This window comes from Thioalkalivibrio halophilus, assembly GCF_001995255.1.
Classification (GTDB): Bacteria; Pseudomonadota; Gammaproteobacteria; order Ectothiorhodospirales; family Ectothiorhodospiraceae; genus Thioalkalivibrio; species Thioalkalivibrio halophilus.
The window spans coordinates 186-49,936 of sequence record NZ_MUZR01000009.1; the positions used below are offsets into that span (position 1 = coordinate 186).

The 49,751-nt window shown below is 68.6% G+C and carries 36 protein-coding genes and 1 pseudogene; 19 read left to right on the forward strand and 18 right to left on the reverse strand.

The window, feature by feature from the left end; all coding sequences use genetic code 11:
- On the forward strand, window positions 1–993 hold a 993-nt coding region (locus B1A74_RS03760; protein ID WP_244269163.1), incomplete at its 5' end, for a CobW family GTP-binding protein.
- A 48-nt stretch (window positions 994–1,041) separates the two neighbouring features.
- Here the strand turns inward: B1A74_RS03760 and B1A74_RS03765 are convergent.
- Window positions 1,042–2,028 carry a M14 family metallopeptidase gene (locus B1A74_RS03765; RefSeq protein ID WP_018945849.1) on the reverse strand — a complete coding sequence of 329 codons (987 nt, stop codon included), beginning with the start codon at window positions 2,026–2,028 and terminating at the stop codon, window positions 1,042–1,044.
- A gap of 34 nt (window positions 2,029–2,062) precedes the next feature.
- Complete coding sequence (locus tag B1A74_RS03770) at window positions 2,063–3,985, reverse strand: thioredoxin domain-containing protein (RefSeq protein ID WP_077243806.1); 1,923 nt, start codon at window positions 3,983–3,985, stop codon at window positions 2,063–2,065.
- A gap of 131 nt (window positions 3,986–4,116) precedes the next feature.
- Between B1A74_RS03770 and B1A74_RS03775 the strand changes: the two genes are divergently transcribed.
- From B1A74_RS03775 to B1A74_RS03785, 3 genes are all read left to right on the forward strand, one after another.
- On the forward strand, window positions 4,117–5,112 hold the full coding sequence (locus tag B1A74_RS03775; protein ID WP_077243807.1) for a MerR family transcriptional regulator: 996 nt from the start codon (window positions 4,117–4,119) through the stop codon (window positions 5,110–5,112).
- A gap of 125 nt (window positions 5,113–5,237) precedes the next feature.
- The gene (locus tag B1A74_RS03780; protein ID WP_077243808.1) at window positions 5,238–6,647 is read left to right on the forward strand and encodes a cryptochrome/photolyase family protein; all 1,410 of its coding nucleotides are present in this window, start codon (window positions 5,238–5,240) and stop codon (window positions 6,645–6,647) included.
- 40 nt (window positions 6,648–6,687) lie between these two features.
- Window positions 6,688–6,954 (forward strand): hypothetical protein, encoded by a 267-nt coding sequence (locus B1A74_RS03785; RefSeq protein WP_018945845.1) that lies wholly within the window; start codon window positions 6,688–6,690, stop codon window positions 6,952–6,954.
- 38 nt (window positions 6,955–6,992) lie between these two features.
- Here B1A74_RS03785 and B1A74_RS03790 read toward each other — a convergent pair whose 3' ends face one another.
- The 8 genes from B1A74_RS03790 to B1A74_RS03825 all read right to left on the reverse strand — a co-directional run bounded on the left by B1A74_RS03790 (window position 6,993) and on the right by B1A74_RS03825 (window position 15,296).
- Complete coding sequence (locus B1A74_RS03790) at window positions 6,993–8,318, reverse strand: MFS transporter (RefSeq protein WP_077243809.1); 1,326 nt, start codon at window positions 8,316–8,318, stop codon at window positions 6,993–6,995.
- 7 nt (window positions 8,319–8,325) lie between these two features.
- Window positions 8,326–8,847: a hypothetical protein gene (locus B1A74_RS03795; protein ID WP_018945843.1), complete on the reverse strand. Its 522-nt coding sequence runs from the start codon at window positions 8,845–8,847 to the stop codon at window positions 8,326–8,328.
- Window positions 8,844–9,143: a nucleotidyltransferase domain-containing protein gene (locus B1A74_RS03800; protein ID WP_018945842.1), complete on the reverse strand. Its 300-nt coding sequence runs from the start codon at window positions 9,141–9,143 to the stop codon at window positions 8,844–8,846. Before B1A74_RS03800 ends, B1A74_RS03795 begins: the two co-directional genes overlap by 4 nt.
- 85 nt (window positions 9,144–9,228) lie before the next feature.
- Entirely contained in the window at window positions 9,229–10,785 is a 1,557-nt protein-coding gene (locus tag B1A74_RS03805) for a ribonuclease H-like domain-containing protein (protein WP_077243810.1), read from the reverse strand.
- Complete coding sequence (locus B1A74_RS03810) at window positions 10,782–13,199, reverse strand: DEAD/DEAH box helicase (RefSeq protein ID WP_077243811.1); 2,418 nt, start codon at window positions 13,197–13,199, stop codon at window positions 10,782–10,784. Before B1A74_RS03810 ends, B1A74_RS03805 begins: the two co-directional genes overlap by 4 nt.
- 103 nt (window positions 13,200–13,302) lie before the next feature.
- Window positions 13,303–13,794: a hypothetical protein gene (locus B1A74_RS03815; RefSeq protein ID WP_077243812.1), complete on the reverse strand. Its 492-nt coding sequence runs from the start codon at window positions 13,792–13,794 to the stop codon at window positions 13,303–13,305.
- Window positions 13,791–14,048, reverse strand: a complete 258-nt coding sequence (locus B1A74_RS03820; protein WP_051073614.1) for a nucleotidyltransferase domain-containing protein — start codon at window positions 14,046–14,048, stop codon at window positions 13,791–13,793. The genes B1A74_RS03815 and B1A74_RS03820 overlap by 4 nt, the downstream gene beginning before the upstream one ends.
- Before the next feature lie 153 nt (window positions 14,049–14,201).
- Window positions 14,202–15,296, reverse strand: coding sequence for a hypothetical protein (locus B1A74_RS03825; protein ID WP_077243831.1), 1,095 nt, complete (start codon window positions 15,294–15,296; stop codon window positions 14,202–14,204).
- Window positions 15,297–15,458: 162 nt separating this feature from the next.
- On the opposite strand from B1A74_RS03825, the gene B1A74_RS03830 reads away from it, so the two are divergent.
- The 3 genes from B1A74_RS03830 (at window position 15,459) to B1A74_RS03840 (ending at window position 20,979) form a co-directional block, all read left to right on the forward strand.
- Window positions 15,459–16,790, forward strand: coding sequence for a metallophosphoesterase family protein (locus B1A74_RS03830; RefSeq protein WP_077243813.1), 1,332 nt, complete (start codon window positions 15,459–15,461; stop codon window positions 16,788–16,790).
- Entirely contained in the window at window positions 16,787–20,329 is a 3,543-nt protein-coding gene (locus B1A74_RS03835) for an AAA family ATPase (RefSeq protein ID WP_077243814.1), read from the forward strand. The genes B1A74_RS03830 and B1A74_RS03835 overlap by 4 nt, the downstream gene beginning before the upstream one ends.
- A gap of 140 nt (window positions 20,330–20,469) precedes the next feature.
- On the forward strand, window positions 20,470–20,979 hold the full coding sequence (locus B1A74_RS03840; RefSeq protein ID WP_024328424.1) for a CZB domain-containing protein: 510 nt from the start codon (window positions 20,470–20,472) through the stop codon (window positions 20,977–20,979).
- 35 nt (window positions 20,980–21,014) lie between these two features.
- On the opposite strand, the gene B1A74_RS03845 is transcribed toward B1A74_RS03840, so the two are convergent.
- Entirely contained in the window at window positions 21,015–22,904 is a 1,890-nt protein-coding gene (locus B1A74_RS03845) for a DEAD/DEAH box helicase (protein ID WP_077243815.1), read from the reverse strand.
- A 398-nt stretch (window positions 22,905–23,302) separates the two neighbouring features.
- Here B1A74_RS03845 and B1A74_RS03850 point away from each other — a divergent pair, with 398 nt between their 5' ends.
- From B1A74_RS03850 to B1A74_RS03860, 3 genes are all read left to right on the forward strand, one after another.
- Entirely contained in the window at window positions 23,303–24,937 is a 1,635-nt protein-coding gene (locus tag B1A74_RS03850) for a methyl-accepting chemotaxis protein (RefSeq protein ID WP_077243816.1), read from the forward strand.
- Between the two features lie 61 nt (window positions 24,938–24,998).
- Window positions 24,999–27,254: an ATP-binding protein gene (locus B1A74_RS03855; protein ID WP_077243817.1), complete on the forward strand. Its 2,256-nt coding sequence runs from the start codon at window positions 24,999–25,001 to the stop codon at window positions 27,252–27,254.
- Window positions 27,251–28,705 (forward strand): HD domain-containing phosphohydrolase, encoded by a 1,455-nt coding sequence (locus B1A74_RS03860; RefSeq protein WP_077243818.1) that lies wholly within the window; start codon window positions 27,251–27,253, stop codon window positions 28,703–28,705. The genes B1A74_RS03855 and B1A74_RS03860 overlap by 4 nt, the downstream gene beginning before the upstream one ends.
- An 11-nt stretch (window positions 28,706–28,716) precedes the next feature.
- On the opposite strand, the gene B1A74_RS03865 is transcribed toward B1A74_RS03860, so the two are convergent.
- The gene (locus B1A74_RS03865) at window positions 28,717–31,242 is read right to left on the reverse strand and encodes a vWA domain-containing protein (protein WP_077243819.1); all 2,526 of its coding nucleotides are present in this window, start codon (window positions 31,240–31,242) and stop codon (window positions 28,717–28,719) included.
- A gap of 128 nt (window positions 31,243–31,370) precedes the next feature.
- Window positions 31,371–34,016, reverse strand: a complete 2,646-nt coding sequence (locus B1A74_RS03870; RefSeq protein WP_077243820.1) for an AMP-binding protein — start codon at window positions 34,014–34,016, stop codon at window positions 31,371–31,373.
- Between the two features lie 127 nt (window positions 34,017–34,143).
- Here B1A74_RS03870 and B1A74_RS03875 point away from each other — a divergent pair, with 127 nt between their 5' ends.
- The 6 genes from B1A74_RS03875 to B1A74_RS03900 all read left to right on the forward strand — a co-directional run bounded on the left by B1A74_RS03875 (window position 34,144) and on the right by B1A74_RS03900 (window position 42,416).
- On the forward strand, window positions 34,144–35,946 hold the full coding sequence (locus B1A74_RS03875) for a glycoside hydrolase family 15 protein (RefSeq protein ID WP_077243821.1): 1,803 nt from the start codon (window positions 34,144–34,146) through the stop codon (window positions 35,944–35,946).
- 58 nt (window positions 35,947–36,004) lie between these two features.
- Window positions 36,005–38,665 carry a malto-oligosyltrehalose synthase gene (gene treY, locus B1A74_RS03880; RefSeq protein WP_077243822.1) on the forward strand — a complete coding sequence of 887 codons (2,661 nt, stop codon included), beginning with the start codon at window positions 36,005–36,007 and terminating at the stop codon, window positions 38,663–38,665.
- The gene (gene treZ / locus B1A74_RS03885; RefSeq protein WP_077243823.1) at window positions 38,662–40,416 is read left to right on the forward strand and encodes a malto-oligosyltrehalose trehalohydrolase; all 1,755 of its coding nucleotides are present in this window, start codon (window positions 38,662–38,664) and stop codon (window positions 40,414–40,416) included. Before treY ends, treZ begins: the two co-directional genes overlap by 4 nt.
- Before the next feature lie 105 nt (window positions 40,417–40,521).
- Window positions 40,522–41,262, forward strand: coding sequence for a class I SAM-dependent methyltransferase (locus B1A74_RS03890; protein WP_077243824.1), 741 nt, complete (start codon window positions 40,522–40,524; stop codon window positions 41,260–41,262).
- Window positions 41,263–41,354: 92 nt separating this feature from the next.
- On the forward strand, window positions 41,355–41,564 hold the full coding sequence (locus tag B1A74_RS03895; protein ID WP_018945821.1) for a hypothetical protein: 210 nt from the start codon (window positions 41,355–41,357) through the stop codon (window positions 41,562–41,564).
- Window positions 41,565–41,900: 336 nt separating this feature from the next.
- The gene (locus B1A74_RS03900; protein WP_077243825.1) at window positions 41,901–42,416 is read left to right on the forward strand and encodes an MOSC domain-containing protein; all 516 of its coding nucleotides are present in this window, start codon (window positions 41,901–41,903) and stop codon (window positions 42,414–42,416) included.
- Window positions 42,417–42,559: 143 nt separating this feature from the next.
- Here the strand turns inward: B1A74_RS03900 and B1A74_RS14530 are convergent, their stop codons facing one another.
- A complete protein-coding gene (locus tag B1A74_RS14530; RefSeq protein ID WP_255349524.1) occupies window positions 42,560–42,685 on the reverse strand; it encodes a hypothetical protein in 126 nt (41 codons plus the stop codon).
- A 434-nt stretch (window positions 42,686–43,119) separates the two neighbouring features.
- Between B1A74_RS14530 and B1A74_RS03905 the strand changes: the two genes are divergently transcribed.
- Both B1A74_RS03905 and B1A74_RS03910 read left to right on the forward strand, forming a co-directional pair.
- Entirely contained in the window at window positions 43,120–43,728 is a 609-nt protein-coding gene (locus tag B1A74_RS03905) for a PAS domain-containing protein (protein ID WP_077243826.1), read from the forward strand.
- 25 nt (window positions 43,729–43,753) lie between these two features.
- Complete coding sequence (locus B1A74_RS03910) at window positions 43,754–46,273, forward strand: chemotaxis protein CheB (protein ID WP_077243827.1); 2,520 nt, start codon at window positions 43,754–43,756, stop codon at window positions 46,271–46,273.
- Between the two features lie 13 nt (window positions 46,274–46,286).
- Here B1A74_RS03910 and B1A74_RS03915 read toward each other — a convergent pair whose 3' ends face one another.
- A complete protein-coding gene (locus B1A74_RS03915) occupies window positions 46,287–46,544 on the reverse strand; it encodes a BON domain-containing protein (protein ID WP_051130311.1) in 258 nt (85 codons plus the stop codon).
- Window positions 46,545–46,681: 137 nt separating this feature from the next.
- Window positions 46,682–46,840, reverse strand: coding sequence for a DUF3309 family protein (locus B1A74_RS03920; protein WP_077243828.1), 159 nt, complete (start codon window positions 46,838–46,840; stop codon window positions 46,682–46,684).
- A gap of 201 nt (window positions 46,841–47,041) precedes the next feature.
- Here B1A74_RS03920 and B1A74_RS03925 point away from each other — a divergent pair.
- Window positions 47,042–47,185, forward strand: a pseudogene (locus tag B1A74_RS03925) (fatty acid desaturase); the annotation flags it as partial.
- A 44-nt stretch (window positions 47,186–47,229) separates the two neighbouring features.
- Here B1A74_RS03925 and B1A74_RS03930 read toward each other — a convergent pair.
- Window positions 47,230–47,964 (reverse strand): Crp/Fnr family transcriptional regulator, encoded by a 735-nt coding sequence (locus tag B1A74_RS03930; protein ID WP_208855976.1) that lies wholly within the window; start codon window positions 47,962–47,964, stop codon window positions 47,230–47,232.
- A gap of 198 nt (window positions 47,965–48,162) precedes the next feature.
- On the reverse strand, window positions 48,163–49,488 hold the full coding sequence (locus B1A74_RS03935; RefSeq protein WP_099049986.1) for a GGDEF domain-containing response regulator: 1,326 nt from the start codon (window positions 49,486–49,488) through the stop codon (window positions 48,163–48,165).
- Window positions 49,489–49,751: the final 263 nt, after the last annotated feature.

The window sequence follows — 49,751 nt, forward strand, 5'->3', positions numbered from 1 at the left end:
CCGCAGGACGAGCGCTGGGCGGTACTGGTCAACGAGTTCGGCGAGATCGGCGTGGACGGCGGCCTGCTGGCCGACACCGGCGTGCGCACCGAGGAGATCCCCGGCGGCTGCCTGTGCTGCGTCTCCGCGCAGATGTTCACCGTGGGCCTCAACCGCCTGATCCGCCAGCAGCAGCCCGATCGCATCCTGATCGAGCCCACCGGCCTCGGGCATCCGGCCGAGATCATCCGTACCCTGACCGCCCCGCCCTACGACACCGCGCTGGATCTGCGCGCGACCGTCACGGTGATGGACGCGCGCCACCTGGCCTCGCCGCGCCATCGCGAGCACCCCAACTGGAACGACCAGATCGCGGTGGCCGACGTGCTGATCGCGAACAAGGCCGACGCCTGGAGCGAGGCCGACCGCGAGGCCCTGCATGCGTTCGTGGCCGGCCTGCCAGCTCCGCGCCCGCGGGTGATCGAGACCCGCGAGGGGCACATCGATGCGGCGCTGCTGGACGCCGCGCGCCTGGAGCACGGCGGCGCCCTGTTCCCGGAGGCCCGGGCATACCTGTCCGCGAACGCGGACGATGGCCATGACCACGGCCACGATCACGACCATGGGCATGAACACGAACATGACCATGCGCCCGCATCCGACACGGGCGACTGGGTCGTGATCGACAATCGCGGCGACGGGTTCGTCGGCCGTTCATGGCGCTTCCCGACGTCCACCGTGTTCGATCACGCGGCGCTGGAGGCCCTGATCCGGGAACAGGACGCGGACCGCCTCAAGGGCGTGCTGCAGACCGAACGCGGCTGGCAGCAGATCAACCGGGTGGAGCGCGATGGCGGCCTGGAAGCGCTGGCGGCGCCCCCGGACACCACCCCGCCCCGCCTGGAGCTGATCCATGCCGAAAGCGGCGACCGCGGCGGCCGCGAGGAGCTCGAGGCGCTCAACGCCGTGGACCGCGCCCTGCGGCGCGCCGCCAGACTGCCCGCGGACGACTGAGCCGCACTCTGTCTGCCGCGGCCCCCGGGCCCGCTGTGCCCCCGGGGCCTACTGCGGACCCGGGGGCACCTCGCGGTCGCTGAACTCCGCGCGGTAGAACCACTCGTTCCCCGGCAGGCTGTTGGGGTTGGGGAACACGATGAAACCGTCCTCCGGCGCGCGCACCTCGGTCCCGTCGGCGCGCACGCCGATCAGATCACCCCGGGTCAACGGATCGAAACTCTTCCACTCGCGGGCGAAGGCATCATCCGGGTGGTCGCGATCGATCACCTCTACCAGGCGCAGCACTTCCGGGTCAGCCTGCCCGGGCGTGGCACGCCGTGGCAGCATCGCCAGCTGCGCCAGCGCGTTGATGATGGCGTTGTACGCCACTTCCGGCGCCTGCGGGTCGTCGTGCTGGCCGCATTCCAAGGTCACCCCGTAGCCGCCCTGGCTGCGCATGTACTCGGTGGTGCCGATGCCGTAGCTTGGATCGGTGGACAGGATCTGCGCCCGGTGGCTCGCGTTGGGGTTCTTCATGCGCTTCTCCACCCCGCGCGCATAGGTGTCCAGCCAGCCCTCCACCATGCGCCGCGGTCCCAGGCAGGCCGCCAGCGCCTGTTCCTCGGCCGCCTGCGCAAACGGCTCCAGCTCGCCATCGTTGTCACGCGGGCCGAGCATGATGAACGGCTGCCCGCCGGTGTGGAACGAGTGGAGGTCCAGCAGCACGTCGTGCGCCGCCAGCAGCGGACACAGCCGGTTGGCGATACGATCCTCGAAATCCTGCGGATCCTCGGTCACCCGCAGGTTGCGATTGAGATTGCGCTCGCCCATGCGCTGGTTGCGCTGCACCGCCAGCGGGTTGGTGCGCGGCACCAGCGTGAGCGTGCCGCGCAGCAGCTCGCGTTCGCCGGATTCCAGTTCCGCCTGCAGCCGCTCGGTCGCCTCGGTGCCGCACAGCTCGTTGCCATGCACCGCACCCAGCACGATCAGGCGCGGCCCGGGCTCCAGGCCGTGGAAGGTGACGGATTTCAGCGCCGTGGGCTGACCGGACATGCGCACACTCCTGCTTGCGTGGAAAAGGCGCAGTCTAGCCTTCGTCCCCGCGTTCCTCCAGCCACAGGATCAGGCCCGCGTGGTGCAGGGGATTGCTCTCGATGCCCTGCCCCGGCTCCAGCGGATAGTCGGCCAGCGCGGACTCCAGATCCGCATCCGCGGCGGCGTGTTCGGCCGTCAGCTGCAGGATGGCGGTGGCCCCCGACGGGCGGTGCACGGCCGGATGGAAACGCTCGGCGATCATGCCCGGCAGCGGCGGGTCCTCGGTGGTGCGGAACCCGTCCTCGCCGGAGAAACGCGTCCAGGCGGTACGCAGCAGGGCGCGCACCCGCTCGCCGTCGCCGCTGTCGGTGGCGGCGTCCCAGTCGTGAAGGCCGCGGGCCACGTACGCGTAGTCCGGCAGCGTGGCCGGGCCGACCTCCTTGGCCGGCAGACCCAGCAGCGCCGGCAGGTCCTCCGGCTCGTCGGCGCGTGACGCCAGCCAGTCGCGCACGTCCCGGCCCATGGTCTCGTACTCCTCGCCCAGGTCCTGACGCACCGCCTCGGCCAGCGCCGACAGCAGCATGCCGTGGGCGCCGGTCAGCACCTTCTCGTCACGCGGCAGGCCGCGCTCCTGACGCGCCTCGATCAGCGCCTCGCGGCCCCGGTCGACGTACTCGCGCACCCGGTCCTCGTCGAGGTCGAAGCGCTCGGCCAGTGCCGCGGTATCCATACCATCGGCCGGCAGGTGGCCGTCGCTGAACGACGGCGAGCCGTCCATGCCGAAACGTGCCCGCACCAGCTCCGGCTCGGGGTGATCCTCCAGCGCGGCCTCCAGCGCCGAGCCCGGCCACAGGTAGGCACCGCCCTCGCGGCCCTCGTCGTCCAGCGCCGACAGGCTGGAGGCAAAGCCCCGGAAATCGCTCTCCGGTGCAACCGCCGCGCCGGGGTCGGAATCGCGCAGGGCCATCTCGCGGCCCACGAAATCGAGGGTCTCCAGGCCAATCCGCGTCCAGTCCTCGCGCCCGAAGAGCTCGCCAGCACGCAGGTAGACACGCGCCAGCTGCGCCTGATCCTCCAGCATGATCTCGAAGTGCGGGGTACCCCAGTCCGGGGTTTCCGAATAACGGAAGAAACCGCCGCCCAGCACGTCGCGCAGCCCGGATCCGGCCATCTCTTCCAGAGTGATGCTCAGGAATTCCCCGACCCAGTCCGGCGCGCGGGTGTCTTCCTGTGCGGTCAGCAGTGCATCCAGATAGGGGGAATGCGGGAACCTGGTCTCCTGCCCGAAGCCCCCGCCCAGATCATCCGCTTCGCGTTCCATGCGGCTCCAGAGGACATCCGGCAGGCGTGCCGCACGCTCCGCCGACAGGGGCTTCTCCCCGTCGCGCAGACGCTGTTCCAGCTCGCGCGAGCCGGCGGCGGCCAGTTCGGCCAGGCGCTCCTCATCCGCCGTCAGCCGCTCCACCACGCCGTCGAGGAAGTCGGCAAAGCCATCCCGCGGGGCATAGACCACCCCGGTCAGCGCATGGCCCTCGGGCATCACCACCACGTTCAGCGGCCAGCCGGCGCTGCCCCCGGTCGCGCGCTGGAACTCCAGCAGGTAGGTGTCCAGCGCGGTATGCACCTCTCGGTCCAGCTTGACCGGGATGAAATGCTCATTGAGCCGCTCGGCGATGCCCTGGTCGAGAAAGCTTTCCTCGTGCATCACGTGACAGTAATGGCAGGAGAAATAACCGCTGGAGATCAGCAGCGGCCGGCCGCTTTCGCGGGCCTCGTCCAGCAGGTCCCGATCCCAGGCCCGCCACTGCACCGGGTCCTCCGCGTGCAGACGCAGATACGGGGAAATGCTGTCGGCCATCTCCGGATTCGCCGGCTCGGCCGCCAGCGGATGGGCTCCGGCCAGGACCAGCGCCAGACCTGCCGCCAGAACCGCAAGCGTGCGGCGCATTTCGGACACGGGATTCATGAAACTCATGGCCTACCTCAATCCGGACGTGTAATGTCTGTGAGACCGCTCAAGTTGATCAAGCATTCCCTCGCGGAATTCCCGAGCCGGCATCCACCTTTTTCGTACATGGTCTGTACAGATCCTGTATAGTTCGGAGCATGGCCATCGCAACCGACAACGACTCGAACGAGCAGGCGGGGCTGTACCCGATCCGGCACGTCTGTGCGGAGACCGGCATCAATGATGTCACCCTCCGCGCGTGGGAGCGTCGGTACGGGCTCATCCGCCCGATGCGCACCCCCAAGGGACACCGCCTCTACAGCGAGGAGGACATCCGGCGGGTCCGTCGGATCATGGAACTGCTGGACCAGGGCATCCCGGTCTCGCAGGTCCATCGCGTGCTGCAGCGCGACGAAGACGCCGCGGCGCAGGATCCCGCCGAACCCGAGGGGGACGACGGACCCACCTCGCCGGCACCCGGCCGACGGCCCGCGATCAGTGGCCCCGGGATTGCCCCGCATACCGCCGACCCCATTGCCGACGCGCTGTACCACGCGGTGGACCCGCTGGACGTGGAGCAGCTGGACCGCGCCTACGCGCGGCTGGTGATGCGTCACGGATGGGACGGGGTGCACGAACGCGCCTTCCTCGAGGTCTATCGTCAGTTGCGCGAGGAGTCCCGCCATTCGCCCGAGGGCGAGGTGCGCCTGGCGGTATTCTCCGCCTGGGCCACCGCCGCCCTGGCCGACCAGCTGCGCAATGCCCTGCGGGCCTGCGAAGGGCCTGTGGTGCCCTGCCTGGTGCTGGGCGGCGGTCACCAGCAGGTCGGCGGCATGCTGCTCCAGGTCAGCTGTGCCCGACGCGGTCTCGCAACCCTGTCGTTGTTCGACGCGACCAGTGCGGCCGCGCTGGAGTCGCTGGTCGGCACCCTGGGTGCGCGCGGGATTGTCCTGCACGGCTCGTCGCGCCTGCTGCGCAGCCCGGACCTCAATCAGGTGGAGGGAATCCTGGCGGCACCCGGAGCGCCGGTCTACCTGGCCGGCTCCGCCGCCCTCGAGCTGTCAAAGCTCGACAGCCAGCGCCCGGTGGAAATCCTGCCCGGCGCGCCCCTGGAAGCCGCCGACCGGCTCTGGCAGTACCTGGGCCGCGGCTGAACCCCTGGATGGGCCCGAGGCGATGGCGACGCCCCTGCGCACGCTGCTGATCGTCCTCGGCGGCGCGCGGGAACACGACCTCGCGCGGGTGAGCTGCGCCGGCGCCTGCGCAAAGGAGACCGCCTGTGAGTACCCCGCCCCCCGCCCTCGTCTGGCTGCGCCGCGACCTGCGCCTGGCCGACCAGCCCGCGCTGCACGCCGCTCTCAGCCGCGGCGGCCCGGTGATCCCGGTGTACATCCACGCCCCGCACGAAGAAGCGCCCTGGGCCCCCGGCGCGGCGTCGCTCTGGTGGCTGCATCACAGCCTGCAGGCGCTGGCGGGCGAGCTCGAGGCCCTCGGGGCCACGCTGACCCTGCGCCGGGGTTCGAGCCTCGAACAGCTCCGCGCGCTGGTACGCGAAACCGGCGCCGGCGCGGTGTACTGGAACCGCCTGTACGAACCGGCGATCACCGCGCGCGACGCCACCATCAAGGCCGCGCTGCGCGAGGACGGCCTGGAGGTGCACAGCTTCGCCGCTGCCCTGCTGCACGAACCCCGGGAGCTGGCCACCGGTCAGGGCACGCCCTACCGGGTCTTCACCCCGTACTGGCGCGCCGCCTGCAAACGCGGGCTGGAACGCGACCCGCTGCCGGCCCCGAGCCGCATCCCCGCGCCGCCGTCGCCCCCGGCCTCGGAACCGCTGGAAACCCTGGATCTGCTGCCGCGCATCCGCTGGGACAGCGGGCTGGCCGCCGCCTGGAACCCGGGCGAGCGCACCGCGCTGGAACGTCTGCAGAGCTTCATCGATGACGGCGTGGGCGCCTACGCCGAATGCCGCGAGCGCCCTGACACCGACGGCACCTCGCGGCTGTCACCGCATCTGCATTTCGGCGAGATCAGCCCGACGCAGATCCTGCGCGCCCTGCGCCAGGCCGGGTACGAGCCGACCGACGGCCCGGCCGAGCCCTTCGTGCGCGAACTCGGCTGGCGCGACTTCGCCCACCACGTGCTGTACCACTTCCCCCACACCCCGGAGCAGCCTCTCAATCAGCGCTTCGAGGCCTTCCCCTGGCGCGAGTCGGCGGAAGACCTGGAGCGCTGGCAGCAGGGCCGCACCGGCATCCCGGTGATCGACGCCGCCATGCGCCAGCTGTGGGAGACCGGCTGGATGCACAACCGCATGCGCATGGCCGTCGGCTCCTTCCTCACCAGGAACCTGCGCCTGAACTGGCACGCCGGGGCGCGCTGGTTCTGGGACACCCTGGTCGACGCCGACCTCGCCGCCAACACCCTCGGCTGGCAATGGGCCGGCGGCTGCGGCGCCGATGCCGCGCCCTACTTCCGCGTCTTCAACCCGCAGCGCCAGGGCGAACGCTTCGACCCCGACGCCGCCTATATTCGGCGCTTCGTCCCCGAACTCGCCCGCGCCCCCGCCCGCAACATCCACCAGTTGCGCCCCGGCCTCGCCGCCGACTACCCCGCCCCCATGGTCGACCTGAAACAGAGCCGCAAGGCCGCCCTCGATGCCTTCGCCACCATCAAGCAGAGCGGGTAGAATATGCCGCGACCATGAACCCAACAGCGAGAATCCGGAGATGAGCACCTTTTCGGAAGGCAACCTGCAGTACCCGCGCAACGTCTCCTACAATTTCAGCCGCTACGAGGACACCACTCCGGTGCGCGTGGAGGCCGAGGGCAAGCGCTACGTGGGCCAGCTGCTCAACCACGAGCCGCCCTACCGCGTGCGCGTGACCGAAGAGATCGTGACCCCGGGCAGCGCCCGCTTCATCCCGGTGCGCGAGATCCATCTGCAAAGCCTCGACGGCGTGGAATACCTGCACAAGGGCCACCACGCGCACTGAGCCACAAACCGCGAGCCGGCCCCGGCCGGCTCAACGGTTCACACGCCCGCGATGTGGTCGGGCGTGCGCACCGGGGCAGACGCGATCAGGGCGATCACGAACAGCACCAGACAGAACAGGATGGCGTTGGCCAGCCCCAGCCAGGCCTGCAGCAGGCCCAGTCCCAGCAGGCCGAAGATCGCTGCGGCCTTGGCCGCCAGGCCCCAGAATCCGAACCAGCGCCCGGCCTCGCGCGGCGGGGACATGATCGCCACCAGCGCGCGGCCGGCCGACTGCGCCGCCCCCAGGCTCAGCCCGGCGACCGCACCCACCGCCAGAAACACCTCCTGCGCCTCCACCGGACGGCCCAGCAGCGCGGCCAGGGCGTCCGCCAGCGTGGGCGTGGCGTAGATCGCCAGCACCGCCAGACACCACATGATCAGCGTCAGGCGGTAGATCCGCACCGGCCCCGCGCGATCCTGCAGCCAGCCGAACCCGATCGCCCCGACGATCGCCGTGATCTGGGTGATGACGAACATCGTCACCCGCGTGGACTCATCCCACTCGATCACCTGCGAGCCATAGATGAAGGTGAAGGCGATGATGATGTAGATCCCCGCCATCAGGAAGAAGATCGACACGAACAGGCTGCGCAGCGCGCGATCCTCGCGCAGGCGCTGCAGCGCCTGCAGTACGCGCCGCCAGCCCAGCCCCAGCTGCACCCGGCGCGCAAGCTGGCGCCGCGTACCGCGCTCCTTCAGGAACAGGAAGGTCGGCAGCGCCGAGACCAGGAAAAACGCCGCCGCGAACGGCCCCACCCAGCGGATGCGGTCGAAGTTGTCCTCGGTCACCTCGCCCAGAAGCCCCAGCGCAAACGCCGTGGCCACCAGACCGCCCAGATACCCCAGCCCCCAGCCCAGCCCCGAGATCCAGCCCAGCCGCTCCGGCGGGCCCAGGTCCGGCAGGAAACTGGCGATGAACGACTCGCCGATGGCGTACCCGAAGTTGGAGGCAATGATCAGCGCCATGCCGAACCAGATCAGCCCCGGCTCGACGAAATACAGCAGTCCCGTGGTGACCACCGTCAGCAGCCATGAACCCAGCAGGAACCGCTTGCGCGTGGCCGTCGCATCCATGATCGACCCCGCCAGCGGCGCCAGAACCACCACCAGGCCGTAGCTCACCGCCAGCGCCACGCTCCACAGCAGGTTGCCCAGGCGGTAATCCGGCCCGTCCCCCACGATCACGCGGGTGAACAGATCGCCGAAGATCACGGTAATGATCAGCAGGGTGTAGGCCTGGTTGGCGAAGTCGAACATCGCCCAGCCGAAGATCTCCCGGCGGGGCGCCGGCGCCTTGGGCGGATAGCGCCGGATCAGCGACATGCCGGCACTATTTCGCTCCCACAAGCGATACGGGCACCGCCGTGGAATCCAGTCCCATGCGCTCCACCGCGAAACGCCGCACCCGCTCGTAGGTGTCCAGCAGCATATCCGTGTGCGCGCGGGTACGACAAAGGTCTTCGGCGAAGGTCTCCGGATCGCGCATGTACTCGTGCACCAGCCGGTTGCGCAGCCGCCGCACTTCAAGCCAGTCTTCCAGGTCCTCGATCACACCCAGACGTTCCGCCCGATTGAGGACCTCGATCTGACTGCCCGGTGTTTCCGCCAGCGCGAGAAGCCAGCGTGGCAGGAGCTTGTCGGCGATGGTGTCCTGCATGCGGCCGAAACGGGACACGAATGCTTCCATGCGCTCCGCTCGCTCCGGGGCGTCGTCCAGCGCTCGCACCCATTCAGCGTCGATCGATTCCGCTGCCAGCCGCCCGCGACTCCAGTCCAGATGTTCTCCCTCCCGGCGCACGATCTCCAGCGTCTGCAGAAAGCGATCGACTGGCAGCAAACTTTCCTCGTTCACAGCGGCACCCCCGTGCGACGGGCTTCGCGATGAATCGGCTCGCAGGTCGTATCGGGATCGATGGTGACCACATCGAATTCGCGATCCCCCAGGCGCCTCTGCAGGCGCGCCACCAGGGTCAGCTCCCGCGACCGCCGATCCGGCATCGACTGCGGCAGCTCCACCAGCAGGTCGATGTCCCCGCCGCGCGCGGCATCATCCGTGCGCGAACCGAACAGCAGCACGCGAGCCTCCTCGCCAAAGACCTCCCGCACCGTGGTGCGAATCGTCTCGCGGGTTTCGTTCGACAGGCGCATGGGCATGGACTCGACGTGGCGAGGGATTCCGGGATCGTAACAAATCCCCGGCACCGGAACGGACCGGTCGGGGCCCAGCCCGGCTTCAACCGGTGGGAGGCCAGCCCTCTGGCCGATCGGGCGCCGAGTCCGGGCTCGCGTCGGCGAGCAGGCCTGCATCCCGGCCGAGGCGCTGTACCAGCCGGGCACACCGTGCACGCGCGGCGGCAGAATCCGGCAGGCGACGCGCCCACTCCAGGGCGGTCGCGGGGTCACGGCGCTGATGCTCGTGGTATTTGGCCAGGGCCTCGATGGCTTCCGGGTGTCCCTGTTCGGCCAGAGACTGCCACAGAGCGACCGCGCGTTCCCAGACACCCGCGCGGCGCCATTCCCGGGCGAGCCACAACCGCCCGGCGGGGTTCAGCCGTTGTTCGCATTGCTGCAGCAGCCGGCGGGCTTCCACCGGCCCCCGAAGCCGGTGTAACAGACGCGCGGCGCCCTCGGGCGAAGCCAACTGCGCCGGCGGGTCGGCCAGCACCCCGGCGAGCGCGGGACCCAGAACGGCCAGACTGAAGATATCGTCGGCATTGTGCCGCACCACACGCTGCAGCAAATCCGCCTGACCGAAGCGCAGATACGCCTGCCACGCCCACGGCGCGTCAGAACCGGGGAGGTCATCGGGGCGCTGCAGGCCCAGAAGCCGTTCTTCCGCGGTGCGCAGGCGGCAGTCGGGCCAGGCATGGCCATACAGCGCGCGTACCGGATGGAGAAAGTCGGTGTGGGCGCTGTCCGCCGGATCGTTTCGACGCTGCATGCGCCGGCGGTCGCGCAGCAGCGGCAGGTCGAAGGTCTTGCCGTTGTAGCTGACCAGGCGCTCGCAGCCGGCCAGCGCGGCATCCACCGACTCCAGCATGGCGGCCTCGCCGGCGAACGCGGTCATCAGCCACTGGCGCAGGCGCAGGCCCTCGCCGGTCGGCGTCGCCAGGCCCACCAGAAACGCCACGGTCCCGGCACCGCCGGCCAGCCCCGTGGTCTCGGTGTCGATGAAGCCCACCCGTTCGCCGGCCTCCCAGAACGGCCACGCCGACTCCAGGGCCTCCCCCAGAGCCAGCCGGCCATGTTCGTGCCCCGGTGGCAGCTCGCGATCCAGCAGGATCACGTGTTCGCCAATGCGGCTGCCGCCGAGACGTTCGGCGAGTTCGTCAACGGATACGGCCGGGCCATGGGGGATCGCGGTCGGTGCCGTCGCCCCGTCTGACTTCCCATCTGCGGGGGATACGGCGGAGTGCCTGACATCCTGCGCGCTGGGCTGTTTCGGCGCAGCCCCCATACGCCGGACCCGTTCGCGCAGCTCGGCCAGGGCGCGGGCGCGCTGCGGGCTTTCGCCCTGCCCGGTCGCTGGCGCCCGGCCTTCGCGCACGGACCCTTCGTTTCCCGACGCACCCCCCGGATCTGCGGAGGCGTCCGTCATCGAACCGGTTTCTTGCCCGGATTCGATCCCGGGGGCCGTCCCGCCTGCGGCATCCGCAGGGCCGGCTTCCGAACCCCCGGGGGCCGAACCGGAGGGTCCGGCCCCGTCCCGGACAACCTCGTCCGCGGTGCGCCGTTCCGGGGTCACGCCGGCCTGCCGTCGCAGGGTGTTCAGCCGGTCGGACAGGCTCATGCCGCCGCCCCCTCGCCAAGGGCCTCCAGCACGGTCAGCGCCGCCTGTTTGGGCGAGAACCCGCGCACCTCGTCGCTGGCGAGAATCGGGCCGATGCAGGCGGGACAGCCATGGGCACAGCCGCAGTTGTGGATCAAGGCCAGGGCGTCGCGGACCACCCGCGCCCGCGCATCGAACAGCGGCGACGACAGCCCCACGCCCCCGGGATAGTTGTCGTACAGGAACACCGCCGGTCGGAAGCGCGCTTCCTGCTCGGGGTCGCGCTCGCCGCCGTCGAGGGTGCGCAGCTGTCCCCGCCCGCCGGCCCCCACGGTGGCAAACCAGCGGGCGTCGCCGTCACCCACCGCACGACCGAGATCCTGCGGTTCCGACATCACCACCAGCGCGGCGACGTGATGCATCGCGTAGGCCGCGCCGAGAAAGCCGTCCAGCGCCTCGTGGCGGGAGGCAAAATGCTCCTCCAGCGCCTCCGGCGCCATCTGCCACCACACCGAGGTGGTGTGCATCTCCTGATCCGGCAGATTGATATTGCCGTAGCCAATGTTCTCGTGGGTGTAGTAGCGGATCTTCTTGTAGCCCGGGATGCGGCGGACGATATGCACCTCGCCTCGCGCGGCCTCCCCCTGCCCGGCCGCGCTGCGCTCGAAGTCGTCGAGGATCTTCAGCCGGGTGTAGTCGATGGCGTCGGTGTAGTAATCGGCGCGGGTGCGGGTGACGAAGGCCTTGCGCCCGTCCCAGTCGAGGTGCTCGACCTGGTAGGGCACCGCCTGCACCAGGTAGATCGCCCCCTCGTACAGGGTCTCGGCGGCGCTGGAGAAGTCCACCTCCGCGATGATCTTCTGCTGCCCGTCGCTGGTATCCACCACCACGAAGTTGCCCTCGGCCACCGAGCGCAGGCTGACGCTCTGCGCCGGGTAGCTGTCCTCGGTCCAGTGCCAGGTGTCGGACTCGCGGTGCAGCACGCCCTCCTCTTCCAGGTAATTCAGCAGCGCCTCCAGATCTTCGCCGCCGAAGGTCTCGCCGCGCCGGAACGGCAGCTCGAAGGCGGCGCAGCGCACGTGGTCCAGCAGGATCAGCAGCTGGTCGGGGGCAATGCGCGCCTGCTCCGGCGACTGCCCGAGGAAGAACTCCGGGTTGCGGATGATGTACTGATCCAGCGGCTCGGAGCTGGCCACCAGCACGCCCAGCGAGGGCCGGTTGCGCCGTCCGGCGCGACCGAGCCGCTGCCAGGTGCTGGCGATGGTGCCGGGGTAGCCCGTCAGCAGGCACACGTCCAGGCTGCCGATATCCACGCCCAGCTCCAGCGCCGAGGTGGCGATCACGCAGTCCACGTTGCCGCCGCGCAGCGCCTTCTCGGTCTCGCGGCGCTCGTTCGGCAGATAGCCGCCACGGTACGCGGCCACCCGCGCCGCCTTGCGCGGGTCGTTGTCGAACACGTCCTTCATGTAGCGGGTGATGATCTCCACCATCAGCCGCGTGCGCGCGAAGATGATGGTGGACAGCTTCGCCCGCATGGCCGTGCGCGCGATACGCGTGACCTGCGAGCGCGCCGAGGCGCGGATGCCGAGATCGGCATTCACTACCGGCGGATTCCACAGCAGCAGGTGGCGTTCGCCGGCCGGCGCGCCGCTCTCGGTGATCGCCTCCACCGGTGCGCCCACCAGCCCTTCCGCCAGCTCCTGCGGGTTGGCGATGGTCGCGGAGCTCAGGATGAACACCGGATCCGCGCCGTAGAAGCGGCAGACCCGCCGCAGCCGGCGCATCACGTTCGCCACGTGCGAGCCGAACACCCCGCGGTAGCTGTGGGTCTCGTCGATGACCACATATTCCAGGCTCTCGAAGAACTGCGCCCACTTGGTGTGGTGCGGCAGCACGCCCTGATGCAGCATGTCCGGGTTGGTCACCACGATGTCGCCGCGCGTGCGCACCGCCTTGCGCGCATCGCCCGGGGTGTCGCCGTCGAAGGTATAGGCGCGCACGCCCAGATCACCGGCCTCGTTGAGCTCCATCAGCTCGGCCACCTGGTCCTGCGACAGGGCCTTGGTGGGGAACAAATACAGCGCGCGCGCCTTGCGCTCGCGCACCGCCTGCAGCACCGGCAGGTTGTAGCACAGGGTCTTGCCCGAAGCAGTGGGGGTCACCACCACCGTGTGATGCCCGGCGCGGACCTCGTCCCACGCCGCGCGCTGGTGGCTGTACAGCCGCTCGACGCCGCGCCCCCGCAGCGCGGTGGCGATCGCCGGATCAAGGTCGTCGGGGATAGGCGCGGTGCTGGCCGGCCGCGCCGGCATCACCAGCTCGCCGGTAATCCGCTTGCGGTAACGCGCCTTCAGCCGCTCGGCCAGCCGGCGCGCGCCCTCCACTTCGGAATCGGCTTCGGGGACATCGGATGGCGGACGGGCCGATTCGGGCACGGAATGCTTCTCACGGGAGCTGATCACTGGCGATCTTAGCCCGCAGAACCAGAAGCAGCCAATGACATGAGAGGGCCACCGTGATCTCTAAACGGGTCGTCTGTCATGTCTCCGCAATGGTCCAGCCACGGGCGCGCATGTCAGTCAGGAATGCCTGAACGACAGACTGCAACGTCGGCACGAATTCGTGCCCCGTTTGCAGGGCGTCGGCAAGGGTCACTGGGTCCTCGATATATTCGTGCACCATCTGGTTGCGCAGTTTCCGCATGGCCAGCCAGTCGTCACTCGAAGGCATCAGCCCCAGCTTTTCGGCTCGGTCAAGGTTGTCAATGGCGGCGCCAACATGTTCTCCCAGCGCTTCGAGGTAGAGCGGGAGCAGTTTGTCCCCCAGGGTATCCTGAAGGCGGCCAAATCGGCTGACAAAGGCTTCCACTCGTTCGGCCTCGTCTACTTTCTCGGCGAGGTCGCGCGCACGGGCCGGGGTGAATGGCTCGTTGAATACGCGCTGGTCGGTGGTCAGAAGATGCTGTTGCTCACGCTGTACGACACGCGCGAGAAACCGCAGACGTTCCAGTTGTTCGTGCCCGAGCTTCACAGAAGCTGCCCTTCTCTTTCGGCAATGTCATGAACCGGGCTCCGGGTGATGTTCGGGGCGGAGAGGACAACGTCCACTGCACGCCCCTGGAGCCGGCGACTGATCATGGCCGAGAGACGGGCGGAAAGCATGGCCGGGCGCTCGACCGGGTCATCCAGCTCAACCAGCACGTCGACATCGCCACCTCGCCCTGCATCGTCCAGACGCGAGCCAAACAGCCGAACACGGGCGCTCGCACCGCATTCGCGGCGCACGACCTCGCGGATTGCTTTTATATGCTCAGGACGAAGGCGCATTCCGTTGATTGTAGGCCAGCCGGTGCCCCCCTCCAAACGGAGGGTCGGCTGATCGGGGCACATCCGTGTGCCTCGGCGAAACTGCGTAAATCCGGGTCGATGAACCGGCGTTTACCTAACGCCCCGATCCGGGGCGTCCCGCCCACGATCTTCGGGATCCTGCTCGACAGGGCCTGTTGTCGGGGCATCACTGTCAGCCCCTTCACCACCACTGCTGGCGGCACCGGCCGTCGCCATATCGTCCGTCTCATCGGAACGCCCGGAGCCGCCCGTCCAGGCCGCGGCCTTCTGCCGCATCTCGCCGAACTTGCCGGTCAGTTTTTCCAGACGCCCTTCCCATTCCGGGTCGGGCTCCTGCCCCTCGGTCACGCGGTTGAACACCTGCATCAACGCGACCATGCCGACCGGCTCGATCACGGCCTGCTTCACGCCCCAGGCCAGCACCAGCGCGATGACGACCGTCAGCGGACCGGCCAGCGCCGGGATCAGCGCCACCAGGCCGGCGACGGGGGCAAGGATGACGAGAAACACGAGGAAGGTCATGCCCCAGATGAAGAAGGCAAGGAAGAACGCGTTCTTCAGGAACGCCTTGTAGTTCTGCGCATACAGGATCAGCGCGGTGCGGCTGGCTGCCCACGGGTTCTCGGCCCGGGTGCGGATGTTGTAGGCGAGGATCACCTCGTCCAGATAGGTGAGCGACAGGTTAATGACCGTGTTGATGAAGCTCGCCAGACCCTTCGTACCGGGCAGCGGGATCAGCGCCGCAATGCTGAAGAAGGCCCGGTTGAAGACCTTGAGCACGCCCTTGATCAGCTGATCCACCGCGAACAGCACCGAGGCCTGGGCAAAGCGCTCTTGCACCACCTCGCGCGCGTGCTCGATCTGGCCGCGGCCCTGCGGCAGCTCCTGCCCGTCCATGCGCTCCACCAGCACCGCGATATGCCCGGCCTTGACGATGTACAGCAGGTATTCGCGGAAGAAGTACACCACCGCGCCCACCAGGCCGAAGCCGATGAAGCCGCCCCACAGGCCGAACACCCCCGGATTGTCACCAATGTAGCCGATCCCGTAGCCGAGCCCCGCACCGACCCCCGTGCCGATCACGTACACCAGCGTGATCCCCACGTAGATGACGAACCGGAACACCAGAAACGGTGCGGTACTGCGCAGCAGACCCAGGGTCTCCCGCATGCTGAAATCTTTCATGGCCCTCCCCCCGGAGATGATTTTGCCGTCGCCTCCCAGCATCGCGCACCGGCTCCAACCTGTCCCCCTCCGGACGGAGGGGATGTTGGACGCGCATTGCCGGGCTTCTCCCCCGGCCACGGCGGTGCCACCATAGGGCCCCGAACACGGAAAGGGACCTCCATGCCCGTTCGAATCCTCGCCGTAGGCGACATGCACCTGGGTCGCCGTCCGTCCCGGCTGCCGGCCGCGCTGGCCGACGACGGCGCCAAACTGGGCCCGGCCGAGGCCTGGGAGCGCTGTGTCCGCCTGGCCATTGAACAGCAGGTGGACGCGGTAGCACTGGCCGGTGACCTGGTCGAGCGCGAAGACGACTTCTTCGAGGCCTACCGCCTCCTGCTGCAGGGGATTCGGCAGCTCGATCAGGCCGGCATCACCGTCGTGGGCGTCGCCGGCAACCACGATGTCACCGTGCTGCCACGCCTGGCCGACGAACTGGAGGGCTTCCACCTGCTGGGCCGTGGCGGGACCTGGGAGCGCCTCACCCTGGGCGCGGACGAAGACCGGGTGACCGTGCACGGCTGGTCGTTCCCGTCGCGGCGGGTGACCACCAGCCCGCTCGCCGGACATGACTTCCATGCGCGGGGCGAAGGCGCGGCAGCCAGCGTTCACCTGGGCCTGCTGCACGCCGACCGCGACGCGCGCGACTCGCACTACGCCCCGGTCAGCTCCGCCGAACTCGCCGCCGCCGGGCTGGACGCATGGCTTTTGGGGCATATCCATCGACCCGATGCCCTGGACACGCTCGCCGGACCGGGAACCTCGTCGGCTGCGCCGCGTTACTCGGGCGGCTACCTGGGGTCCGTTACCGGATTGCACCCCGGCGAACACGGCTCCCGCGGCCCGTGGCTGATCACCGTCGAAGGCGACCGCATCCGATCGATCGAACAGCAATGCCTGGCGCCGCTGCACTGGGCGCGACTGGATCTGGACCTCACCGGGCTCGAGGCCCCGGAGCAGGCCCGCACGCGCCTGCTGCAGGGCCTGCGCGAGCTGGAAGCCCAACTCGATGCGCGCCCCGCCCCGCCACGCGCCCTCGGCCTGCGCCTGCGCCTGACCGGAAAAACCACCCTGGCCGGCGAGGTCGCGCAGCAACTGGAGGAGCACCGCGAGGAAAGCATTGCCGCCAGCCCCGAGCGCTTCACCTTCATCGAACGCATCCTTGCCGACACCCGCCCGCCCGTCGATCTCGACGAGCTGGCACGGCGCCAGGACCACGCCGGCCTGCTCGCCCGCCGCCTGCGGCTGCTGGAACATCCCGTCGACGATCCCGACCGCCGCGCCCTGCTGGAACAGGCACGCGAGCGCCTGGCTTCGGTCGCCACCGACGCCCGCTGGCGCGGCCTGCCCGAGGCCGGACTGGATGACGAGGCCGTCGCTGCGCGCCTGGCCGACAGCGGCAGCCGGCTACTGGAACACCTGCTGGCCGATCCGGACACGGAGGCCCGCCCGTGAAACTGCAGCATATCGACATCCGCCGACTGCCCGGCATCGACCGCAGTTTTTCCGTCAACGAGCTGGACCCGACCATCAATTTCGTCACCGGACCCAACGCCTCCGGCAAGAGCAGTCTGATCCGTGCGCTGCGCTACCTGCTGGCCGGTCACCGCGCGGGCGATCCGCACCAGCTGTCCCTGACCGCGGGCTTTCACGATGGCGAGCACCGCTGGACGGTGGACCGCAACGGCACCCACGTCACGTGGCAATGCGACGGCCGGCCCGCGGATCCGCCGGCTCCGCCGCCCCCCGACCTGCTGGACAGCTACCTGATCGGAGTGGAAGACCTGCTGCAGGTACAGGGCGCCAGCGAACAGGCGCTGGCCGGCCACCTGCGGCGCGAACTCAATGGCGGCTTCGACCTGCCGGCCCTGCGCGAGACGCTGTTCCATTCCGCCCCGCGTGCCGGCCACAAGGAACGCCGGGAGCTGGAGCAGGCCCGCCGGAGCCGCGAAGAGGTGGAACGCGACCAGCGCCGGATCGCGGACGAGGAACGCCGCCTGCCGGATCTGGACCGGGCCATCGAGGATGCGCGCAACGCGGATCAGGAACGTCGCGCCCTGGACACCGCCCTGCAGCTGCACGACACCGCACAGGCCCTGCGCGGCCTCGACGCGCAGCTCGAGCGCTTCCCGCCGGACATGGAGCATCTCACCGGCCGCGAGCCCGCGCGTCTGGACGAGCTGGCCCGCCAGCGCGAAAACACCCGACAGGAACTGGCTCAGGCCGAACAGGATCGTGACCGGGCGTACGCCCGGCTGGCCGAAACCGGCCTGGAGAACGAACGCCCCGACGAAACCGAACTGGATCGCCTGCGCGCACGGCTTGACGAGCTTCGCCAGCAGGAACAGGCACTCGCCACCGCGGCCCGCGAATGCACCGACGCCCGGACTGCCCGCGAGCAGGCCATCGCCCGCCTGGACGGGCACGCGGCCGCGGCGCGCGAGCTGCCCCGCCTCGACGATGCCACGCTCGACCGCGCTCGCGATCTGACCCGTCGGCGGCAGGAACTGGAGGACCGCCGCACGGCCTTGCAGGCCCGCCTGCAGGGCGCGCCGGAGAACTCTCCGGAACAGGCCCTGCAGCGCTACGAACGCGCCGCCCGTCTGCTGCACGACTGGCTGGCCCTGCCGGCACCGGCCGAACCCGCCCGGCCGGTCCTGCCGACGGTGGCGGGGGCCGCACTGGGCGGCGGCATCGCAGTGTATGGCGGGGTCCTCGGTCCCCCGTGGCTGGCCGCCATCGGCGGCGGCGTGATGCTGCTCGCGCTGATCCCGCTGCTCTTTCCGCGCGTGCTGCCGGCGGGCCTGCGGCGTTCGGCCGACGCCATGGCACGAACGGCGCAGCGCGAACGCCTCGCCCGCGACTTCGAGGACCTCGACCTGGACATTCCCCCGGGCGCCTGGGACGCAGCCGGCGTGCGCACCCGCCTCGAGGCCGTCGAACAGCAGCGCGACGCACTGCGCATGACCCGCCGGCGCTTCGACGAGGCCGAGACCCTGCGCGCCGACCGCGACACCGTGGACGCGGCGTTGCAGCAACTCGACGCCGAACAGGCCGAGTTCGCCCGCGAGGCCGGCTTCGATCCCGCCCTGGCCGCGCGACTCGACGACTTCCTCGAACGTACACGCGCCCTGCAACAGGCCGAACTGACGCTCGGCCAGGCCGAAGCGCGGCACACGGAAATCGCCGGCCGGGTGCGGACCCTGACACAACAACTGCAGGAGGCCCTCGCGCGCTGGCCGACTCCCGACCCGAACGGCGCCGCCCCCGGAGAGGCTTCCGCCGCGGATCTGGCGGCGGCGCTCGAGGCCCTGCGGGCCCGCGCCGTTCAGGCCGCGGAAGCGGAACGCCGGATCGCGGAGATGGATCGCGAGTGTCGCCGCCTGCAGGCAGCGCTGGCGGAAATCGACCGACAAGAGGCACGCGAACTGGCCGATGTCGGCCTCGAGCCCGACCAGCGGGAAACCCTGGACCGTCGTCTGGAACAGCGGGAAGACTGGCAGGCCCTGCAGCGCCAGCGCCAGGAGCAGGCCCTGCGGCGCGACGACCTGGCCCGCCAGCTCGAGTCCCGCGCGGATCTGCTGGCCCTGGCGGGCATCGGGGACCCGCCCGGCGACCGTGAAAGCCTGGCACGCCAGCTTGCGGAAACCACCGACCGTGCCGAACGACTGGAACCACTGCAGGAAGAACGCAGTCAGATCCGGGAACGCATCGCGCAGACCGGCCGCAAACGGGAACGGGAACAAGCACTGGCGGCCGAGCAGACCGCCGGGGAGGAGCTGGAACGGCGGCGCGACGAGGCCCTGGACGCCGAAGCCGGGCGCTTCCTGCTCGACGACATCCAGGAGGAGTTCCGCCGCGAGGAAGAACCGGAACTGCTGCGCCGCGCGCGCGAGGCCTTTGCCCGCTTCACCCACCACCAGTGGGCGCTGCGGCTGAGCGAGGACGAGGACGGTTTTGTCGGCGAGGACCGCGTGCAGGGCGCGCTGCGTCCCCCCGGCGAACTCTCCACTGCAACCCGCATGCAGCTGCTGCTGGCGCTACGCCTGGCCCGGGTCGAGACGCGCGAGGCGACCGGGGGAGCCGGACACTGGCCGCTGCTGATCGACGAGGCCCTGGCCACCACCGACCCCGAACGCGCCCGCGTGATGTTCCGTACCCTGCAGGAACTGGCCCGCGACGGGGATCGCCAGATCCTGTACCTGGCCGCCAGCGACTATGAAGTGCAGCTATGGCACCAGGCTACCGGCGAATGGCCGCACCGCGTGGACCTGCAGGCGCTGCGCGGGCTCCCCTTGGAGGCGACCGAACCTGCGCGGTTCGCGCTCCCAGCGGCTCCCGTCATCCCGGAGCCGGCCGGCAAGGACCTGGCCGCCTGGGCACGCGAACTGGGGGTTCCACGGCCGGACCCGACGCGGCCCGCCGAAGACGTCCACCTGCTGCATGTATTGTTCGATGATCCCGCGACCGCGCGCGACCTGATGCAGGTCTGGCGGGTCGATCGGGTGGGCCCGCTACGCAGCCTGCTGGACGGCCGGATCGCACGCCGCGCCCTGCCCGACGAGCACCGGCGCGCCGCGCTGGCATATCGCTCCCTCGCGCTGGAACACTGGCTTGCGGCCCGGCGCATCGGCCACAACCGAACGGTGGACCGGGGCCTGCTGGAAGAGGCCCGTGATGCCGGCGTGCTCACCGACAACGCGCTGGAGGGCGTGGCGCAGCGCGCCACGGAACTCGAAGGCGACCCGCAGGCCCTGCTGGAAAGCCTGCAGCAGCACCCGATCACCATGGCCAGCGGCACGGAACAGCGCCTGCGGGCCGGCCATCGCGAACAGCTGCACGAATTCCTGCGCGAGCGTGGCGTAGTCGACGAACGCGCCCCCCTCACGCCGGAAGCACGCCGCCAGCGTGTCCTCGAGCGCCTCCCCGCCGCGGCCGACCCCGCCGACATCCAGCACCTGATCGACCACCTCGAGCACGAAACCGCCGACTGACTCCCGGACGATGTGCGGAACCGTGAACGGTTCCGCATTCCGGCCGTCCCATCCGCGCCGCGGGCAGGCCAGAATTGGGGTCGCTTCATCCCTGAATACCCCCTCTGCCGCGGCGCTCCGCGTCGCTCGGAGAGACGAAGATGACCAAAGCGGACGTGATCAAGCGGATCCACCGCGCCCGGCTGAGCCACAAGATGTGGGTCAGCTACGCCCACGGACTGATCGAAGGGATCCCGCTGGACCAGGACAAGGTCCCGGTCGCCCCCACCGACTGCAAGTTCGGCCAGTGGTACTACGGCGAAGGGCGCGGCCTGTCGGATCTGGCATCCTACTGCCGGATCGAACCGCCGCACGACGAACTCCACGCCACCTACCGGCGGATCTTCAACATCCTGTTCGAGGAACAGACCGAGAAGCCGACACCGCTGGCACGGCTGTTCGGTTCCACCGGGTTCGACGACACCCGGCGGCTGGACCGGGCTCGGGAGCTGCTACCCCATCTCAAGCAGTGCTCCGCGACCATCCTCACGCACCTCGACCGCCTGGCCGAAGATATCCGGGCGATGGACGAGGAGGAGGTCCGCCGGCGGCTGGGCGGATATCCGGACGACGCCTCCGCCGACGCCGTCTGCGAGCATTGCGAAAGCTGAGGATCTGAGCCGGCCCCCGGCCGCCTCTTCGGCGATCAGCCGTTGGCGGCCTTGCGGCGGATGCCCAGGGTTCCGGTACTGTTCTTGCCCTGGCCCTTGCCCGCAGCCCGTCCGGGGCCCTTGCCCGTCGCCTGATACGCGGGGCGCTTGCCGGTGGCCGGCTTGCCGCCGGCAGGCTTGCGGGATGCGGGCTTCGACTTGCGCGCCGGCGTGTCGTGGCCCGGGCCCTGCGGCGCCGGGATCTCCAGCGTCAGACCGAGGCGGCGGTTGGCGACATGGATGCCGCCCAGCTTGCGGATCGCGCCCTCGTCCAGGCTCTCCGGCAGGTCCACGTGCGAGTGTTCCTGCTGCAGGCCGATGCGGCCGATGTCGCGGCCCTTGAGCCCGCCCTCGTTCGCCAGCGCCCCGACGATCGCGCCCGGCGCGACGCCGTGGGTGCGGCCCACCGGCATGTAGTAGCGCACCATGCCGGATTCGGGACCCGAGTCGCGATCGCCCTGACGGCCGCCTTCGCGGCGTTTGTTGTTACGCTCGCCCTTGTCGCGGCCACCGGAGCGGTCGTCGCGCGCAGCACGGGCCGCGCCGGCCAGCGGGTCCGCACCGGCGGTGGCGGAGGCATCCAGCGGGGACCCCTCGGTGGCCAGCGCCACCAGGGCACCGGCCAGATCCTGCGGCGAGGTCTCGCCATCGGCCAGCAGGCGTTCCACCAGGGCCGCGTGACGATCCCCGGCGTCATCCGCCACGGCAGCCCGCACGCGCTCGGCGAAGCGATCCTCGCGCCGTGCCCGCACCGCCTCGCGGTCGGGCACGGCCCGTTCCCGCACGGACTTGCCTGTCAGGCGCTCGATGTCTTTCAGCATGCGCCGCTTGCGCGGCTCCAGGAACAGGATCGCGCGACCCTTGCGCCCGGCGCGGCCGGTACGCCCGATGCGATGCACGTAGACCTCGGCATCGCCCGGGGCATCGAAATTGAACACGTGGCTGATGCGCGGGACGTCGATCCCGCGCGCGGCCACGTCGGTGGCCACGATCACGTCCAGGCGACCGTCGCGCAGGTTGGCGACCACGCGCTCGCGCTCGCCCTGCTCCATGTCGCCGTTGAGCGCCGATGCGGCCACGCCGGCGGCGCCCAGCCGATCGGCGATCTCGACCGTCGCCGCCTTGGTACGGGCAAAGACCACCGCCGCGTCCAGATCCGGCTCGGTCTCCATCAGGCGGGTCAGGGCCTCGAGCTTGTTGCGCTGATCGACCAGGCAGTAGCTCTGGTCGATGTCGACGCCGGCCTCGTTGCCCGCACCCACGCGGATCTCTTCCGGCTCGCGCATGTGGCGGTGCGCGATGCGCCGGATCGGCGCCGGCATGGTCGCGGAGAACAGCGTGGTCTGGCGCTCGGCCGGGGTCTGCTCCAGCAGCCACTCGATCTCCTCGACGAAGCCCATGCGCAGCATCTCGTCGGCCTCGTCCAGCACCACCATGCGCAGGCTGGACAGATCGAGGCTCCCGCGGCGGACGTGATCCGCCACGCGGCCGGGCGTGCCAACCACCACCTGGGCCCCGTCGCGCAGGGCGCGCAGCTGCTGGCCCATCGGCTGGCCGCCGTAGACCGGCAGGATCTCGATGCCGTCCAGACCCGCCGCGAAACCGCTCAGGGCGTCGGCCACCTGACCGGCCAGCTCGCGGGTGGGGGCCAGCACCAGGGCCTGCGGCGCCTTCAGGGCCGCGTCCACGCCATCCACCAGCGGCAGGCCGAACGCACCGGTCTTGCCGGTGCCGGTCTGGGCCTCGCCCAGCACGTCGCGACCACCCAGCAGGGCGGGGATGCAGGCGGCCTGAACCGCGGTGGGGGTGGCAAAGCCCAGATTCGACAGGGCACGGACCAGCGACTCGGACAGACCGAGCTGGTCAAAGGAGGGAGATTCGGACATCACACAGTACTCACACGGGCCGGAAACAGCGACGGCACAGGAGTGCCCCGGGCCCGGCGAAAAGGAATGACCACACGGTCAGCTGCGCACTATACACGAAACGCGAGGGCCGTGGGGGGTCAGCCTCGTTCCACGCGATCGCGTCCGCCGGCCCTGGCGGCATACAGAGCCTGGTCCGGAAGTAGAGATCGAAATACCGCTCCACCGCCGCCCGGACTTCTCGTTGGGGTGATAAAGCCGTCATTGCAGATGATCCATGTCCGGGGTGCCGTCCGAGGCGTCGTGCAGGCCTTGAGGAAACACTGATCCGCTTTAGTTTTCGGCAGGGGAGTCGTCACAACCTGTACGATCCGCCCTCTTTGCCGACTCTGCCCGCCCAAATGATCAAGGAATCCCCGATGGGTAAAACTCTCAGTATTCGCGCGAAAATCCAGCTCCTGGTGGCGCTCCCGCTGATCGCGCTGATCGTGATCGCGCTGCTCTCGGTGCGCTTCATGGGGGACATCGAGGCCGGCGTGGACCGCGTACACCAGGACCGCGTCATCCCGCTGCAGCAGCTCAAGGAGATCGCCGACGATTACGCGGTGCTGGTGATTGACGCCGTCAACAAGGCCGATCACGGGATGCTCACCGCCGAAGAGGCCCTGCAGGACGTGCGCGGCGCCCGTTCGCATATCGATCAGCAGTGGGAAACCTACATGGCGACCGAACTCACCGCAGAGGAGGCGCGCCTGGCCGAGGAAGCCCGCGGCCTGTTTCGCGATGCCAACGCGGATCTGGACCGACTGGAACGCGCCCTTTCGGGGATGTCCGGCAACGTCTCGGGCGAACTGAGCGAATTCAACGGCCCGCTGTATGCATCCATCGATCCGATCAGCGACAAGATCAACGAACTGGTGGACCTGCAACTCCGTGTCGCCGGAGAGGAAGCGACCCGGATCGCCGAGCTGTACAACCGCTCGGTCCTCGTTTTCATCGCGGTCGCCCTCGCCGGATTCATCGTCGTACTCGGCACCGGATGGATGACCTACCGGGGGGTTGCCGTCCCTCTGGGCCGCATGCGCGAAACCATGGAGGGCATCGTCAGTGACCATGACCTCGCCCGACGAGTGGACGTCGAAAGCCACGATGAACTGGGTTCCACGGCCACTTGCCTGAACACCATGCTCGACGAGTTCCAGAACACGATCGGCGAGCTGCGCGGCATGACCGACCAGATGGCCTCGGCGGCGGAAGAACTCTCGGCGGTGTCGACCCAGACCAAGACGAACCTGGATCAACAGGGATCACAGACCGAACAGGTCTCCACCGCGATGAACGAGATGACGGCTACCGTGCAGGAAGTCGCACGCAACGCCTCGGACGCCTCCAGCGCCACCCACGAAGCGGATCGCGAATCGCGGGAGGGCGGCAAGGTGGTGGAATCGGTCGTCGGCGACATCGGCCGGCTTGCAACCGAGGTCGGGCAGATCGCCGAAGCCGTCCAGTCCCTGGACGAACAGAGCCAGAAGATCGGCAGCGTGCTGGACGTCATCCGTGGCATCGCCGAGCAGACCAACCTGCTGGCGCTCAACGCCGCGATCGAGGCCGCGCGCGCCGGCGAGCAGGGGCGCGGCTTCGCGGTGGTGGCCGACGAGGTCCGCACCCTCGCCTCCCGCACTCAGGATTCCACCGCCGACATCCAGTCGACCATCGAGAACCTGCAGGCCGGCACCCGCAACGCCGTGGATGCCATGGGCCGGGGCCGCGAGATGGCCGAAAACACCGCCAGCAATGCGCAGGAGGCCGGTGACGCGCTGAGCCGGATCGTCGCGGCGGTGGAACGCATCCGCGACATGAACACCCAGATCGCCAGTGCCGCCGAGGAACAGAACTCCGTGGCCGAGGAGATCAACCGCAATATCATTTCCATCAACGAGGCGACCAGCGAGAGCCTTGGCGGGGCCAACCAGACCGAGACCGCCAGCCACGAGCTGACCAATATCGCCTCGCGGGTACGCGAGCTCGCCTCGCGCTACCGCATCGGTCAGTAGGGGTGCTGCCCGAGTGAACTGTTAGACTGTGAACTCCATCACGATGGATGTTCACAGTCCCATGTCCGACGCGCATGCCGACACCGCCTTCCGGGCGCAACTGCGACACCTGCGGAAGTACGTGGTGCTGGCGGCGCTTGCGTGGACCCTGTCCTTTGCCGGGCTGAGCCTGTGGCTGCTGGACCACTTCCGGACCATGACCCTGGATCTCGCCTATCAGGAGGCGCAGGCGAACTTCAACAAGGATCAGGCCTTCCGTTTCTGGGGCACCCTGCACAGCGGGGTCTACGTGCCGGTGAGCGATCTGGTCCAGCCCAACCCGTACCTGGCGCACCTGCCGGAGCGGGACATCACTACGCCCTCGGGTCAGGAGCTGACCCTGATGAACCCCGCCTACATGCTGCGCCATCTCAACGAGCAGTTCGGCGACCTGTTCGGAGTACGCGGGAATATCACCAGCCTGCAGCCATTGCGCCCGGAGAATGCGCCCGATCCGTGGGAGGAGGAGGCGTTGCAGGCCTTCCGGGAAGGCGCGGAAGAACGCCTGGAAGTGGCGGACATCGACGAGGAGCCCCATCTGCGCTACATGGCGCCCATGCGCGTGGAGCGCGGCTGCCTGGAATGCCATGCCCATCAGGGATACGAGGTGGGCGACATCCGCGGCGGCGTGTCCGTGGCCGTGCCCCTGGACGACTACCGCGAACGCGAGGCGGAGACCGCCACGGTCACGCTGGCAGCGCTGTCCGGCGTCTGGCTGCTGGGCCTGGCCGGACTGAGTGCGGGCGCCCGGCGCCTGAGTCGCGACGTCCGTGCCCAGCATGCCGCCGCACAGCAGATCCGCGAGCTGAACACCGGACTGGAGCGCCGCGTCGAACAACGCACCGCCGAACTGGACGAGGCCCGGCGACAGGCGGAAGACGCCAATCGCGCCAAGAGCGTCTTCCTCGCCAGCATGAGCCACGAGCTGCGCACCCCGCTGAACGCGATCCTCGGGTTCTCGCGCCTGGCGGCACGGGGCAGCAACCTCACGGGCGAACAGCGCGACCACCTCGGCCTGGTCGAACGCAACGGCGATCACCTCCTGTCGCTGATCAACGACGTGCTGGACATGGCCCGGATCGAGTCCGGCCGCCTGACCATGGAGCCGGTCACGCTGGACCTGCCGCAGACCCTGGAGGATGTGGTTGCAACGCTGGGTGCACGAGCCCGGGAGAAGAACCTGACGCTGACCCTGGACACCGATCCCGAGCTGCCCCGCTTCATCCGCAGCGATGCGCGCAAGCTGCGCCAGATCCTGATCAATCTGGTGGGCAACGCCATCAAGTACACCGAAACCGGGGGCGTCGAGCTCCGCGCCGAGACGCGGGAAGATCCGGCGGGCGAACGGCGCCTGCAGCTGGGCGTGGAGGACACCGGCCCCGGCATCCCGCCGGAACAGCAGGAATCCATATTCGAACCCTTCGTTCAGGGTGGCGCGGCCGGCACCACCGAGGGGACCGGCCTGGGGCTGTCGATCACTCGCCAGTTCGCGGAACTGCTGGGCGGTTCGGTGGATGTCTCGAGTGCGCCGGGTCAGGGGTCGCGTTTCAGCGTGGACCTGCCGCTGGAAGCGGCCGACGACACCGCCGATACACCGGCCCCCGCCGCGCGTCGGGTGCTGGGCCTGGCGCCGGGTCAGCCGGCCTGGCGCATCCTGGTGGCCGACGACTCCGAATCCAATCGCATCCTGCTGCAGCGGCAGCTGGAAGAGGCCGGATTCGATGTCCGTCTGGCGGCGGATGGTGAAGAGGCCGTGGAGGTCTACCGCGAATGGCAGCCGCACTTCGTGTGGATGGACATGCGCATGCCGCGCATGGATGGCTACCAGGCCACGCGCGCTATCCGCGAGGCCCCCGGCGGCCAGGACACGGTGGTGGTCGCCCTGACCGCCTCGGCCTCCCTCGCCCAGGCCCGCGAGATCCGCGAGGCGGGCTGTGCCGATCTGATCAGCAAGCCCTACAGCGATAACGACATCTTCGGCACGCTGGAACGCCACCTGGGCGTGGAATTCCGCTACGCCGATGCCGAAACGGACACCCCGACCCCGGCGGACGACGCGCCCGCGCCGGAAACCCTGGCCGCACAGCTGCGGCCCCTTTCTCCGGAACGCCGCGAGGCGCTGGCACGCGCCGTACGTTCCGGCGACCTGCAGGGCATGAACGAGTGGGTCGCAACGCTGCACGAAGAGGAACCCGAGTGCGCCCGGGTGATCCACAAGGCCGCGGAGGCGTTCCGCTACGAAGACCTCCTCAAGGCGCTTGGAGAAAACCGGACGTGAACCCGCAGAACGATTCCGGCCACCCGCACCCGGCCATGTCCTCCGATGCCGGCGACGGGATCCTCGTGGTGGACGACAACCCCAGCAACCTGCGCCTGATGGTCGACGTGCTCCAGCAGGCCGGCCTGGGCGTGCGCGTGGCGCCGGGCGGCCGCATGGCGCTGGAATCGGTCGCCGAACGCCGGCCCGCACTGATCCTGCTGGACATCCGCATGCCGGACCTCGACGGCTTCGAGGTCTGCCGGCGCCTCAAGGCCGACCCCGAAACCGCCGAGATCCCGGTGATCTTCCTCAGCGCCCTGCGCGAACCCGAAGACAAGCTGCGGGGCTTCGCCGCCGGCGCGGTGGACTACATCACCAAGCCCTTCGTCGCCGAGGAGGTGCTGGTGCGGGTGAAGAGCCATCTGGCCATGCACCAGTCCCACCAGGCGCTCGAGGCCCTGGTCCACGAGCGCACCCGTGCACTGCATACCGTCTCCGCCGGCAACCGTGCGCTGGTACACGCGCAAAGTCCGGACGAGCTCCTGCGCGGCATGACCGCCGCCATCACCACCACCGGTGGCTACGCCGCCGCTCGGGTCCGGCTGCGGGACGGTCGGCAACAGCTCGCGGGCATGGACACGGAACCGGTGACACCGGGCCCCGACCGGACGAAACCGGACGGTCCTTGCCTGGTGCGCAGGACCGTCGATCTCCCCCTTCTGGTCCTGGTGCTGCCGCTGAGCGACGACCGGGGGCCGCTGGGCGATCTGCAGGTCGCGGCCCGCTCGCGGGATGCCTTCGCGGAGCCGGACGACGTCGCCCTGCTGAGCGAACTCGCCGGCGATCTCGTGTACGGCCTGCGCACCCAGCAGTCGCGCGCGGCGCTGGAACACTCGCTGGAACGCACCATCGAGGCGATGGCCGCCACCATCGAAGTCCGCGACCCGTATACCGCCGGGCACCAGCAGCGCACCACGCAGCTCGCCGACGCGATCGCGGTGGAACTGGACCTGGACCCGGAACGGCGCAAGGGCCTGCACGTGGCCAGCGCGGTGCACGACATCGGCAAGATCTCGGTCCCGGTGGAGATCCTCGCCAAGCCCGGACGTCTTTCCGCGACGGAATTCGAGCTGATCAAGGGGCACCCCGCGTCCGGTTACGAGATTCTCAAGGGCATCGATTTCCCCTGGCCGGTGGCCACCATCGTGCGCCAGCATCACGAGCGCCTCGACGGCTCCGGCTATCCGGATGGCCTCCAGGGTGACTCCATCCTGCTCGAATCGCGCATCCTGGCGGTCGCCGACGTGGTGGAGGCCATCCACTCGCACCGCCCGTACCGTCCCGGGCTCGGGCTGGACGTCGCCCTGGAAGAGGTTCAGAAACGCCGCGGCACCCTCTATGACCCGCAGGCGGTCGATGCCTGCCTGCGCCTCGCCGCCCAGGGGCGCCTGCCCCTGGAGACGGCCTGAGCCCCGGCCCCCTATTCCACCTCCAGAGGGATAGTTTCGAGCACCTCGCCGCTGTCGGAAGCGCGGTAGCGGATCTCGTAGCTGCCCGCACTGGAAGGTGCGAACAGCTGCACCGGACTGCCCTGCGAGGCCCGTGCATCCTGCACCGCGCTGGCGTCCGGGTCCGCGCCGGCCTCGACGATCTCGATCAGATCCTCGAAGCGCCCCGGCCCGGTGAAGCTCACCTCCACCGTACTCCGGGCGGCCACGGTATCTTCGGCCGAAAGGGTCACGTCGGTACCACCGACGGCAATCGGAATGGCCTCCAGGGTGCGGCCGGAATCGCGGATCACGTAGCGGATCTCGTACTCGCCCTCCTCGTCCGGCGCGGTCAGGGTCTCGGTGTCGCCGGAGACACGACTGCTGGCGCTGCGGCTGTCGCCGCTGTCACCCTCGGGCGCGTTCGGCTCCACGATGGCCACGAAGTCGTTGCGATTCTCCGGTCCCTCCCACCGCACTTCGAAATCGGCACCCGGCAGCACGGTGTCCGGCGCTTCCAGCGACGCCTCGACCGGAGTCAGCGTCACCTCCTGCGAGGCCAGCACCCGGCGACTGTCGCGCAGCACGTAGCGCACCTCGTGGGTGCCGAGCGCATCCGGCGCCTGGATCTTCACCGGCTCGCCGTCCTCCGAAACCCGGCTCGTGGCGCGGCGGGAATGCCCGGTTTCATCGTCCGGCGCGCCCGCCGCCACGATCGCGATGTAGTCGTTCCGGTTGACCGGGCCTTCCCACTCGACCTCGAAATAGGCCCCGGCCGGGACCTCCTCCGGTGCGGAGACGGAAGCCTCCACCGGGGTCAGCGTCACTTCCTGCGAGGCCAGCACCCGCCGACTGTCCCGGAGAACGTAGCGCACCTCGTAGGTGCCCAGCGCATCCGGGGCCTGGAGGGTCACCGGCTCGCCGTCCTCCGAAACCCGCGCAGTGGCCCGCCGGCCATGCCCGGTGTCGTCGTCCGGGGCCCCGGCTTCCACGATCGCGATGTAGTCGTTGCGGTTGACCGGACCTTCCCACTCGACCTCGAACTGCGCCCCGGCCGGAACCTCCTCGGATGCGGAAACGGCTGCCTCCACCGGCTCCAGCTCGATGGTCCGGGTGGCCAGAACCGCCCCCGTTTCCCGATGTACGTAACGCAGCTCGTGGGGCCCGAGGGCATCCGGCATCTGCAGGGTTACCTGCTCCTCGCCCTGCACGCGGTCGCTGGCGCGACGTGAATGGCCCGTATCATCCTCGGGCGCGCCCGGCTCCACCACGGCAATGAAGTCACGATCCTCGCCGGGCCCGTCCCAGCCGACATCGACCATGGAACCGACGCCGGCGGTGTCCGGGGCATGGAGCTCGGCGTCCGGCAGTTCCTGTTCGAGCGTCACGACCACTTCCCGGTCTTCCGCGAGGGTCGCCATCTCCCGCGCATCACCGCTCGTCGCGCCGCGTTCGGCAATGATGCGGTATTCCCCGGGCTCCAGGTGGAGTTCCAGCGGATCGGCATCCTCGCTGCGGACCTCGATCGCGTCCTCGGTCTCCACGTTCAGCGCGACCCAGTCGACCCCGCCCAGGGCATCCCCGGTTTCGGCGTCCTCGGCGCTCAGCTCCAGCGTGGCCTGCGTCTTCGCCATCATGATGTCGACCGGCTCGTCGGTCTGCGGGGTGATCTCGAACTCGGTCTCGCCGGCAAAGACCTCCGCTTCGGCCTCGACCGTGTAACGACCGGGCACCAGCTCCAGGTCGATGATCCCCCGCGACTCCCCGGAAAAGATCGACTCGCCCGCCTCGTCGGCGACCTCCCAGTCCACCCGGCGCACGTGCTCTTCGGGATTGCGTTCGTCGAGCGCGCGCAGCTGCACGCGCAGCGCCTCGGGTTCCGCTACCGCGATCTCGTCCAGGGCGGCACTGAGCTCCTCGCCGGATTGCGTGGTGAACAGCTGGCCACCGGTCTGCTCCGGCACACAGGAAAGGGTCTGAACCTCTTCCTCCTCGAGCGCAAAGCCGACCACATGGGCGCGCAGGTCGATGCCCTCCTCCGCCATCTCGGCGGCCAGCGCACAGGGATCGCCACCGCAGTTTTCCAGGCCATCGGTCACCAGGATGATGTCCGCGGACTCCGCGGTGCGCGGGATCATCTCGCGAGCCCTGGCCATGGAGTCGGTCAGCGGCGTCATGCCCTGCGGGTTTAGATCGTGGATCGTGCGCGCGATCTCGTCACCCTCGTGGGTGTCCAGCGGCAGGACGGCCTCGATATCGTCACAGTCGCCACGGCGGGTATGTCCGTAGGCGACCACGCCAAAGGGGATGCTGGCGTCGCGGCTGGCCGCGAACTCGTCGACCACCTCGCGCGCCACCTCGATGCGCGACTTGTCGTCTTCCATCCGCGCCCACATGGACCCTGAGGCATCGAACACCATGATGCTCACGTGATCATCGGCCATCACCGGCGACGCCACGCCGAGCGCGCCGGCCAGCAGACCGGTGACAAAAATGAGGCTCAAGGGCTTTGTGCGCATGGTCCCGCTCCCGCCAGTGCTGCGTGATCTTCATCCATTCACTTGTATGCCCGAGGATGGCCCGACACACGCTCGCACGCCCCCTCCAAACGAAGGGGCAACCGGCGTTGATGCGGACATGATACGGCTCAGCGCCGGCCCAGCTCCTCCAGCGCGGACTGCAGAGCAGCGACGATCTCCCTTTCGTCGCTGCCATACACCTCCGGGTCTACCGGGTCGCCGATCACGATGCGCACCTTCCCGCCCGGCCGCGGGAAACGCTGCCCCGGGGCCATCACCTCGCGGGTGCCCTCGATCCACACGGGTACGACGGGGACGGGCTGCGCGGCCAGCACCAGCCCGATGCCGGGACGCAGGGGCTGCAGGCTTCCGTCCGGCGAGCGCTGGCCCTCGGGGAACCAGATCAGTCCGTGACCGCGCTGCACAGTGGCCGCCGCGAGGGCCAGGCTGCGACGCGGCGCGGCCCCCGGGTCCACCGGCAGGATCCGCGCCGTGCGGCTGAAGGCCCGCGACAGCGGGCCGGTGAACAGGTAACCCTGGAAACCGGCCCAGTACAGCGACTCGAGGCGCTGCCGGTCCAGGGCCGGCAGCAGCGCGAGCGCATCGACGAAGCTCAGATGGCGCGGGGCGATCACGTACGGTCCGTTCGCGGGGAACTGACCGTGCACCTCCACGCGCATCAGCAGCCGGGAGAGCAGACGCGCCCCGCCCAGCAGCAGTACCCCGGCGCCGCGGCGCAGTGCCCCCGGGGGTTCCAGCGCGGTTCGCTGGTCGGCCTCCAGCAGCGACTCCGGATCCGCGAGCTGTTCCTTCAGATCGGCCTGCCCCTCGCGGGCCACGCCTGCGGCCGCCGCCTCCTGCAGCAGATCGCGCACCGTCTCGACCCGTTCGATCGCCGAGTCGTCCAGATCGATCCCGGCGCGGTCCTGCAGCGCCAGCGTCAGGTCGACCCAGCTGAGCGAATCGATGCCCAGTTCGTCGGCCAGCCCGGTGTCCGGGGTCAGGCGCCGGTCGTGGAAACGCTCGGCGAGGTAGTTCCAGGTGCGCTCGGCGCCCGGGTCGGACAGCAGCTGCTGGTCCTCCGGGGCCAAGGATTCCGGCGAGACCGGCTCCGGACGGGCCCGCGAGACCGCGTCCTCGCGCCCCAGCTCCTCGAACAGTTCTTCCAGCTTGTGCCGGCGCAGCTTGCCCAGCCGGGTACGCGGCAGCGGATCCAGCGCGACGCGCACCACGCCCGGCCGGTGATGGGTGGGCAGCGACTTCGCCACTTCGTTGACGGCCTCGCGAGCCCGCCGTTCAAGCTCTTCGCCGGCGGCCTCACGCATCAGACCCGCATCCGGCACCGCCACGACCGCCAGCCGGTCGTCATGCTCCAGCACGCCCGCCTCGCGGATTCCTTCGGCCGACTGCAGCGCGCCCTCCACGCGTTCGGGATCGATGTTCTCGCCACCGGAGAGCACGATCATGGCGGATTCACGACCGTGCAGATAAAGAAAGCCATCCGCATCGATCTCGCCGGTATCCCCGGTGCGGAACCAGCCGTCCGCGTCCAGGACCTTCGCGGTCTTGTCCGGGAGATTGAGATAGCCGGCGAATACGTTCGGCCCGCGGGCCATCACCTCGCCCCGGCCATCGCCGGCGCCACCGTCGTCGATGGCCAGTTCGACCCCCGGCAGCGCCACCCCCGCGGCGTCCAGTCGCACCCGCTCCGGGGGGTTATAGGTGAGGATGGGCGAGGTCTCGCTGAGGCCGTAGCCCGTCGCCACCTCCCAGCCCAGTGCCTGCAGATTGCGACCCAGGGCGGGATCGAGCGCCGCACCCCCGGCCACCACCATGCGCAGGCGCGGCGCCAGGCGCTGGTGCAGACTTCCGAACAGACGACGACCCGGGCGCAGGCCGAAGCGCTGGCGCGCCTGTTTCGACAGGCCCAGCATCGCGCGAAACAGTAGCGCCGGTACTCGCCCGCGGCCGGCCACGCGATCCTGCAGCGCCTTCCACACGGCCTCGTAGAGCCGGGGCACGCCCAGCATCACGGTCGCCTCGCCATCACGCAGGCCGCGCACGATCTGCGGCCCGACCAGCGAAAACGGCACGATAATGGACGCACCCAGGGTCAGCGGCACCAGGATGCCGACCGTGAACGGATACACATGATGAAACGGCAGCGGCACCAGTACCCGATCCCGATGGTCCGCGACCTCTTCGGTACACAGGGCCTCCACGTTGCTGGCCAGGTTGCGGTGGGTCAGTGGCACGCCCTTGGGCGGACCGGTGGTGCCGGAGGTGTAGAACACCGCGGCCACATCCCCGGCCTGCGCGACCGACCCGGCGGGCTCGGCCTGCAGCAGGCTCACCCAGGCATTCGGGGCATCCGTTGCGGCGTCGAACAGGCGGACCTGCCACTCGCCGGGGGCATCCGCCAGCCGTTCTTCCAGCCCCGAGGTAGTGAAGACGAAGCGCGGGGTCGAGTCCGCAAGGACGTGGCGCAGATCCTCGGACGGCATCTGCGTATCCAGTGGGACCACGCTGCCCCCGGCATTCATCACGCCCAGCGCCGCGGCAATCCAGTCCGGGCTGTTGGGGGCGAACAGCACCACGCGGTCCCCGCGTTCCAGCCCCGCCTCGCGCAGCCCGGCCGCCAGTTTCGCCGCCCTTTCGAGCAGCTCGGCCCGCTCGGTGGTTTCGTGGCCATCGCGGGTCATGGCCACCACCGCCTCGCGTCCCGACTCGGGGGAGCGCGAGGCCAGGAGTTCGTCGACGGTCTGAACGCTCATCCGCTGGCCTCCGGCGGGACGGCGCCCGCGCAACGTGGTGGGCAATGCGACTTCCATCATACGCATTGACAGGATTCGTCACGAAACCCCAATCTTCTCGCTAATGACAAAACTGCAGGGGGTTCCGTTGAACGCCACCGAGCTGCCCCCGTACCCGCGCAATGGCTACCTCCCGATCGAGGACCACGGACTGATCGGCGACGGCACCACCGCGGCCCTGGTGGGGCGCGACGGCTCCATCTCCTGGCTTTGCGTCCCGCGGTTCGATTCCGACGCACTGTTCTGCGGCCTGCTGGACCACCGCAACGGCGGCTTTTTCACGGTGGCCCCGGAGGACCTGACCGGTGCCACGCAGCGCTACGAGCCGGACACCGGGGTGCTCATAACGGAGCTCCTGGGGCCGGAGGGACGCGTCCGCGTGACCGACGCGCTTACCTTTCGGGCCGGCGCCGACCTGTCCGAAGATGCCCCCGCCGGGCGCGGCGAACTCCTGCGGATGATCGAAGTGGTGGAGGGGCGCGTGCGCCTGCGGGTCCGGCTGGAGCCGCGCGGTGACGCCGAGTGCCGACCGCATGCGGCGGGCCTGCAGCTGCGCCTGAAGCGCCGCCCGGATATCGAGCCGCACCTGGCCTCCTCGCTCCCGCTGGCCGGGCTGGACACCACCCACGAGCTGTCTGCGGGCGAACGCCACCACCTCATCCTCAGCTGGGAATCCGCGGGCCACCACTTTCACCCCCGCCCGCCGGAAGAGCTCCTCGCGGACACCATCGCGGTGTGGCGCAACTGGATGCGCTCGTTCCGCTACCAGGGTCCGCAGACGGCGCTGGTCCGCCGCTCCGCGATCACGCTGAAAATGATGGATTACACCGCGACCGGCGCGATGATCGCCGCGCCCACCTCCTCGCTGCCGGAGGCAATCGGGGGACCGCGTAACTGGGATTACCGCTATGCCTGGATCCGCGACGCGGCCTTCTCGGTCTATGCGCTTGCCCAGATCGGCATGGGGCACGAGGCCGAGGGTTTTCTTGGCTGGGTACTCGATGCGGTGGACCGGGCCGGGCGGCCACGCGTGCTGTATGACGTGGACGGCCACGCTCCGCCACCGGAATGGCACGACCCCGGACTCGAGGGCTATCGCGGTTCTGCGCCGGTGCGCTGGGGCAACGCCGCCGCCGAGCAACGCCAGCATGACGTGTTCGGCGAGATCATGGACTGTGCCTGGCAATGGGTGCGTCGCGGCGGCGCACTCGAACCCGAGCTATGGGACCGGCTGCGGCGCCTCGTGGAAGCAGCGGCGAGGGAATGGCAGACGCCGGACCACGGGATCTGGGAGGTGCGTACGCCGGGGCGCCCGTTCACCTACTCCGCGGCGCTGTGCGCGGTGGCACTGGACCGGGGGGCGCGCATGGCCCGATCCATGGGCATGGAGACCGATGCCCGACGCTGGGAAATGGAGTGCGAGCGGATCCGCACGGCCATCCTCGAGCAGGCGTGGGACCCGCACCAGCAGACCCTGACCGAACACCTCGGCGGCGGCGGGATCGACGCCAGCCTGCTGGCCCTGCCGCTGCGGCGGGTCATTCCCGCCGACCATCCGCGCATGATCGCCACCACTCGCGCGGTGGTGCGTCGGCTGGGCGCCGGCGAAGGACTGCTGTTCCGCTATCTTCCCGATGAATCCCCCGACGGACTGGCCGGCCACGAGGGCGCCTTCCTGCTGTGCAGCTTCTGGCTGGCCGACAACCTTCTGCGCCAGGGCGAACGCGACGCGGCGATGGAGCTCTACGAGTCGCTGTGCGCCCGGGCCAGCCCGCTGGGCCTGCTGCCGGAACAGATCGACCCGGGCAGCGGGGCCTTTCTCGGCAACTTCCCGCAGGCGTTCAGTCACGTCGGGCTGATCTCCACCGGCATCAACCTGGGCCGGACCTGATCCGCATCCGACCCGGCCGGGCGTTCCGGTTTTGACGGTTTCGTGCTATGAGAGAGGGGTGAGCGCTCGACCCGTCGCAACCTACCGTCTCCAGCTGCATCCGGGGTTCACCCTGGATGACGCGGCCGCGGTCGTGCCGTACCTGGCCGACCTGGGCATCAGCCATGTCTACCTGTCGCCGTTCCTGCAGGCCGTCTCCGGCAGCACCCATGGCTATGATGTCGTCGACCCGGGCCGCGTGAATCCCGAACTGGGCGGCGAAGCCGCGCGCAAACGGCTGAACGTCGCCCTCGCCCGCGCCGGCATGGGGCAGGTGCTGGACATCGTTCCCAATCACATGGCGATCGCCGGCGACCAGAACCCCTGGTGGTGGGATGTCCTCGAAAACGGGCCCTCCAGCCGCCACGCCCCCTGGTTCGACGTTGACTGGGCAGCCGCGGAAGAGCGCTGGCCCGACAAGGTACTGCTGCCGGTCCTGGGCGACCATTACGGCCGTATCCTCGAGGCGGGCGAACTGCAGCTGCGGTTCGCCGAAGGCCGGTTCACGCTGCACTATTACGAACACCGCTTCCCCGTCGACCCCTCCTCCCTGCATGACCTGCTCCAGCGGGTCTACCGGCGCAGCGGCCCGGAGCTGCTCGGCTTTCTGGCCGAGTCCTGCGCACGCCTGCCACGCCCGCGGGTGACCGGCGGCGAGCCGGCCGAACGGCGCCGACGCGACCAGGATGTGATCCACCGGCTACTGGACGAGACCTGCCGCGACAACGCCGGGACCCGGGCCGCCGTCCAGGCCGAGGTCGATGCCATCAACGCCAGCCCCGATGCGCTGGACGCCCTGATCGGTGAACAGAACTACCGGCTTGCCTGGTGGCGCACCGCCGCAGAGGATCTGGGCTACCGCCGCTTCTTCGACATCAACGATCTGGCCGGGCTGCGCGTGGAGCGGCGCGAGGTCTTTGACGCGATCCATGAGCTGCCCCTGCGCTGGACGGCCGAAGGCAGCGTGGACGGACTGCGGGTGGACCACCCCGACGGGATGCGCGACCCCGGGGAATACTTCCGGCGCCTGCGCGAGGCCTGCCCGGAGGCCTGGATCGTGGCCGAGAAGATCCTGGAACCCGGCGAGCGCCTGCCACCACAGTGGCCGATCGCGGGGACCACGGGCTACGACTTTCTGAACCGGGTCCAGGGCCTGTTCGTGGATCCCGCCGGGGAGCCCCCGATGACCTCGCTGTACGAGAGCTTCACCGGGGAACCCGCGGATTGCGACACCGTGGTGGTCGCGAGCAAGCGCCAGGTCCTGCGGGAGCTTCTGGGCAGTGAACTCCACCGGCTGACCTCGCTGTTCGTGCTGATCTGCGAGCGCCATCGCCGCCACCGTGATTACACCCGCGAGCAGCTGCATCACGTGCTGCTGGAGGTCGCCGCCCGCTTTCCCGTCTACCGCACCTATCTGGCCCGGGGCGCCGACGTGACCGAGGCCGATGCCCGCTACATCCGCAGCGCCATCGAACAGGCGCATGCCGAAGCCCCGGAGCTGGATGCCGAGCTCCTGGACTTCCTGCGCGCCCTGCTCTCGCTGGAGGTGGAAGGGGAGCAGGAGTCCGAGCTGGCCCTGCGCTTTCAGCAGCTCACCGGCCCGGCGATGGCCAAGGGCGTGGAGGACACCGCCTTTTACCGGTTTCATCGGCTGGTGGCGCTCAACGAGGTGGGCGGCGCGCCGGACCGGTTCGGGGTATCCCCCGCCGATTTCCATCGCGCCTGTCGCGACGCCCTGGAACAGCACCCGGACGCCATGCTCGCCACATCCACCCACGACACCAAGCGCAGCGAAGACGTACGCGCCCGCCTGCTGCTGTTGTCGGAGATCCCGCAGGACTGGGGCCGCACCGTGGAGAAATGGCGCAAGCGCAACGCCCGTTACCGTGCGAGTACCGGCCCCGATGCCGCGACGGAGTATCTGATCTACCAGACGCTGGTGGGTGCCTGGCCCATCGACCCCGAACGCCTCTGCGCCTACCTGGAGAAGGCCGTCCGCGAGGCAAAGCAGCACACGCGCTGGACCCGGACCGACCCGGACTACGAACACGCCGTAATGAATTTCGCCCGCGGCCTGCTGGACGACCGGGCATTCGTCGAGGCGCTCGAGGCCTTCGTCCGGCCGCTGGTGGCGCCCGGGCGAGTCAACAGCCTGGCGCAGACCCTGATCCGGTGCACGGCACCCGGGGTGCCGGACACCTATCAGGGGACGGAACTGTGGGACCTCAGCCTGGTGGATCCCGACAACCGGCGGCCGGTGGACTTCAGGCTGCGCCGTGAGCAGCTGGCCCGACTGGACGTGCTGTCCCCCGCCGAGATCCTGGAGCGCGCCGATGAAGGCCTCCCGAAGCTATGGCTGCTGCGCGAGGCACTGGCCCTGCGTCGGCGCCGGCCCGGGGCGTTCGGGGCCGCCGACGGCAGCTATCAGCCAGTCGCCGCCCGGGGCCCCCGGGCCGACCACGCCGTAGCCTTTTTGCGCGGCGACCAGGTGCTGACCCTGGTGCCCCGGCTGATACTTGGACTGGCCGACGACTGGCAGGACACCGTACTTCCCCTGCCACCGGGGCACTGGCGGAACGTCCTCACGGGGGAAGACCTCGAAGGCGGCGACATCCCGCTCGCGGATCTGCTGGCCGCGTTCCCGGTCGCCCTTCTGGAGCGGGTGGGGGAGCCACAGTGACGCGGGTGACGGTCTGGGCGCCGCAGGCCGAACGCGTCGCCCTGGAATGCGCCGGCGAACGCTTCCCGATGGCGCGCCGCGAGGGTGACTGGTGGGCGGTGGACACGCCCGCCCTGACGCACGGCGTGGACTACGCCTTCCGGGTCGACGATCGCGGCCCCTTCCCGGACCCGCGTTCACCCTGGCAGCCACAGGGCGTCCACGGGCCGTCGCGCTGGCTGGAGCATTCCCGATTCCACTGGAACGATGCGGGCTGGCGCGCCCCGCCGCTGGCCTCCGCGGTCATCATGGAGATCCACGTGGGGACCTTCACGCCGGCCGGCACCTTCGATGCCGTGATCGACCGCCTGGACCACCTTGCCCGGCTGGGCATCACCCACATCGAGCTGATGCCGGTGGCCGAGTTCCCCGGCGACCGCGGCTGGGGCTACGACGGGACCAGCCTGTTCGCCCCGCATCACGCCCTGGGCGGCCCGGACGGCCTGAAGCGCCTGGTGGACGCCTGCCACCGGCGCGGCCTCGCCGTGCTCCTGGATGTCGTTTACAACCACCTGGGCCCGGACGGCAATTATCTCGGTCAGTTCGGTCCCTATTTCACCGACACCTACAGCACGCCCTGGGGCGATGCCGTCAACCTCGATGGCCCCGACAGCGACGAGGTGCGGCGCTTTGTCCTCGACAACGCCCGCATGTGGCTGCGCGACTATCACTTCGACGGCCTGCGCCTGGACGCGGTCCATGCCATCGTCGACACCTCCGCCACCCACCTGCTGGAGGCCCTGGCCGACGAGGTTCGGCACCTGGAGACGCAGACCGGCCGACCGCTGGCGCTGATCGCCGAAAGCGATGCGAACGATCCGCGCCTGATCCGGCCGGTCGAGGTCGGCGGCTACAGCCTGGATGCGCAGTGGAACGAGGACTTTCACCATGCCCTGCACGCCCTGCTGACCGGCGAATCGCAGGGCTATTTCGCGGATTTCGGCCGACTTGAACACCTTGCCCGAGTGCTTACCCGCGGCTTCGCCCTGGACGGCTGCTACTCGCGCTACCGCCGGCGGGCGCACGGGCGGCCGGCCAGTGACGTGCCGGGGCGACGGTTCGTCGGCTGCCTGCAGAACCACGACCAGATCGGCAACCGGGCCACCGGGGAGCGCAGCAGCCATCTGCTGTCGCACGGTCTGCTGAAGGTCGGTGCCGCGCTGGTGCTGACCTCGCCGTTCATCCCCCTGCTGTTCCAGGGCGAGGAGTGGGCCGCGTCCACCCCGTTCCTGTATTTCACCGATCACCGCGACGCGGATCTGGCCGCGGCGGTGTGTCAGGGGCGCCGTGAGGAATTCGCCGGGTTCGGCCACGATCCCGCGCGCATCCCGGATCCGCAGGCCACCGAAACCTTCGAGCGCTCGCGGCTCGACTGGGATGAACCGCTGCAGGCACCCCATGCGGACATCCTCGAGTGGCACCGTACCCTGATCCGGCTCCGCCATTCCCGAGCCGCCCTCGCCGAGGACCGTCTCGACCGACTGCGCGTGGAGTTCGACGAATCCCGCCGCTGGCTCCTGCTGCTGCGTCCGGATCTGGTGGTGGCCTGCAACCTCGCCGCCCGGCCGCAGACCCTCACCCTGCCACCGGAGGCCTCGCATCTGTCGCTGCACCTGCGTTCCGAGCCGGACATCCGCCTGGATCACACCGGGCTCCGGCTGCCCGCGGAAGCGGTCGCCGTGCTTGCCGGGCCGGACACGCCGCAGGACTGAGAACGTGACGCATTCCCCTTTTTGCCAGTAGCACCCGGAACCGCCACCTGCGTCCCCCGGCCCGGGCGACTACACTGGGCCCCACGCTCAACACCGGCCCTCCCCATGACGCACGATCCAGCCGCCCCTCCGTCAGCGGAAGTCAGCGACGTCAACCAGCGGTTCTACGACCAGCTATGGGCGGACAGCCGGCTGGTCCGCCCCGAACGCTTCAACACCTGGGGCCTGGTTTCCGGCCTGGCCCGAAGCCACGACCGGCGACTCGAGGTCGGCCCCGGCATGCGCCCGCGCCTGCCTATCGAGAACACCCACTTCGTCGACATCAGCCCGCCGGCGCTGGATACCCTCGCCGCCGAGGGCGGCATCACCCATACCGCGCCGGTCTCCGAACTGCCGCACGCCGACGACAGCTTCGGTCTGGTGAGCGCCCTGGACATCATCGAGCACGTGGAGGACGACGAAGCGGCACTGGCGGAGATCAGCCGGGTGGCCGAACCCGGCGCACAGGTCCTGCTCTCCACCCCGCTCCACCCGGAATACTGGACGCCGTTCGACGACATCGTCGGCCACTATCGCCGCTATGAACCCGACCACCTCATGGACCTGCTCGACCACCACGGGCTCGAGGTGGAACAAAGCGCGATCTTCGGCATGAAACCCCGCTCCTCGCGGCTGAACGACCTGGGCATGTGGTTCCTCGAGCGCCACCGGCCCGTGGCCATGAAGGTCTATAACCGCTTTCTCATGCCCCTGGGCCTGCGCCTGCAGAAACCGCTGAAACTCCATTCCGGCATGGTCGCCACCGACGGCGTGGAAGAGGTCTTCCTGGTCTGTCGACGCCGTTGATGAGACCCGCGCCGCAGCCCCGGACTTTTCAAGGCGCGGGTGTTCCGGCCAGACTGTAAACCTGTCCACGTCGCAAGGCCCCTCCCATGCGAATGCATCACTGCGCGCGCCCGCTGCTCCTCCTCGCCATCGTCCTGCCGCTGGCCAGTGGCTGCGCGGCCGTCAGCGTGGCCAGCTCGGCCACCAGCGCCGCCGTCAGCGTCACCACCGGCACCGTCAAGGCCACCGGCAGCACCGCGGCCGCCCTGGGGCGCACCATCACCCCCAGCGGCAAGGACGACGACGAGGACAAAGACGAATAACCGGCGCGATACCCCGGCGGATTGCCGAAGCCGGGCATCAGCAACGCGGCCTTCACCGGCTACTGATCCAGCGCCAGTGCGAGAGCCTCCGGTCGGCGTGACACTTCCAGCTCAACAATGCACCCCCTGCGCCAGGACTACGTCTCCCACCTGCTGGAACTCGCCGGGGATCCTTTCGTCCGCAGAACGGTCGTAGCATGGGACAGCCAGACCGAGGGCCGATCCCATGGAATCTTTCGAGATCGAACGCGACCGGACAGTGGACCCCGCCGCGGTGGAACGCTACCGCGCACTGGACAGGATGTGGCCGAGGGACCAGAAAGCCCCGGACGCCCCATGATCCGGCCCTTCCGCCGCCGCACCGCGACCGGCACGCTGGACGCTATCTGGATCGCGGAACAGGCTGGCGCGCCGATGGCCCCGTGCGAGCGCATCGAACTCGACCTCGCGGGCCTCCAGGGCGATCGCTACCACGAGGGCCGGGGGCACTGGCATCCCGTCGAGGCCTGCCGCGTCACCCTGATCGGCGCCGAGGAGCTCGAACGGGCCCGGCGCCGCGCGCGGCGCCTGCGCCATCCCGCCAATCTCGTCCCCGGAGAGCACCGCCGCAACCTGGTGGTCTCCGGACTCGGACGCAGCCCGCGCGAGGGAGAACTCCGTATCGGCGACACGCGCTTCGTCATCGAGCGGCCGCGACCGCCCTGCGGCTGGCTCAATCAGGTCGTCGGCTACAACCTGGCGGCCGCCCTGCGCCACGACAGCGGCATATGCCTGCGCCCGCTCGAGACCGGGACCCTGCACGTCGGTGATCCCGTTCACTGGCACACGGCCCGCCGGAAAAGCGCCCCGTGAAGCACCACACTCCAGGCGGCCGCAAGGCCTCGCAGCCGCGGCTCATGCACCCGACGCGTGACTCGCCAACCGGCCGATCCACGGCGTTGCGCCGCGCAACCTTCTCTCGGGCAACGACGTGACGTTCGCGCGAGCAAGGCACTTCAGCGGGGAATAATCCGCGGCGCAGTCGTATCCTGCTTCTTCAGCTTCTTCGCCGCCTTCTTCTCTTTGGGCGTCAATACCGGTGGTTTCCTGGCTTCTTTGTTGCGCTGTCGAAGTTTGCTCATGATTGGCCTCCCGGGGAAACACGGATGCGTGTTTCCCTCAGTTTTTGTGGCGGCCCGTTCCGGCCGCAGCCCACGGGGGTTCTTCCGGATCCGGCGAACCGGAATGCATTCATCGAAGTCCGAAAAAACCCAGAATAAACAGGATGACGACGATCAGACCTATGATATAAATTATGTTGTTCATGAGGTTCTTCTCCGGGGTGGGAATGCCTCGGAATCGCATTTCGCAACCGAGATTGACCAGCATGACCGGTCGATTCTCTGCGGTCTGTACGACGACGAACACTCGATCAAGGCCGTATACTTAAGGGAGGTCATACTGTCCCCATGGGTTCGGCACAATCCGACACCCGGGGAAGCCCGCGGAACCGGATTGGGTTCCGCGGTCCAGGGCGGGGCGAATGCCGCTCGCCCTCATCTCCCACGGAGGTTCCATGTCCAGTCTCACGCACCATCCCGGCGACCATGACCGGTTACGCAGCGACGCCGAAGAACGGCTCCGGGAAGGCACCGCTCCGCCCAGTCGCGGCTGGACCATAAGCCCGGACGCACTGGCGCTGCTGTACCGGCTGGCCAGCAACCCGACCGAAGCCGGCGAAGCACTCAAGCTGCTGCATGAGCTGCAGACCCACCAGGTGGAGCTGGATCTGCAGCATGAACAACTGGTGGCCAACGAGCAGGAGCTGGCCCAGGAAAGGGACCGCTACAAGGCCTTGTTCGATTTCGCCCCGGTCGGCTATTTCGCCATGACCCCGGAGGGTCAGGTCATCGAAGCCAATCTGGCCGGTGCCCAGTTGCTGGGGGCCACACGCACCAGCCTGGTTGGCGAGAGTCTCGCCGGTTTCCTCGCCCACGGAAGCCAGCCCGCGCTCACCGGCCTGCTCGGCCGCCTGCGGGATGGTCACGCCCAGGCATGCTGCGAGGTGCAACGCACGGGGGAGGAAGGCGTCGTGCACGAGCTCCATGTCGTGGCCAATACCTCCGCGAGCGGCGACTCCGTACTGCTGATCGTTTCGCCATCCGGCCAATCTCCCGAGGCCTGAGCACAGCCTCGGGCTTCGGCGGGCAATGGAGACTCAAACGCCTCCCTCCTCGACCCGGCCGCCGTCCATCGTGGGTATCGGCGCCTCCGCCGGTGGCCTGGCGGCACTGGAGCAATTCCTCGGAAAGGTACCGCCTGACAGCGGCCTGGCCTACGTCGTGGTGCAGCATCTGGATCCGACGCAGAAGGCGCTGCTGCCCCAGCTGCTGCAACGCGTAACCGCGATGCCGGTGCGTGAAGCCGAACACGGCATGCCGGTCAGGCCGGACTGCGTGTACGTGATCCCGCCGGACACCCAGCTGACCGTGGCCAATGGCACCCTGCAACTGGCCCGTCCGTCGGAGCCGCGGGGCCTGCGGCTACCGATCGATGTGCTGTTCTCCTCCCTGGCCGGCGACCAGGGAGAACGGGCCATCGGAGTCGTGCTCTCCGGCATGGGCTCCGACGGCACGCTGGGTGCCCTGGCCATCAAGGCAGTAGGCGGCCTGACCGTGGCCCAGGAGCCCGGGTCGGCGCAGTTCGAGTCCATGCCGCGCAGCGCCATGGCCGCGGATTGTGCCGACATCATCGGCCCGCCCGCGGCATTGCCGGCCCGCATCCAGGCCTATGCGGCCCGGATGCGCGACCCGGCCCCCCCGAGCCAGGACAATGGAGCGCAGGCCCTGGAAAAGATCGTGCGTCTGCTGCAACAACGCACCGGGCACGACTTCTCGCTTTACAAGTCCAGCACCCTGCAGCGCCGGATCGAGCGACGCATGGGCATTCACGAACTCTCTTCACTGGTGCACTACGCGGATTTCCTGGAACACAACACACAGGAAACCGACCTGCTGTTCTCGGAGCTGCTGATCGGCGTCACCGCCTTCTTTCGAGATCCGATGGTCTGGGAATATCTGGCGGAAACGGCCCTGCCGGCACTGCTCGCGCGGCGCGCTCACGAGCCCGAGCTGCGCGCCTGGGTCATCGGCTGCTCCACCGGCGAAGAGGCGTATTCACTGGCCATGGTCTTCAGTGAAGTGGTGGCACGATTGCCGCAACCCCATGGGTTCACCCTCGAAATCTTCGCCTCGGACCTGAGCGCGGATGCCATCGCGACGGCACGCCGCGGCATCTATCCCCTTTCGATCCGCGACCAGATCGGTCAGGAGAGGCTGGACCGTTTTTTCATCGAGCACGAGACCCACTACCGAATCAAACCGGAAATCCGTGACATGGTGCTGTTTGCCCAGCATGATGTGGCGCTCGCCCCCCCCTTCACCCGGCTCGACCTGATCGCCTGCCGCAACCTGCTGATCTATCTCGGCCCCGAATTGCAGCGCAAACTGGTGCCCCTGTTCCATTACTGTCTGCGTCCCGGAGGACTGCTGTTACTGGGTGGCGCCGAAACAGTAGGGGCATTCGGCTCCCTTTTTACGCCCGTCGAATTCCGATTGCGGCTCTATCAGCGCCGGGACGCGGCCCTGCAGAACGGCGCCCATTTCCTGCTGAACTCGTTTCCACCGCTTTCCGGCAGAACCAAGGAGGCTCGCGTGTCCCCTTCCGACCCCCGTTCTCCACTCCCCAGCAACCTCCAGACGGCGGCCGACCAGCTGCTGCTGCAGGTGTACGCACCGGCGGCGGTCCTGCTCAACGAAGCGGGGGACATCGTCTACATCAGCGGGCATACCGGAAAATACCTGGAGCCCGCGGCCGGGAAGGCTACCTGGAATATCTTCGCGATGGCGCGCGAGGGGCTGCGCGGGGCGTTGGTCGGTGCGCTGGAACGGGCCTCCGCCAGCCAGCAGCCGCAGCACCTCCACCGGGTGGAAGTGACAAGCCCGGGTGGCCCCTGCCGCGTGGCGGTCACGGTGGATCCCCTGCAGGAACCCGGGCCCCTGCAGGGCATGACCATGATCGTGTTCCGCGATGCCCCGCTTCCCCCGCCGGGTGACGGCGATATCCAGGATGCCGACGGAGACGCCCGCACGGCCGAATTGCAGCAATGCCACGACGAAATCCACCGCCTGCGCAACGAGGCGCGTTCCTCCCGGGAAGACCTGCAGTCCGCCAACGAGGAGCTGCAGTCCACTAATGAGGAACTTCGCTCGGCGAACGAGGAATTGATGACGTCCAAGGAAGAAATGCAGTCCATGAACGAGGAACTGCAGACCATCAATGCCGAGCTTCAGACCAAGCTGGACGATCTGGCACTGGCCCAGAGCGACATGCAGAACCTGCTCAACAGTGTCGAGATCGCGATCCTGTTCCTGGACCAGAACCTGAACGTGCGGCGGTATACCGAACGGGCCGCGACCCTCATCCACCTGCGGGAACGGGACCTCGGGCGGCCGCTGAGTGACCTGAACACGACTCTCGACTACCCCGGCCTGCACGACGATGCGCGCGAAACCCTGCGCACCCTCGCCTTTTCGCAGAAGCAGGTCCGGGCCGATGACGGCCGCTGGTTCTCGGTCCGCATCATGCCCTATCGCAGGCTGGACAACGTGATCGACGGGGTGGTGATCACCCTGCTCGACATCACCGGCCCCAACAGCCCGGAGCCGTAGAGCTCAACGGAGGTCACTTGAGCTGCATGTCGTTCTCGACGGACCGCACGCCCTCGACACCACTCGCAATCTCCACCGCCTTGTCGATATCCTCCCGTGAGCTGACGAAACCGCTCAGTTGCACGCGGCCCTGGTGGGTCCTGACCCTCACCTCGAATCCGCTCAGGGAGGGCTCGTTGAACAGCGCCGTCTTCACCTTGGAGGAGATCACGGAATCGTCGACGGTTTCGCCAAAGCTTCTCTGACTCTCCGTGGCGGCACAGCCCGCCATGAACAGGGCCAGCAGCACAGCAACGAACAGAAGCGCAAAGTGCTTGTAATTGTACACAATCCAGGACTCCTCTTTAGAAGGGCAAGGGCGGCGAAAAAGCCCGGTCAAACCTTCCCTTGCCGTTGTTTCCGGCGGTATCAGATGTGACCCAGCAACAGCAGGACAAGGAGGATGATCAGCACCACTCCGATCAGCCCGCTGGGGGCATAACCCCAGTTCCGGCTATGTGACCAGGTCGGGATCACGCCGATCAGCAGAAGGATAAGGACGATAATCAGGATGGTTCCCACGGGCATGATGCAGTTCCTCCGGCACGGTGAGCGATATCGGTCGCGTCATTGCGACTGATGCATGGCTTCACTCTCGCGCCAGCAGGACGGGGAGATCTGTACGTTGCCGAACACACAGCGTGGCGTAACGGCGCCCAGCGAACCGGCAAGAATGCGCAGCCGGCTTGCCGGGAGGCCGGGGATGTGCGCTTGCGTACATACAGCCAGCGCGCGGGACGGATGCCCTGGCTCAGCACCATGGGCACCAATGCGGCCATCGTTGCGCTTGGCGCCCTGCTGATGTCGATGGTGGGTGCGGGGACTTTCGTCGTCCATCTGCCCATCGCCAGTCTGGCCGCCGCGATCGGGATCCCGTGTGTGAGCGGTCATGCACACCCAGGAGCCCGTAGCGCGGTTCAGTGACGTTGGTGCACCCGGGCAGCAGTCAAGTGTCGGATGCCACACACCGGTTCCTGCTCCCGGTCCGGCCACGGCATCAGCCGATCCGTTTCTTTCTTGACGACCTTGTAGCACTCGCAGCTCAGCTGCTCCAGCGCGGGACGGTCCAGCACCGTGATGTGCCCGCGCCGATAGTGGATCACGCCCAGCTCGTGCAGCTTGCGGGCCGCCTCGGTAATTCCCTCGCGGCGCACGCCCAGCATATTGGCGATCAGCTCCTGGGTCATGACCAGTTCGTTCCCCGGCAGCCGGTCCAGCGACAGCAGCAGCCAGCGGCACAGTTGCTGCTTGATGGTGTGGTGGCGATTGCAGACCGCCGTCTGCGCCATCTGCGTGATCAGAACCTGGCTGTAGCGCAGCATCAGGCGCATCAGCTCGCCATGCTGGTTGATCTCGCCGTCGAAAAGCGGGACCGACAGCCGGAAGGCATGGCCGCCACTTTGGACCACCGCGCGACAGGTCATGCTGCCACCCCCCATGAACGACCCGATGCCGACCATGCCGTCGTTGCCCACCACCGCGATCTCGGCCGAGGAGCCGTTCTCCGTCAGGTACAGCAGCGACACGATTGAATCGACCGGAAAATAAACGTAGCTCGGCCGATCACCGGACTCGCACAGCACCTCGCCCAGCGTCAGCGTGACGGGTTCGAGCAACGCAAACACGCGCGCACAATCTTCCGAAGAAATCATGCCGAGAATATGGTTTTCCCCTGGTTCAGTCGATTGCGACATATCCTTCAATTCCTCCCCGTGACTAAGGCCGTTCTCCCCCCCGACCGCCTGAAGCTCCCGTTCAGATCATACGACTGCACGACACCTGCCCTATCAGATGTGCCAACAAAGTTGTCATTTCAGTAAGGATAGAGGTCTTTTCACATTATGCGAGCTTCAGGTCACATGCCCCAGCCGCATCCCGGCAGTAAAAGATCGACAACGACCCTTGCCATGCGCCTTGGCATCCAGCATCGCAACATCCGCGTCATGTATAAGGTCATCAGCATTGTCGTCATCATTCGGATAAAGGCTGATGCCGATACTCAAATGGATGCGAAGCCTGTGCCCGTCGATCGCCAGCGGTTCGGCAAACGCCGCGTGCAGCTTCTCGGCAGCCAGCGCCGCATCCTGCGCCTGATTGATTTCGGTCAGCAGGATCACGAACTCGTCACCGCCATAGCGGCAGACGGTGTCGGAAGCCCGCACGCAGCTCAGAAGACGTTCCGCGGCGCCCTGCAGCACCCGGTCACCGATCGCGTGCCCGAGCGAGTCGTTGATCTCCTTGAAATCATCCAGATCCAGAAACAGCAGCCCGACCAGCTTTTGATTGCGCCGGGCCAGGGCGATCGCCCGTGAGAACCGTTCTTTCAGCAACAGTCGATTCGGCAATCCGGTCAGCCCGTCATGCTGGGCCAGATAGGCCATCTTTTCGGTGACCGCGCGCGCCTGATTGCGGTCGTGAAATACGATCACCGCCCCGGTCACCCGGCCATCGCGGTCGTGGATGGGTGCCGCGGAATCCTCGATCACGATCTCGGTGCCGTCGCGACGGATCAACACGCAGTCCATGGCCAGCCCCACGGTCCGGTCCTGATCGATGGCCCGCCAGGCCGGATTTTGCCCCGCCTCGCGGGTGGCCCCGTCGATGATGTTGAACACCTTCCTCAGCGGCTGGCCCAGCGCCTCCGCCCCGGACCAGCCGGTCATCTGCTCCGCCACGGGGTTCAGATAGGTCACGTTGTAATCCAGATCGGTGGCCAGCACGGCGTCGCCGATCGAGTCGAGCGTGACCCGGCTGCGCTCTTTTTCCTCGAACAGTTTCTTTTCCGCCTGGCGCAATACCCGCTCGGTAGCCTTGCGTTCCATCACATAGCGCAGCGCACGCGGGAGCCAATAGGGATCCGCTCGTCCCTTGGCGAGATGGTCGAATGCCCCGTGGCGAACGGCTCGGCGCGCGGTTTCTTCAGTATCGGCCGCGCTCAGCACGAGGATCAGGGCCTCGGGCTGGGCCCGGTAAACCCGGTCAAAGGCCTCGACCCCCTCTCCGTCCGGCAACATCAGGTCCAGCAGTACCACGTCGAACGTGTTGCGTGCCAGATGCCCCAGGGCATCGGCCAGACACGTCACCCATACCACATCAAACCTTCGCGTCTCCGGCTCCCCCAGTGCCTTCAGGATCCATTCGGCATCGGACTGGCTGTCCTCGATCAGCAAGATCATGCCTGGCCCGGCATTCAGGGCGGACCGAAACGATGACCCCGGAACTGGTTCCTCACTGTTGCCCATTCACTGGCCCCCATCGAATGCATGAAGCATTCGAGGCTAGTTGACCGGTTACACGCGATCGGTTCGGTATCGAACAAACGCCTGACCGGGTTCCTGATTCCAGATCCTCAGTGGATTCCCACGGGATCGCCCCCGTGAGCAATACATACGGGTCCAGAAGCAATTCGCATACCACACACCCCCTATCAGTCAACGTA

What these genes read in the sequence shown, in the direction of transcription:
- B1A74_RS03855 (WP_077243817.1), top strand. Translation starts at nt 24,999, where the DNA reads ATGTCCGACGCGCATGCCGACACCGCCTTCCGGGCGCAACTGCGACAC.
- B1A74_RS03930 (WP_208855976.1), bottom strand. Translation starts at nt 47,964, where the DNA reads ATGATTTCTTCGGAAGATTGTGCGCGCGTGTTTGCGTTGCTCGAACCC.
- B1A74_RS03905 (WP_077243826.1), top strand. Translation starts at nt 43,120, where the DNA reads ATGTCCAGTCTCACGCACCATCCCGGCGACCATGACCGGTTACGCAGC.
- B1A74_RS03775 (WP_077243807.1), top strand. Translation starts at nt 4,117, where the DNA reads ATGGCCATCGCAACCGACAACGACTCGAACGAGCAGGCGGGGCTGTAC.
- B1A74_RS03900 (WP_077243825.1), top strand. Translation starts at nt 41,901, where the DNA reads ATGATCCGGCCCTTCCGCCGCCGCACCGCGACCGGCACGCTGGACGCT.
- B1A74_RS03845 (WP_077243815.1), bottom strand. Translation starts at nt 22,904, where the DNA reads ATGTCCGAATCTCCCTCCTTTGACCAGCTCGGTCTGTCCGAGTCGCTG.
- B1A74_RS03920 (WP_077243828.1), bottom strand. Translation starts at nt 46,840, where the DNA reads ATGCCCGTGGGAACCATCCTGATTATCGTCCTTATCCTTCTGCTGATC.
- B1A74_RS03840 (WP_024328424.1), top strand. Translation starts at nt 20,470, where the DNA reads ATGACCAAAGCGGACGTGATCAAGCGGATCCACCGCGCCCGGCTGAGC.
- B1A74_RS14530 (WP_255349524.1), bottom strand. Translation starts at nt 42,685, where the DNA reads ATGAGCAAACTTCGACAGCGCAACAAAGAAGCCAGGAAACCACCGGTA.
- B1A74_RS03870 (WP_077243820.1), bottom strand. Translation starts at nt 34,016, where the DNA reads ATGAGCGTTCAGACCGTCGACGAACTCCTGGCCTCGCGCTCCCCCGAG.
- B1A74_RS03865 (WP_077243819.1), bottom strand. Translation starts at nt 31,242, where the DNA reads ATGCGCACAAAGCCCTTGAGCCTCATTTTTGTCACCGGTCTGCTGGCC.
- B1A74_RS03790 (WP_077243809.1), bottom strand. Translation starts at nt 8,318, where the DNA reads ATGTCGCTGATCCGGCGCTATCCGCCCAAGGCGCCGGCGCCCCGCCGG.
- B1A74_RS03805 (WP_077243810.1), bottom strand. Translation starts at nt 10,785, where the DNA reads ATGAGCCTGTCCGACCGGCTGAACACCCTGCGACGGCAGGCCGGCGTG.
- B1A74_RS03895 (WP_018945821.1), top strand. Translation starts at nt 41,355, where the DNA reads ATGCATCACTGCGCGCGCCCGCTGCTCCTCCTCGCCATCGTCCTGCCG.
- B1A74_RS03785 (WP_018945845.1), top strand. Translation starts at nt 6,688, where the DNA reads ATGAGCACCTTTTCGGAAGGCAACCTGCAGTACCCGCGCAACGTCTCC.
- B1A74_RS03850 (WP_077243816.1), top strand. Translation starts at nt 23,303, where the DNA reads ATGGGTAAAACTCTCAGTATTCGCGCGAAAATCCAGCTCCTGGTGGCG.
- B1A74_RS03765 (WP_018945849.1), bottom strand. Translation starts at nt 2,028, where the DNA reads ATGTCCGGTCAGCCCACGGCGCTGAAATCCGTCACCTTCCACGGCCTG.
- B1A74_RS03890 (WP_077243824.1), top strand. Translation starts at nt 40,522, where the DNA reads ATGACGCACGATCCAGCCGCCCCTCCGTCAGCGGAAGTCAGCGACGTC.
- B1A74_RS03915 (WP_051130311.1), bottom strand. Translation starts at nt 46,544, where the DNA reads ATGGCGGGCTGTGCCGCCACGGAGAGTCAGAGAAGCTTTGGCGAAACC.
- B1A74_RS03935 (WP_099049986.1), bottom strand. Translation starts at nt 49,488, where the DNA reads ATGATCTTGCTGATCGAGGACAGCCAGTCCGATGCCGAATGGATCCTG.
- B1A74_RS03830 (WP_077243813.1), top strand. Translation starts at nt 15,459, where the DNA reads ATGCCCGTTCGAATCCTCGCCGTAGGCGACATGCACCTGGGTCGCCGT.
- B1A74_RS03910 (WP_077243827.1), top strand. Translation starts at nt 43,754, where the DNA reads ATGGAGACTCAAACGCCTCCCTCCTCGACCCGGCCGCCGTCCATCGTG.
- B1A74_RS03770 (WP_077243806.1), bottom strand. Translation starts at nt 3,985, where the DNA reads ATGAGTTTCATGAATCCCGTGTCCGAAATGCGCCGCACGCTTGCGGTT.
- B1A74_RS03825 (WP_077243831.1), bottom strand. Translation starts at nt 15,296, where the DNA reads ATGAAAGATTTCAGCATGCGGGAGACCCTGGGTCTGCTGCGCAGTACC.
- B1A74_RS03800 (WP_018945842.1), bottom strand. Translation starts at nt 9,143, where the DNA reads ATGCGCCTGTCGAACGAAACCCGCGAGACGATTCGCACCACGGTGCGG.